The organism is Proteiniclasticum sp., from assembly GCF_032054185.1.
In the GTDB taxonomy this organism is placed as follows: Bacteria; Bacillota; Clostridia; order Clostridiales; family Clostridiaceae; genus Proteiniclasticum.
Genome location: NZ_DAMBTF010000010.1, coordinates 57,672 through 115,342, shown reverse-complemented (window position 1 = coordinate 115,342; position 57,671 = coordinate 57,672). Strand labels below are relative to the sequence as shown.

Below are 57,671 nucleotides of genomic sequence, written 5' to 3'. Positions count from 1 at the left end.
CATAGTGAGAAACTCATCGTAGCTGCCTTCTGCAACAAAGTCGTAGTACCTGATCTCATCAATTCCCAGACTGTCCGATAGTATCTCCGCAGTTTCCTTTGCCCTTAATAAGGGACTTGTCCAGATCTCGGCATTATCAGGATACTGAAGCTTTGACTTCAGATTAGGCAGTCTTCCTGTCAGTTTTTCAATTCCTTCTTTCGTCAGTTTCCGGTTGAAGTCTGTTCCATCCTCAGAATTTTGTTCTGCTATGCCGTGTCTTAGTAAAATCAGCTGTATACTCATTTCATACCTCCTCTGTCTGTTGCAATATATTTTGATGTTATGGAAAAGGCAAGAATATCCCTATTGGTATACTCCTGCCCTATGTTTCTTTAAAGTTACTTCTTTGTGCTTTCCCAGTCTTTAAGGAACTTTTCTATTCCCTGATCAGTGAGCGGGTGAACCAGTGAATCCATGATCACCTTAAAAGGTATCGTTGCAATGTCCGCACCTGCCATTGCCGCCTGAGTCAGGTGGTTTCTGTTTCTGATGGAAGCCGCAATGACTTCAGCACGGATACCATATGTCTTGAAGATATACATGATTTCTTCAATAAGCTCCATACCGTCAAGCCCGATATCATCCAGTCTGCCCACAAATGGAGAGACATAGGATGCACCGGCTTTAGCTGCTGCAAGCGCCTGTGTTGCCGAGAAGACCAGTGTCACATTGACATGCACACCTTTCTTACTGAGCTTTGAAGTCGCCTTCAACCCTTCTGCAGTCATAGGTACCTTGATGACGATATTTTCATGAATCTTGATGAGCTCTTCCGCTTCTCTTAGCATACCTTCAGCATCGACTGATACCACTTCAGCACTGATGGGTCCATCAACGATATCCGTGATTTCTTTGATGACTTCTTCAAATATTCTTCCTTCTTTTGCTATGAGCGATGGATTCGTGGTCACGCCATCGATGATGCCAAGCTCCGCAGCCTTTCTGATTTCTTCCACATTTGCTGTATCGATAAAATACTTCATTGATTCTTATCCTCCTGATTTCTACGTTTCTGTTTATTGATTGCTCTTTTATATATACTTATATTCTAGCACAAAATGCTCGGATTATTTGTTTGATCAGGCACTTCTAAATGACGACTCGATGATTTTTATAGAGCGCGGCGATCTGCCTAACTTCTTCGGGGGAGACTGGCAGTTCGCTTTTACCGGTTCTCACTCCGGTACCCACATGGATATCATAATCCTTCAGACCATCCTCTTCATTTTCAAAAACGAAGTCGACTTCATTCTGTATGGCGCTGATGTTTCCTGCATGGATCCCACTTGCGATGATGAGGGTGAGATCTTCCGATTCTCTTATAAGCTCCTTGATTTTAAAGAGATTATCCTCCGCCTTTCCTGGTCCTCCCGAAGTCAGAACATGGGTGATCCTTTTATTGGAGGTAAGAAGCTGCAGTGAAGCACTGAGATCAGAGCTTTCATCGATCGCTCTGTGAAAAGTCGCGGTAAGATTTGTGTCGTCGAGAATGTAGCTGATGTCATCCATATTGGGCAGTCCCTGATAATCAAGTACTCCAAGGACCACATGTTTCACCCCCAGCTCATTGAACATTCTGGCATCTTCCTTCATGATCTCGATCTCTTCTCTTGAATACTGAAAGGAGGTGCTATGGGGTCTGATCATCACATTGACAGGAATCGTAACGGAACAGATCACCTGCTTTACCAGTCCGTAGCTTGGCGTTAAACCGCCCTCGGACAGCGCTGAAACAAGCTCTATTCTTTCTCCACCATTTTTCTCGATGGTCACTGCATCCATAAGTGTCGTAGCGATTATTTCAAGCAATTCCCTGCACCTCCATTTCTGTATTCCGGATAAAAATATGCTCCTTATAAAGTATAACCCAGATTTGTTAATGCAGGTCTGTCTTATTGGTAAACAATTTATGACTAAACTTAAATATGGTGAATCTGCCACCAGTAGACCTTTAAGGGTTATAGAGGTTCACAGTCTTCTACCGCATCCACTATGCGTGGAATTCCTCTTTGAAGCTTCGCTTTGATCGGAAATGAGATTTTTACCTCCCTCATGGTTCGCGATACAATAAAACCATACAGAACATGGCGTGGTGAAAGAAACCTAAGGAGGTTTAATGATGAGAAACAGATTTTCAAATAAGGGCATGATGCCTTTTGAGGAATTCATGACCGGTCTGAACTGGGACTATCCTGAAATGCCCAAACGTAAGCTCATAAAAGTGGACATCACAGAGAATGATAAAAACTATGTGCTCCTTGCAGATCTCCCCGGTTTTAAAAAAGAAGAAATCAGCGTTCAATACGAGGATAAGAACCTTACAATTTCAGCCAGGCGCGAGACAGAGCATGACGAGCAGAACGAAAAATATCTGATTCAGGAGAGGACTACAGACACAGTTTACAGGCGGTTCTATATCGACGGAATCGACGATGAGCATGCTGATGTTTCCTACATCGATGGAGTACTGAAAATCGTCCTCCCAAAACTCAGCACCTCAAATGAAGGTAAAAAGTTCGATATCAGATAAGCAGACACTATGTACTGAGAGTGAGAAGCAGATGATCAGTCTGCTTCTCACTCTCCTTTCTTTATACAGATTTTTAGCGTAATGAGCATCTTCTTCAGATTTCATAAATATGCTGGAAGGTCCCACAGTGAAGTGCAATCACTATGGGACCTTTGATATTCTCTATAAAAACACGAAATCCCATCGATCACTTCTCTTTCAAGTGACTTCTGATTCCTTTAATAATTCGGATGAACACAGTTATAGTATTCGTCAAGTGTCAGACCGCTTGCAGTGATTTTCATGGCTAGATCAGCTCCGACATATCTGTAATGCCAGGGTTCAAAAATGTAACCTGTTATGGCTTCCTTGCCCTTAGGGTATCTCAGGATAAAGCCATGCTTTGGAGCATTGGCTGCAAGCCACTTCCCTTCCTTTGTCTCGGCAAATACTGCCTGAGTCCATTTGGACGAGTCTGTTCCACCGATATCGAAGGTCATTCCTGTCTGATGTTCGCTATGGCCTGCCCTTGCGGAATAGGTTTCTGCAACATTCACACCGTCCTGCTTCGCATAACTGCTAAAGAGGCTTCCCTGATAGGCATAAGATCTATATCCCGAGAATAGATTAAGCTTTATCCCTGAGCTGGCTGCTTCCTGATTCATTCTGCCAAAAGCCGCTCTTGCTTCAGGGTTTTCTCCTGGATTGAACCCATCCGGAAGCTTTAAACCTTTATTCACCACGATGATGCCATCAGCAGTGTAGACTGTGTTCCCCACAAGGTATTTTCCTGATGCGTATCCCGTCTGTCCGTTATAGGTTACCTTGTGCCACCCGTTTTCCACGCCAAGACTTGTGAGGTGCACCCCCTTTGGCAAGGTAAGAATCAGTCCATATGCTGCTGAAGGACCTGTTCTCATATTGAGTGTCGTGGTGGTGTAGTAGATTGTAGTCTGTGTCAGCACCCCTTTATTATCCAGTGCTGGCGCTACAGGTTCCGGTAGTGGAACCGGCTGAGGTACAGGTGCCGGAGCAGGTGTACTCTCAGCAGGTGCTGGGGGCTCTACAATCACAGGAGGAGTCACCGGTTCGGTGGCTACAGGTGCTTCCGGTGCAGCAGGAACAGATGTTTCCACTACCTTTACGAATTTGTTGCTGGCATATCCTATTTTTCCGTTATAGCTGACTTTGTACCATCCTTCTTCTCCAAGATAGGTCAGCTCGGCTCCTTTAGGAAGAACCTGAACAATACTGAATTCTTTGGTAGGACCTGATCTCATGTTGAGTGTACCCGTTGTGTAGTACTTCTTAGCACTGACAGCACCAAAAGAAGGCGGCGGATTCTGTACAGGCGCCGGGGTTTCTGCAGGTGCTGGCGTCACAGCCGGTACTGTCTGCACGACATTTGAATACTTACCTGAGACATACCCTCTTCTGCCTGCGTAGGTAATCTCAAACCATCCGTTCTTCTGGCTGTGATAAACAGCAGCCGTCTGAGCGGGGATGCTTCCGATTCTCTTATATCCGACTCCTGGACCGGATCTGATGTTCAGTGCACTTGTTGTTTTGACCATATTTTCAGTGGAAGCTGTTCCCCCTGATGTCGCAGCAGTTCCCGCCTCTTTTCGGACAAATTCACTGCTGACATACCCATTCTTTCCCCCATAGGTGACCTGGTACCAGCTGCCCTTTGAAGCGATATAGGTGATCTGTTTCCCCTTAGGTATGGTAAGCAGTATACGGTTTGATGTTCCCGCATCCGTCCTCATATTGAGATTTGATGTTGTCTTGTAGATCAGATCATCCGCATAAGCGGTCTGTATTCGGCCAAGTCCTGCAATGAGGATCAGTGCCGGAATCACAGCTTTCATTTTTTTATTCCTTAAGATCATATTCCCCTCCTAATATACACGATTCATATTCCATTATATTATAATGACTGATATTTATGAATAGAATATCAGAATTATTAATTCTATTTATTATTACGTTATTTAATCGTATATCATTACTCAGTGTTATATATAATATTGAATTTATATATCTCAATCTTAAGTTCTTGTCCATTCTTCAACCTCTCCTGATATCCTGGGAATCACTCTGGATGGAAAATGCGGCAAAAAAATGAGCCCCATCAAAGTGATGGAACTCATTGCTATCTTTAATATTTACTGTCTGCTTGGCTTAGTGCGGTTCATATTCCGGATATTCTCCATACTTTAAAACCTGAACAGATCAAGTATGCTCTTCTTTCTTCTTTTCTTCTTTTTGACCCTTACCATATCTGCCCATGGTTTACTTGGAAGTACCTGTATTTCTTCCCCTTTAATGAGCTTAGGACCGTTTTCCATGATGTTTTCGTAAAGCTCCGGATTCAGTTCTTTCACCGTTTCATAGGCATGCCTGATTCTCATATCACGGCTTTTGTCTTTATGTCCGTCAGATCCGATGGCATGGAACATATTTCTCTCGATAAGTTTTCTTGCAAAAGTTTCAGTCTTCTCTCCAAACTGACCAAGAAGACTTCCTGCATTAAGCTGAAAGAAGACACCAAGATCATGAAGATGATAAAGCACCTCAGGATCCTCTCTCAGGGCCTTATTTCTTTCCGGATGCGCAAGAATCACCTGATAACCGAGCTTCTTCAGTTTGTAGAAGAGGCCTTCCGCATACTGCGGATAATCCAGAAGATTGTATTCGATAAGCAGCGTCTTCGATCCGTTATACCCAAAAAGCTTTCCGCTTTCAAGCTCTTCCATAATCCCTTCACTGATCATGATTTCCACCGAAGGAATGATTTCTATCCTGTCTTCAAATTTTCTTTTGAGAAAGTCGAATTTCTCGTTATATTCTGTCCTGCTGTTCATGGCATGCTCGTACATCCCCGGATTATGATGAGGCGTCATAGCGAGAATCTTTACCCCTTCGCTAATGGACTGCTCTATCATCTTTATCGACATTTCAAGGTTTTCACTGCCATCATCCACACCAAACAAGATGTGAGAATGAAAATCAACCATCTCTCTTAAATCCTCCATAAATCATGCTGTCAAATAGAAGAAGCTGTGAATAATTCATCAGCTTCTCATTAACTTTATTTTCTCGTTCTTTTAGCTGTTCTAGGTGCGGGCTTCTTCTCTTCGTAGGAATAGTAATAGTAGTAGCTGTTGTCATCAATTGGAATCTGACTGAGTACTACACCAAGGATATTTCCTTTGACTTTTTCCAGAAGATCCTTTGCCTGCATGATTTCATCTTTCTTGGTTACTCCATGCTGAGCGACAATGATTGTCCCGTCAGAAATGGTTGTCAGAACCTGCGCATCTGTTACGGCAAGCAGCGGTGGTGTATCCAGAATGATGGTATCATACCTTTCCCGGAAGAGCTCAATCAGCTTCTGATTCTTTCTGCTTCCAAGAAGTTCTGACGGATTTGGGGGAATTGCACCGCTTGTAATAATATCAAGGCCCGGTGTGACGTCTCTATGGACAATCTCATCAAGCTGGCTGTGATCCAGAATGATGTTCACGATCCCTTCTGAATTCGGAAGCTTGAACTTCTTGTGCACCGTCGGTCTTCTAAGATCTGCATCAACAAGAAGTACCCTGTTGCCGTTTTCGGCAAAGGTGATCGCCATGTTGCAGGCTACTGTCGACTTTCCTTCTCCAGGTCTTGAAGAGGTCACCGTAATGACTTTCATTTCCTTGTCGTAGGATGAGAACTGCACATTGGTCCTTAAAGTTCTGTACGCCTCTGCTGCCACTGATTTATTATCGGTCAAAGTCACTAAATTATTCTTCATCAATTCCTCCAAAAGCCTATACTGGGATTTTCATCAAAATATAATTCCATCGAATATTATAACATGATAAACCCCTTTATGTTCCATAAATTTATAATTACTCTTATATCTTCGGGGATTAATTATTGCTATATCCCTTGAGGCGTAGAAGTAGACCCTCTCACGATAAGATCGGTATCTACGGAAACCGTCATTTTAATGTCCCTGCCTGACTCGATTTTCTTGATGAGCTCCTCCACAAGAATCGCCCCCACTTCATTGCAGTGCTGAGTGATGGTCGTGATCTTCGGTGAAGATATGGTACTGAAGATGGTGTCGTCAAATCCTATGATGGAAAGATCATGAGGCACGTCGATGCCGTTTTCCTTCGCCCAGTTCATGACACCGAAGGCCATGAGATCATTCCCGCATACGACTGCCGTTGTGCCTTCCTTCAGTCCATGATCTTTCAGATAGTGATAAGCGCCCTCGACGTTGAATGTGGTGGTTGCGACATAATCCTCTCTGAAGGGCACACCATAGGCTTCCAGTGCATCCCTATAGCCTGAAAGTCTTTCTTCTCCGAAATTCAGAGTCGTCTCTCCCTTAATGTACATGATGCTTCTGTGACCAAGATCCAGAAGATGTTTCACGCCCTCATACATGCCCATATAGTTATTCACTTCGACTTTCACGGAATAGTCCTTGTAGTTTGTGCTTTTATTGAGCACAGCAAACGGAATGGTGATGTTCAGGTGTTCTTCCAGCTTCATATTTCTTTCCAGAGAAGCGATGATGATGATTCCATCCACCTGCTGCTTCATGAGTTTCGTGATCTGGCTGATTTCTTTTTCAATTTTATCGTCTGTGTTGCACAGGAAAAGACTATATCCCTTCTTTTGCGCCATATCTTCGGCGCCTCTTGAAATGTCTGTATAATAGGCATTTTTGATATCAGGAATAATCAGTCCCAGTGTCTTTGTGTTTTTGGTCTTCATGCTCTGAGCAAGAGAATTCATTCGATATCCCTGCTCCTTGATTGCCTTAAGCACACGCCGCTTTGTCTCTTCCCCGATATCATCGTCTTTTCCGTTAACGATTTTGGATACCGTAGCAATGGAAACATGACAAAGTTCAGCTATGTGTTTCATGGTAACTGCCATTATGCTCAACTTCCTTTTAGAGTCTGTTCAATTTTTGTAACACGCAACATATTCAATTATAGTACAGAACCGAAAAATATTGTACAAAATTCTATTTCCTGATGAGTCATCATAGATTCTCCATGCCCGTTCTGGCAACAGCAAGCGCACCTTTAAGCCCGGTATCCTTTCCGAGTCCGGAAGGCATAATCTCACAGGCGTCAAAAAGAAAATCAAGGCAGCTTCTCTTTGCGCTTTCTTTTACGATACTGAAGAAATACTCCCCTATTGTGGATACCCCTCCGCCAAGAACCAGCACCTGAGGGTTATAGAGGGTGATGAGATTCGCGCAGGCTACACCGATGTATGTGAATGCTTCCCTCAGTATCTCTTCAGACACCTTATCTCCTTTAAGATACGCTTCATAGACCTCTTTCGGGCTGATCCTTTCATACACTTTAAGGAAGGTATCATCATGACGAGCAGCACTTTCCGCTCTCTTTGTTATGGCGGTTCCCGAAGCGAGAGCTTCAAGGTCGCCATAGAGGCCACAGTTGCACTGGACACTGCTCTTAGGGTCGATGATCATATGACCCACTTCAAAAGCGTTGCCTGTGCTTCCTTCCAGAAGTCTGCCGCCAATTACTGCGCCGCCCCCCACGCCCGTGGAGACCGTGACATAGATGAGATCCTTCTTTCCTTCACCTCTACCGAAATAATACTCTCCAAGCGCTGCGGCATTGGCATCGTTCTCCAGAACACAGGGCACGCCGAAACGTTCTCTTATGGGTCCCAGAAGATCATAGTCTTTAAAGGGAAGGTTGTAGGCACGAAGGATTCTCCCTTCCTTCTTCATGATGATGCCTGGTGTTCCGATGCCTATGCAGGCAACATCCGTATCCGAAGCTTCTGCCCGTTCCATGAGCTCAAGGATAGAGCCTGTGATTCTACCTAGTACTGCCTCTTCACCCTCTTTCGCCAGAGTAGGCAGAACTGTTTCATAAAGAATATTCCCCGAAAGATCGCTTATGGCTGAACTGATTTTTGTACCGCCCAGATCAACACCTATAAGATATTTCATATTACACCTCATGCTTCCTGATTTTTCTTTGAATGATGTTTTCCTATATATATATTAATATATATTCTCTTTAAGTAAAAGCTGTTCATTCAAAATCACCTTTAAATCCGACATTTTCCCCAAAAAAAATCGAGGCGGTGCAAACATTCGCTTACATCACCTCGATAAATGATTATGAACTACTGACATTTGTAACGCTTAATCATGTGTATTCTGTTCTCTTTGCGTAAGCATCGTGAACTTCTGTATGCTACTCTGCCTGATCCTCGTACAGGAACTCATGGAGACGGTCTGTGTTCTTTTCCAGATCGATGGTAATGACGCTTCTGCCGTTCTTGTCGGCGTATTTCCAAGTGTCGTCAAAAGGAACCCGTGCCTGGGTGACTTCACTTTTCCCTCCGCTGAGCACTTCAAGTCCAAGGGTGAATATGGTATCAGGCTTGATGTTGGTATCCATGTGCTTCAGGGTTTCCGTCAGGAATCCGGTAAGTTTGAGGGGATTCAGTGAGCTCTTCATTCTGCTTAAAATACTCATCATGACATCTCTCTGTCTTCTTGTTCGACCGAAATCTCCATCACCGGTCTTACGGTTTCGTGCATGTGTCAGCGCCTGTTCGCCGTTGAGGAGATAAGTTCCTTCTACCACCTCGATTCGTTTTTCCGGATGTGCGGCATTGATTTTTCTGATTTCAGCTGTTGTAAGAAAAAGCTCGATGCCTCCTAGTTCATCCACAATGTTTTTCAGACCTTCAAACTCGATGATGGCATAATTCTGGATATCCAGATCGAAGTTCATATTTACCGTATTGATGGCAAGACCGATTCCACCGATGGCATATGCCGCGTTGATGCGGTTCCATTCCCGGTTCGGTATGGCCACCCAGGTATCACGCATGAAGGAGGTGATCTTGATGTCCTTATTCTCTCTGTTGTAGCTGATCAGCATCATACTGTCTGATCGTCCCTCTCCACCATCATCAGGTCTTGCGTCGCTGCCCACCATAAGAATATTGAACACATCCTCATCAATCGGCACCTGTTTGTAGATACCTTCATTCTGCGGTGTTTCCACCTCATAATAGAAGTCTTCATCAATGTCTCCAGGAGTGCCTTCTATAATATCCAGAGTCTCCGGATCCGCAAGAATAATCCCCGGATTCTCGATGATGTCCGCTAAACTCTTGTTCATTGAGGAAAGCCTGACATAAAGGAAAGTGAACAGGAAGAGAATGACTGCAAGAACTACAAGTACAATGATCATTATTTTTCTGGTTTTACCGGACTTAACTTCCATAAACAACGTCCTTTCCATTTTTACTTACGTTTTGCTGAGTTTCTTTTACAGTTTCACGGGATAAGGTTCATCCCCATAAGGTTTTTTAGATCTGAGTCGTATGTCTTCTTATATCTATATTATGGCTCGTAGAAAGTATATTAGCAACGAAATGATGACATTGGGGCTCTATCTTATGAGGATCGAGCTGAATCTTTCTCTTCAAAAGAGACTGTGTGCTCAGCACATGGTGATCGAACTTTTTTTCTTGAAAAGTATGCTGAAATGCCCAGTTCTTTTGAAACTGGGCATGGCCATATAATTCACATATTTTTTGAGCAGTCTATTCAAAGTAGAGCTTGAGCTTTAACGGTTCAAAGGTATAGACATCAGACGGATCATGAATCCATATACTCCCGTACAAGGACTCATAATAGCGCTCGTCATAAGCCTGATCCATGAGCCTTGCAGCTCCACCTGCAATTTCAATTCTGTAGTAGTACTGTTGACCGTTATACCAGATGGGCACCTCTGTCGTCTTATTTCTACCGGGTTCGATGGCGACTCTTTGAATCTCAACACCCTTCTGCTCAAGAACAACGTAGTTTTTGCCTTTGGTATGATAGTATGCATCAATGATGCTGAAGGCACCGAGTCCCAGAAGAAGAATCACCAGAATGGGCACCATGATTTTACATAGTGGAGTCTCACATATTCTCTTATACACACTCTTTTTATCGGCTGCATTTTCTTCCATGAAGCACCTCCTCGATTATTCTTTAATGCCTGAGGGGTTCTTCCTTGTTTGTTTCATTATCCGGAAAAAAACGCTCGAGATCATCATCAGGCTTTTTCTTCATTTTTCTCAGTTTGGTTGGGAGCAGTATCAGTAAAGCTGCAATTACAATAAATCCAAGTCCGTACCAAAATTCCATATTCTCACCTTCCATTTCAATTTATCTTCTGTTGACATGAAGAGTATAGCATAGGGTTGTGGCCATGAGATTGCATAAATGTTACAAAATGATTATTCCACCAGTTCCCGTGAGACTTCATGATGTTCTTTCCTGTCTGAGGTTATTTTACGAGGTTATTTTACGATGATGTCCACTTCACTTTCAGCCTGATTCTCAACGGTTACCACCATTTTAATCGGCAGAGCGACGATGATTTCATGGGTATCTCTGATCCAGCCCATCTCCTCATGTATAGACAGCGGAACGATCTCTTCAGGAAGTCTCTTAAGCCTTACTGCTCCATCTTTCACTTCCAGATTGCCTTCATAATCCTTTCCCGCGTGACTGAAGGGAAAGCTGACAAGGTATTCATCCTCTTCCTTCATGGATTCTCTGTAGATTTCTTTTCCATCTTTTTCGATGACAATTTCCTTGGCTCCTACGATTTTCTCGCTGGACCCGTAAAATATAAGTGCCGGGAAAAAGCTGATCATGATGAAGAAGGAAATGACGATGACATCCCATTTCTTCAGCATCGGCCGGGACCCTTTATTTCCTGTATTTCTACCTGTTATTGACATTTTATTCCTCCATAAGCTGCAGATACATTGCATGCAGATATTTTACTTGATTGATATTCTCTTGTCAAACTAAACAATTCATCATTTCGTTAAAATGAATCCATAATTGGATGCTATTATTTTAGCATAGTTATATTACTTCTATTTCTATAAAATTTAATGCGAGGTGAATAAATTGAATACAACAATATGCGATGCCATAAGAGATGGTGAGATTGTAGAATTCGACTATGACGGCATGGTGAGAATCGTTGAACCCTTCATCTACGGCCTGACATCTGGCGGCGTTCAGGTGATGAAAGGCTATCAGATCGGAGGCTACAACAGAGAAAATGACAACAGCTACGACTGGGTCACTTTTGAAGTCAATCAGATCGGTACGATCAAATTTATCGGCAAGAAGTTTACAACAAAACGTGACGGTTATATGAAGCAGAGCGAAGACATCAAAACAGTCTACTGCAAATTCTGATAAAGTATAAAAACACATAATAAAATTCCACTTTGAATAGGCCGTTCAAAGTGGAATTTTATCTTTATAATTTTATTAATCTTATTTAGTCTGAATGGTGACCCCTGAAGAAATCCTTCTACAGCGTCACGCCGGTTTTGAATATGGAGATTTCTCTGAAACCGGATATTTCATTATTTACCTGTTTTCCGCTGGCGACAGAGATGACGTACTCGATGAAATCTCTTGTCATCTCATCGGAAGGCTGTCCATCAAGCATCTTTCCTGCATTGAAATCAATCCAGTGAGGTTTAAGCTCCGCTATTCTTGAGTTTGATGAGATCTTTACCGTTGGAACGAAACTGCCGAATGGAGTGCCCCGTCCGGTGGTGAAGAGAACCATATGACAGCCTGAAGCACCTAGTGCTGTGGACGCGACAAGGTCGTTTCCTGGCGCACTGAGAAGGTTAAGGCCTTTCTTCTGTACCTTTTCACCATATTTAAGCACGTCCCTCACAAGAGAGCTTCCGCCCTTCTGAGTACATCCCAGAGACTTATCTTCAAGGGTTGTAATCCCCCCGGACTTATTCCCTGGTGATGGATTTTCATAGATGGGCTGTCTGTTGTCGATGAAGTACTGCTTGAAGTCGTTGATGAGGTGAACGATTTTTGTAAAGACCTCATCACTTTCTGCACGGTCCATGAGGATGGTCTCCGCACCGAACATTTCAGGAACCTCTGTAAGGATGGTTGTCCCCCCCTTACTCACGATATAGTCAGACAGTCTTCCAAGAAGAGGATTTGCAGTGATTCCTGAGAACCCGTCAGATCCTCCGCATTTCAGCCCGATGGAAAGCTCCGATACCGGAACCTCCACTCTTCTATCTTTCTTCATCGCCTCATAGAGACTCGTCAGAGCTCTTATTCCTTCTTCGATTTCATTGCCGACCTGCTGAGTGATGATGAACTTTGTTCTGTCTTCATCATATTCTCCAAGAGCAAGCTTAAACTCATCCATGGTATTGTTTTCGCATCCGAGACCAAGGACAAGTACTCCTCCGGCATTAGGATGGCTGACAAGGTCAGCAAGAATGGTCTTTGTGTTCTCATGGTCATCGCCAAGCTGTGAGCAGCCGTAGTTATGGTTGAACACCTCGATGGCATCGATTCCTTCAGGATTCACTCTTTCCCTGAACTTCTTTATGATGAGCTCCGCTACACCATTGACGCAGCCGACAGTCGGTACAATCCACATCTCATTTCGGATACCCACTTTGCCGCTTTTTCTTCTGTAGCCCATGAATGTGTCCGGACCATCGAAGATGGTATAGGATTCATTCTTCGGAGAATAGGCATACTCCATGAGATCATGAAGTCCGGTCTTCACATTATGAGTATGTACATGTTCACCAGAATGTATCGCAGTCTTTGCTTTACCGATGGAGAAGCCGTACTTCATGATGTCTTCACCTTCATTGATTAAAGCTACAGCGATTTTATGTCCTGTAGGGATGTCCTTAAGCGCTTTAATATGAAGTCCCCCTACCTGAATTTCTTCACCTTCTGAGACATCCTTCAGCGCCACAGCCACATTGTCTTTGTCTGTGATGAGAAAAAGCTTATTTTCTTTATCCATATTCTCTATTCCTTTCCTAATTTCTTCAGGCTCTCTTTTGTTCCGTTCCTGACGATGTCTGTAAGATGCTTCAGCACTTCATCATATAGACCTTCAACCTTCGTCAGGTCTTCGTGCCAGAGGCTTTCATTCATCAAGGTTTCCTTTACCAGTACTGAAAGATCCTTTTCCTGCCAGATGCCTGCAAAGAACTCCAGGTTCTTCTCATCATCCTTCACCGGATACTTGTCGTTATTCTCTCTTGTACCGAAATAACCTGTCTCATCTTTTCTGATGTCGTAGAATTTCAGGAGTGCAGCTAGTGCATAGGTCATTCTCTCAGGGAGTTTTCCTGTTCTTTCCTTATAGTCAAGAAGTGATGGCAGACATCTTGCCGTAAACTTTGAAACAGAATTCAGGGAGATATCAAGAAGTCTGTGCTTGATGTAAGGATTCCCGAAACGCTCAAACACCGCATCCGCAAATTCCTTCAGCTCACCTTTTGGCAGATCGATGGTCGGAATGACTTCATCAAAGATCAGTGACTTTAGGAAAGCATTGAAGTCTGCGTCATCGATGAACTGTCCCACATAGTCGTAACCTGAAAGGTATGCGGCAAGTACGGTAGAGGTGTGTGCACCATTTAAGATTCTCACCTTTCTCTTCTTGTAGGGACGGACATCGTCAGTCCAGATGACATTGGCACTGGTCTGTGCGATCGGCAGAAGATCAGCATACTTCTTGTCTGCTTCGATTACCCAAAGGTTGAACACTTCTGAAGTGACCATGAGATTATCCTCATAGCCGAATTTTTCATTGTACGCTGCAGCTTCTTCTCTTGGATATCCTGTTACGATACGATCGACAAGGGTATTGGCGAAGGTGCAGCTATTCTCCATCCAGCTGATGAATGCAGGCTCAAGGTTCCACTCCTTGGCATACTGCATGACGATTCTCTTAAGCTCCGGTCCGTTGTTGTCTATGAGTTCTACAGGCAGAAGAAGGATGCCTTTATCCTCGGCACCTTTGAAATGAGTGTACCTATGATGAAGGAAGCTTGTAATCTTTGCCGGAAACGCCTTTGGCAGCTTGTCTTCAAAACGGTCTCCTTCCACATAGGATATACCCGCTTCTGTGGTATTGGATACGATGATCTTCAGATCTTCGCTCTCAGCAAGCTTAATGTAGCTTTCATAGTCCTCAAAGGGATTGATTCCCCTTGAAACAGATGTGATGGCCTTCACCTTTTCCGTCTTCTGACCATCCTCAAGACCTCTCATCACCAGTGTATATAAACCGTCCTGGTCATTGATCATATTGACCATACCCATATTTATGGGCTGAACAAGAACGATACTTCCGTCAAACAGTCCTTTGTCGTTGGCTTCATCGATCATCCAGTCTACGAATGCTCTCAGGAAGTTACCCTCTCCGAACTGAAGCACCTTTTCCTTATAATGACCGTTTTTCTTTTCCAGTGTATCTTTGATATTTTTTAACATAATTTCCTCCCTTTTTAGCATAGCTAAGTCTTTTGTTGTGATGTGATTTACTGGTTCCCTTTTTATGCTCCTGAATATCTGATCCATTATATGAATAAATGGCTAATTTATCCCTTTTCCGAACCATTTTCCCTCGAAAATCGAGTGTCATGGTGTATAATTTAATTGTATGAAAGTCAGATAAAAGCTCATTTCGAGCGAATATTACAGGAGGCAGAATAATGTATAATGAACTGGTAATTGACCTGAACAATAATTCCCTGAGACCTCAATATGAAGGCATCAAGGTATATTCAAGATCCTTCTCGCATGCAGGCAGAACAAACCTTGTCCTGATCAAAGACGGCATGGAGAAATATCTTCTCGCGGCAGGTAAAGATGAGCTTTACGATGCGCTATCGGGTGATGAAAAGGACGGATATAAGATCTGCCCGGCAGATCATGAAAACAGACTCGTTCTCAACAGATTCTTCCCTTACACCGAACCTGTGGCAAACACCGAGCACAGGACATCCGTGGGACTTGGTGACAGACTAGGCCTTGCAACGCCCGGACACATCAGAGCGGTAAGAAATACGGAAGTATTCCCGATCTTTGCTCAGCAGAGTGTACGAGAGCTTGACATGACCGCAAGAAAGTATGAGGATGTCATCGATTCTGCAGCCTATGCAGTATTTCAGGAAGGCTACAAGAAAGGCTACGGCGCGGACGGCGACCATCTGAAGACCAAAGAGGATATCCTCAAGGAACTCGATCTTGGCGCAACCATGATCACCCTTGATTCTTCAGAGAAAATCGACAACACCATACTCAATCTTTCCGATGCTGAGCTTGGTGATAAATACGAAGCTCTGGATGAATCCATCCGCAGATATTATGAGGATAAGTATCTGAATGAAACAGTATCCTTCGGCAGCCTGAATTTCGAAATCGACAGGGTTCAGCTCATGAGAGACGTGCTGACCTATTATGCGGCCATCGATTTCATCAAAGAAGTCTACGAAGAAATCATTTCAGGCTATAAGAAGCCCCTTGATTTCGAGATTTCCATCGATGAAACCTCAACACCAACCTCCCCGATCTCCCATTACATCATTGCCAGGGAGCTAAGTGACAGAGAAATCGTCATCTCCACCATGGCACCAAGATTCATCGGCGAATTCCAGAAAGGCATCGACTATATCGGCGGACTTGATGAGTTCAGAGAAGATATTCGAAGCCATGTGGCCATTGCCGAGCATTACGGTTACAGAATCAGTGTGCATTCAGGAAGCGACAAATTCAGTATCTTCCCAATTGTTGCTGAAGAGACCCATGGAAGATTCCATGTGAAAACGGCAGGCACCAACTGGCTGGAAGCCGTTGAAGTGATTTCCGAGAACGATCCGAAGCTTTACCGCGACATGCATTTCCATGCTTTAAGAAAATTTACGGATGCCACAAAGCTTTACCATGTGACCACAAATCTTGCGAACATAGAAGATCTTGAAAGCGTTGCGGACAAAGACCTGCCTGGCTATCTCAAAAACGATGATGCAAGACAGCTTCTCCACATCACCTACGGATATATCCTGAGGGACAAGGATGAAAAAGGCAGCTTCATCTTAAGAGACAGGTTCTTCAAGGCACTGGATGAGCATGATGAATCCTATATGAAGCATCTGGACGAGCACATCTCAAAACATCTGGAGCTTCTCGGCCTGAAGTAGAATAAAAGATGAAAGATAAAGCAGCTTCTGTATTTTTACAGTGAGCTGCTTCTTTCTGTCTTGAAATAATTAAACATAATGTGACAAAAAGAAAAAGAGCCGTAATTCATTTTCTCGAGGAATTACGACTCCATTTTTTCACCTGACGGTTTATCTTTTCAGTTTTGAAATGACATAGCGATAAAACGCTTCCCTCTCTTTACCCAAAACTTTGTTGGTCAGAATAAACCCATGGGTTGAAGTGGAATATACGATAACAAGCGTAGGCTGTTTCGCGATTCCCTTGATATTTTTCCATTTTATACTCGATTTTTCAACACCTGATCTGACATGAACACCATAATCATCGAATCCGATTTCCATATCCCTTGACATACCGCTCAGCTGTTTCTTTGCTCTATTGTAGATGACAAGCGGCTGTATGACCGTGAAAAGCGATAATCCGGCAATCATGAGTGTCCTATAGATCCAGCTGACATCAGACCAGTACTTTGCGATCAGAACGATCATTGCCCCTGTAAAAATGACATTGACCATACCCACTATGGAACGATAGATTCCGTACATGGAAAGCTGCCAGAGATCACTTGCCTTTGTCTCATATCTGAACTGATACTTCATAACACTCCTTAACTGAACAGTGATGGCAGCCATAAGCTGATTGCCGGAATGAATGTGATGAGCAGCAGTGTGATGATCATCGCGAGATAGAACGGCAGTGTGGCTTTAACAATCTTCTCCATCGGCTGCTTACTTACCGCCGAGCCGATGAACAGCACCGCTCCGACTGGTGGAGTCAGAAGACCGATACCGCAGTTAAGTACTACGATAATACCGAACTGAATCGGATCAAGTCCGATTGATGTAGCAATCGGAAGAAGTATAGGTGTTGCAATCAGAATGATCGGAGCCATGTCCATGATCATACCCAGTACAAGAAGGATTGCATTAAGCAGAAGTGCAATAAGAATAGGATTGTCTGTAAGTCCTACAATCGCTTCTGCAGCAAGTGTCGGTACATGAAGTCTTGTCAGCATGAAGCCGAAAATACTGGAGGTGGAGATCAGAATCAGAACGATGGCTAATGTGTTGACACACTCTCCAAGTGCATTCCAGACACCCTTCCAGTCAAGTCCTCTATATATGAAGACACTGACAATCAGACTATAGATTACCGCTATTGCTGCGGACTCAGTTGCTGTAAAGATACCGCCGACAACGCCGACGACAACGATCAGTACGGCAGCAAGTGCCCAGAAGGAAGTTGCAAGCTGCTTCAGGAGTACCCTAACATTGAATTTATCGCCCTTAGGATAGTTACGCTTAACAGAAATAATGTAAGACATAATCATAAGGGATACCGCAAGAATCGCACCAGGAATATAACCGGCCAGGAACAGGCTACCTACGGAAATACCGCCTGCTGTAGTGGCATAGATGACCATGTTATGACTTGGAGGCACAAGAAGTCCTTCAACGGATGAAGTGATGGTGACTGCAGTTGAGAAGTCGGCATCGTATCCTTCATCAACCATCATAGGGATAAGGATACTTCCAAGGGAGGCTGTATCTGCTGCTGCAGAACCTGAAATTCCTCCGAAGAAGTAAGATGCAACAACGTTAACCATGGCAAGTCCACCACGCATCCAGCCGACAAAGCCGTTTGCCAGGGCAATGAGTTTTTCGGATATTCCACCTGAACCCATAAGCACACCCATGGTGATGAAGAATGGAACAGCCATGAGACTGAAGGAACTGATTCCCTTGACCATCTGCTGTGCAACGGTTGTAAGTGGCAGTCCTTCATACAGCAGTGTAAGCATGGAAGAAATCGCAACTGCATAAGCGATAGGGAATCTCAGGAAGATCATGACAAAGAAACTTCCAAGAAGGATCAGTATGGCAATATTCTGGTGACTCATTTACTTCTCCTCCTTTATGATAAAGAATCTTTTGAAATGATTGTACATGGATTCAATCAGGAATATGATCATCGCTATACCTGCCAGAGGAATCGGGAAGTACATCCAGAATCTGGAAATGCTTGGCATACTTACATAGGTTCCTCTTGAACCGATCTGCATCGCATATTTCCATCCTACTACAAGCATAACTACTGCAAGTGCAAAAACAGCTAAGTCAGAAATGATATCTAATACAATGATTGCTTTTTCAGGCAGATACTTGTCAAAGGCAGTCATACGGATGTGACTGTTCTTTCTTATTGCAAGTGCTGCTGATAATACAGCCATATAGGACATTGCAGTAAGGACAATTTCTTCGGACCACGCAGGATCGGGAATAAATGAAACATAACGACCGGCTACTGCCATTGAAGTGATGAGAATATCTGCAACAAGAAGCAGTTTACAGGCCAAAAGGACAAAATCATAAATCTTGTCATATATCGGTTTGATTTTATCGAGTTTACTAAAAATACTTGGCATACCTTACCTCCTAGTTAATTCGGAATTAGAGAGGGCTTTCTTTAGTTGTCTGTAACAGGTAGAAGACCCATAAATGAGTATCTCAATGCTCTTCTTCTCTCTGTTAAAAAATTAAGACACAAAGGATGGACTCCTCTGTGTCTTAACATCCTGATCAGTATGATTTATTTCATGTCCAGAATCTGCTGATACAGTTCTTCAAAGCCTTTAGTCTGTTCTGTAACTACATCTTTAACAGCTGCCTGCCAAGGTGCTTTATCAGTTACTTCAACGATGTTGATTCCATCATCCTTAAGTGCCTGCAGTACTTCATTTTCAGCTTCTTCAGAAATCTTTCTGTTGAACTCTGATGCATACTTACCAGCTTCCATAAGAATATTCTGCTGTTCTTCTGTCAGGCTGTCCCAAGCTTCATTAGTGATGATAACCTGGATTGCGCCAAGTGTATGTCCGTCAAGGATCATGTTAGGAGCAACTTCCTGGAATGCATTTGACTTGTAGTTTGCGATTGGCTGCTCTGCTCCGTCTACAACACCTGTCTGTAGAGCTGAGTACAGTTCACCGAATGAAACGACTGTAGGTGATGCACCAAGACCGCTTACCATACCGTTCATAACTGGGTCATTTGAAACTCTGAGTTTCATACCAGATAAATCTTCGATAGTGTTTACTGGATCAACTGTGAAGAAATGACGGAAACCTTCTTCTCCATAGAACAGACCTCTTACGCCAGTTCCATTTTCGAATGGCTCAAGAAGGAAATCAGGAGCAAGATCTGATGTTGCAAAGCTCCAGAAGTGTTCACGGTCTGCAAATGTGTAAGGGATGGAAAGAAGCTTTGATTTCTCTCCGCCGTATGGTGTAAGTGCGAATGCTGAGATACGGGACATATCAATTGTTCCGCCGCCGCCAAGCATTGTGTCAAGGACGTCATTTTCGGATCCAAGTACACCTGAAGCCTGAACGTCGATTGTCATCTTACCGCCTGAAAGTTCTTCTACCTTTTCTTTGAAAGCTGTGTCTGTCTGTCCAACGATTGTGTCAAGTGGGTTAACTTCAGCATATACTAAAGTAACTTCTGGCATATCTGATGATGGTTCTTCACCTGCTGGCTCTTCTGCTGGTGTTTCAGCTGGTGTTTCAGCTGGTGTTTCAGCTGGTGATGACAGTCCGCATCCTGCGAAGAAAGCGACCAGTACTAGACTTGAAAGTGTTGCTAGAATTTTTTTCTTATTCATTTTGTCCCCCTGTAATAATATATTTTTGATTGGGTTTAACCATTCATTGGTTACTGATTAATGTTGACTCTTGATGTCTGCACACCACCCCCCTAAAAGGTTTCTTGTGATTGAACAGATTTTTCATTAGAAATCCATACCGTGAATCTCATCTCATTTCTTATGAGGTGGTTCCAGTACAGCCTCTACCGTCATATAGAATATGACATTCTAGATGAAATAATCGGGATGATCTTTTCGGATCAGTTCCTCATCGATCTTATACCTTGACAGGTGTTTGGTCATAAGTGTAACGGCCAGAGCCTTATCCTTTGCTTTCAGTGAAGCGAGAATATCCTTATGATCGTCCAGAAGTTCCTGGACTTCACTGTTGGTGTGAAGCCTGAGCATTCTGACTCTGTCGAAATGGATCATCATGCTGTCCATCAGGTGGTAGATTTTCGTCTTGTTTGCAATGACAAAAAGTTTTTCGTGAAAGTCATTGTCTATCTGGAAGAATTTTCCCAATGAATCAGATTCAAGAAAAAACTCCTGGAGACTGATGTTCTGTTCAAGCTCTCTGAAATCCTCTTCTGTTGCAAGATCACATACAAGTTCCACAACTGAGTTTTCAAGGACCAGCCTCATGAATCTTGCCTCATCAACCAAGCTGTAGTCGATTTTCGAGATATAGCTTCCTTTTTGAGGAAAGATATCAACAATATGACTTTTGCTCAGTTCAATCAAGGCTTCTCTTGTCGGGGTTCTCGAGATCCCCATTTCATCTGCCAGCTCTTTTTCGCTGACCATACTACCGGGAGCAAGTTTCAGCATGACAATATTCTTTCTCAATGTCCGAAAGGCATAATCTCTTGCTGTCTCTTTGCTGCGCCTGGCTGTGATTTCCATGTGGCATCTCCTCTCCTGCTATCTGTATCGTTCTTTCATTTTCCTTACCGCTTCTGCAAGTCCGAGGATATAGTTTGCACCAAGGGCTCTATCGTAAAGTCCGTAGCCTGGTCTTGCTTTTTCATCCCAGATCATTCTTCCATGGTCCGGTCTGACATAACCTGTAAAATCTGAATCATCGTATGCTTTCACAACTTCGAACATATCCACATCTCCGCATTCGCTGAGGTGTGCGGACTCATCGAAGTCCTTCTCATTGAGATGCTTGACGTTTCTTATGTGTGCAAAATGTATTCTGCCCTGTCCTGCAAATTCTCGGATCATATCCGGAAGATCATTAGTCAGATCTGAACCCAGGCTTCCTGTACAGAGTGTCAGTCCGTTATACGGACTCTCATTCAGTGAAAGAAACTTTCTGATGTTCTCTCTGTTTGTGATCACCTTCGGCAATCCGTAAAGCGGCCATGGCGGATCATCCGGATGGATGGCCATCTTGATGTCGTACTGCTCCGCATAGGGAATGACTTTATCCAGGAAGTATTTCATGTTTTCCCAGTATGTTTCCTGGGACATATCCTGATAGAAGTCGATGTCCTTTGCCATGGCATCCAGTCTTTCAGGCTCCCAGCCTGGAAGGGAATATCCACGGGCTTTCTTTGCCATAACGTCCGCCATAACTTTCGGATTCATCTTAAGCACTTCTTCATGACGATAAGCCATCACCTGGCTTCCGTCTGGAAGTTCCATAGACAGATCACTTCTTGCCCAGTCCATGACCGGCATGAAATTATAGCAAAGGCACTTGACGCCTACATTAGAGAGGTTCTCCAAAGTACTGATGTAGTTATCGATATATCTGTCTCGAGTCGGCAGGCCCTTCTTGATGTCTTCATGAATGTTGACACTTTCTATGACTTCCATTTCAAGACCTGCATCATTGATTTCCTTCTTCAGCTCTTCCAGTGTTTCCAGAGGCCATACTTCTCCGACCGGAATCTTGGGGAGGCATGTAGCCACGCCGGTTACTCCGGGAATCTGCTTGATCTGCTGGAGGGTTACACTGTCGTCACCGAAAGGAAACCATCTTAAAATCATTTTCATTTGTTCACCTCTACTTTCCTGATGAATAAAAGCCGATCGTGTTCCGGAACTAAACGTTTACTGATGAGGGGTGCTTATATACAGTCCGGAACATTTGAGAGGACATTTCATCCATCTGTTCGAAATAGGATGTTATCCTTTTCACATCTCTACGTCTAGTTTACCACTGGTATACTAGTGCGTCAATCAGTAAATATTAAAAAACAGCTGAATTTTTTACGAAAAGTACATTTCTGTTTAAGGTTCCTTTAAGGTGAGTTTTGCATGAAATGTTAATATTGATAGTATCTGATTACCAATGCATTTGGAGATTTCTATCTTTGAATTTCAGCAGGTGACATCCAGTCTTTAAGAATCAGGTTGTTCATATTATGAATAAATTATGATGAAACGTTCATCTTTTCAAAATTAGCCTGAATCTCTGTAAAGGGTTACGTGAAACGGTTTTCGCTGTTTATCTTTTCACTCTAGTTATGAATTATTGTAGAGTTCTTGCTCTGTTTTTGTTGCGAAACTCGCAATTTTTCATATTTATCCTATTTCTCGAACAACTCATCTGAATTTTAAAAGGTGCAGGAAGTAAGAAATCCACCCGCACCTTTTAGTGATCATAATTATTCGTCTTTTATTTTTTTCTACAGATCACTACATGTTGAAGTACTGAACTGCGTTTTCAAATGAGATTTCCTTTACCATCTTTCCAAGAAGTTCCATATCATCAGGCGCTTCTCCTTCTTCTGCCCACTGGCCAAGAAGGTTGCAGAGGATTCTTCTGAAGTAGTCGTGTCTTGGATAGGATATGAATGATCTTGAGTCCGTGAGCATGCCCACAAACTTTCTCAGAAGTGAAAGATTTGCAAGGGACTTCATCTGCTTTTCCATACCGTCCTTCTGATCATTGAACCACCAGCCTGATCCGAACTGAATCTTCATGATTCCGTCTGTCTCTCCCTGGAAGTTTCCGATCATTGTGCCGATGACATCATTGTCTCTGGCATTGAGGTTATAAAGGATGGTCTTAGGCAGATTGTCGGTTCGATCTAAGGTATCCATAAGCTTTGAGAGCTTCACTGCCACAAGTTCATCGTTGATGGAGTCAAATCCGACATCTGCGCCAAGTTTGCTCTGCATTCTGCTGTTGTTGTTTCTTATTGCACCGATATGGTACTGCTGAGCCCAGTCTCTCTTCTTGTACATCGCACCCAGTTTCACAAGGATAAAGGTCCTGTACTTTTCACTGTCCACCTTTGAAATCTTTTCCCCGGAAAGAGCAGCCTTTATGATCGCTTCAATCTCTTCAGCTGTGTATTCTTCAAAGAATACAGTGTCGAGGGCATGGTCAGAAAGTCTTGCGCCATGATCATGGAAGAAGTCCACTCTGTTCTCCACTGCCTTAAGGAGGGATTCAGTATCCGTTACAGGATAACCCACAATACCGGAAAGAACTTCCATGTATTCCTTATAGCCTTCTTTTTCGATATTCAGCAGCTTGTCCGGTCTTAAAGCAGGTAGCACTTTGGTATCGAATGTGTCATCAGCATTGATGGCATCATGATATTCTAGAGTATCGATGAGATCATCAGTCGTGCAGATCATCTTGACATTGGACTGTGTGATGAGGTTTCTCACATTGAAGTCTTCACCGCTGATGACCTCATTTGCTCTCTCCCAGATTTCCTTGGCGTTTTCCTTGTTGATGGTCAGATCGATTCCGAAATATTTCTTCATTTCCATATGAGACCAGTGATAAAGCGGATTTCCTATGGTATAAGGGATTGTTTCACAGAAAGCTTCAAACTTTTCAAAATCCGACTTGGATCCTGTGATGTACTCTTCACTGAAACCGCAGCTTCTCATAGCTCTCCACTTGTAGTGGTCGCCTCCAAGCCAGATGTCTGTGATGTTTTTAAACCTTGCATTCTCCGCAATCATCTTAGGATTGAGATGACAGTGATAGTCATAGATCGGCATGTCTTTAGCATACTCTTCATAAAGTTTTCTGCCTGTCTCATTTTTCAACATAAATTTGTCATTTATTATGCTCATTGTTTTTCATCCTTTCTGGTTATCATTTTACTCTTGATGCTTCTATCATAGTCGATATTATCTTCAGTGAAAAGTACCTTTTTAGAACTTTCTCATAACGGTTCCATATTAGTATACTAGTAGACCCTTGATGAAAACCTTCAAATGACAAGGTTTTCGTAAATCGGGAATCGATAAAAAACTTCAAAATATTTATTTTAAATGGTCTGCTGTACCAATCAGCTACGCTATGCTATAAGGCATATTCCAGCTGACAGTCACAAGGCTCCTCCCCTGAAAGTCTCTCGTTATATTCGGATGCTTCCACACATCCCGCTTTTCTGTAGAAAGCCTGTGTCTCCTCCGAAGAGTGGGCTGAGATATAGAGCTTCTCAGCTCCTCTTTCTCTTGCCTGATCTGAAGCAAGGGAGAAGAGAACCTTTCCGATGCCCTGCCCTCGATATCCATCGGAAATATGTATGCTGGAAAGCTGCAGATAGTGATTTCTCTTGCCGAAAAACCGATTTTCAAGAGATGCAAATCCGTATAGCCTGCTTTCGTGAAAAGCTCCCCATACAGTACCGCCTTCGTTAACGGTATTGATGAGGCATCTGACGAGAAACGCATATTCCTCGCTCCCCCATTCTTCTATAAATGCGATCTCCTTCAGCATCCATGTACCATCGATTTTTCTCCAGCACCTCTTCACTTCCTGATGTCTTTTAAACCCCTCAAAGAGAGCTAGGCTGATGTCATCCTCTTTCAGTTCTCTGTATGTTACATCGTTATGCAAAATCCGTCTCCTCCTGTACAAAAAAATGGCAGATGATACACAATCGCTTTACGTTCTTTATGTTCACCTCGTTATATCATTATAATCATTTTTTACGCCAAATTCTAATGGGCAGGGTTCCACTTTAAAAGAAAAACAGCCAGTGCAGATATCATTTCAAATCCTGCTCTGGCTGTTCACTTTATCCTAAATAAGAGCCTATCTGATCATTCTGATCTTAGAACCGTTTGGAATGAGATCAAGGACATCAAGATACGAATCCTTCACTTTACCGATCACATTGACTCTCTCATCTCTTTTAAAGTCGCGACGCATGATCTGAACTTCACCGGTGTATCTCCTGTATTTCTCATTGTCCATGGTGATACTTCCTCTTGATCTTTCATGAGTACTCCTGGCTTTTATGATTTCGCCTTTTGTCGCATATTCTCTGGATTCCTGAATCCTTATGATTTCTTTCGGGGAATCGATCCGGACAGTAAAATCAGAGCCCAGAAGACCTTCATTTTCTTTTTCCAGGCTCGCTTTGATGGGATATACTTTTTCTTCCAGAAGGATTCTCAGCTCCTGTGCCTCCTCATCTGAAAGTACACCATCACCGATAAAAATTTCCCGGATATCATACCTGTTCTGCATCTCGATAAATGCCAGGTATGGCATAACGCCCCTATGTTTTTCAAGAGTAGGAAGTCCCTCATACATCGGACCGCGAAGGAGATTGTTCCCGGGGATAAATGCCATAACATCAATCCCGTATTTCCTCAGCATATCGTTTCTCTTTATGTACTGCTCATCATCAAGACCAGTCTCAGGTCTCGGATAAAAATTATGCATGGCATAGAACCTGTTGCCTGTCTCTTTCAGTTTTTCCGCGAAGTCTTCAGTAATGGTTGAAGCATTAAGGCATACCGGCACTTTCTCTGCTGTCTTAAGCATCTCTTCTTCACTGAATCCGTAGTCGATACGAAGTATATCAATCTTAAGTCTTTCGGCAAGGCTAATGAGATCATTTTCCTTAAATACCTCAAGGCTTCTTTTTGATACATCGGCAATAACCTGATATCCTGTTTCTTTAAGGAAATCCATCATCTTCTCAACTTTATTCACGTAGCTTTCATCCATCTCCTCGCTGATATGCAGAGATGTAAAAACAGCACTCCCCTCCATAAAGAGGGAGGAGAGCTGTTTTTTGTTTTCTATCCAAGTTGAGGGATATACTGAATATCCTAAAGTGCTATACTGCTTCAACATCCTTGTCTTTGATGACAAAGTAGGTGATGATGAATCCTGCTACGTAGGATATTACAAGACCGAAGAAGAAGTTCAGCATGCTTTCAGGCTTCATGATTGGAATCGCTACAAGTCCTGATGGACCCCAAGCATTAGCAAGGACCTTGGTCAGCATGACGAATGCTCCACCGAATCCTGCACCAAGACCTGCTGTGATGAACGGCTTGAACATCGGAAGTGTTACACCGTAGATGAGAGGCTCACCTACTCCGAGGAATCCTGCTGGAAGAGCACCTGTGATGATCTTCATCATTTTTCTGTTGTTTACTCTCTTAGCGATGATGTAGATTGCGATAGCCGCACCAACCTGTCCTGCACCTGCCATAGCAAGTACTGGGAACAGTGATACACCGCCCATGACTTCAAGCTGAATGGCATAGATCGGAATCAGTCCATGATGAAGTCCAAGCAGTACCATTGGAAGGAAGAGTGCTGCAAGTAAGTATCCGCTGATTACACTGACAACTGGGTTTGGTGAATTGATGATCACGCTTAAACCTCTAACCAGAACATCAGATACATAACCTGTTGCAGGCATGATGACAAATACAAATACGATTCCTGTGATAAGAAGACTTAAAAATGGAGTAAGAATCAGATCAAGAACATCTGGGACGCTCTTTCTGATGAACTTCTCGACTTTTGAAAGGATCCATACGCCTAAGATAACTCCGATGATACCACCCTTACCTGTTGTCAGGATTGAGTTCAGCGGTGTTTCAGCATCGTAAAGACCGAATGCTGTGGAGATGGCTACGATGTTTGCTCCGATGGAGACTGCACCGATCATTCCGCCTAGACCTTCTGTAGCACCGAACTGCTTTGCAGCGTTGATACCGGTATAGATGGCGAAGTATCCGAGGAATGCGCTTCCAAGGAGTCCGAACAGGAGCTGTACAATCATCCAGAATCCTTCTACAGGAAGAACTCCCTGTCCCTGAAGGGTGCTGATTAGACTTGCAAATCCGTTAAAGAGACCTGCTGCGATAATTGCTGGAATAAGTGGTATGAAAATGTCTGCGATGGTCTTGATCGCTGCCTTGAACGGGCTCTGCTTCTGCATGGATTTCATGCTTTCCTTGTTGTCTTTCCAGTCGCCTGCTGAGGCATCTCTTGGAAGACCCAGTTCGTCCGCACAGATGTCCATGACCTTCTTTACCTTACCTGGTCCAAGTACGATCTGGTATGTGCTGCCGTCTACTACAAGTCCGAGAACACCTTCTGTTGCCTTGATTTCATCGACCTTTACCTTTGAAGGGTCTTTTACGGTCAGACGTAGTCTTGTCATACAGTTTGTCGCTTTGATGACATTGTTTTTGCCGCCTACGAGTTCGACGAGCTTAACTGCTAATTCTTTGTTGTTCATGATTTACCTCCGATTTATTTATGATTCTGATCTAGTGTTTTACGGATATGCCCATTGGCTTTATCTAAAGCTTCTCTGGCTTCTTCTGTAGAGGTGTTTAAAAGGATGGATGCGATGGCAAGCTTGACGCTTCCCTTTGCTTCATCTATAGTCTGTCTTGCGGTTTCACGGCTGCAGTCTGTTGCGGCCATGACAATGTTCTCCGCACGGGTCTTGAGCTTTTCGTTTGACTGCATCACATCGACCATAAGATTCTCATAAGCTTTACCGATGCCCACCATGGTTCCTGTGGAAATCATGTTGAGGACCAGCTTCTGAGCTGTACCGGCTTTGAGCCTTGTAGACCCTGTCAATACTTCCGGTCCTGATACCGGTTCAATGGCAATCTCTGCTTCCTTCGACATTTCAGAGTCTCTGTTGCAGGCGATGATTGCGGTCTTCACTCCTATGCTTCTTGCATATCTCAGAGCATGGATGACATATGGTGTACGTCCGCTGGCTGCAATACCGATGACCACGTCATTTTCATTCAGTCCGATGTTCTTCAGATCTTCTGTCCCTAATGTTTCAGAGTCCTCAGCACCTTCAACGGCTTTTACAAATGCTTTATCTCCGCCTGCGATGAGTCCGACAACAACATCTGGGGACACCCCGAATGTCGGTGGACACTCCACTGCGTCAAGCACACCCAGTCTACCGCTGGTTCCGGCACCCATGTAGATGATTCTTCCGCCATGGGATAATGCTTCTGTGGTCCATTCGATCACTTTAGCCACTTCCGGCAGAACTTCATGTACAGCTTCGATGACCTTAGCGTCTTCACTGTTCATCACCTTGACGAACTCAAGTGGAGTCATCTGGTCGAGATTCATGGTGTTCGGATTACGTTTTTCTGTGGTCAGTTTTGTTAAGTCGATCAATTTATTCCCTCCCTTTATGGGTCTTCTCTTTTGATACTGCTTCAGCTTCAAGATAAGGCTTTTCGATATGGGTCCTCTGGAACTGTCTGAGGTTCTGCTCATATTCCCTGTTGATGTATGCGGTGTACAGGATATCGATGATATTAAGCTGAGCGATTCTTGACGACATAGCTCCTGAACGGAACATGAATTCTGTGGCTGCAACACTTAGATTATAATTAGCCATGAGTGCAATGGGGTTTTCTTCAAATCGCGTGATTGCGATGATGGGAGCGCCCTTTTCTTTCGCTGCAGCGACGCATCTTATGACCTCTTCAGTCATGCCGGAGTAGCTGATGGCAATTGCTACGTCGTCTTTTGTCATGTTTCTTGCCTGGAGGAGCTGAGCATGCCAGTCCTCGCTGATGATACATGGTTTGTTGATCCTCAGAAACTTGAGATACGCATCTTTGGCCACAAGCAGAGATGATCCCATCCCGAAAAGACAGATGGTTTTAGCCTCCATAATCATTTCAACACATTTACGAAGAACATCCATATCCAGGAGTTTTCTTGTATCTTCCAGTGAAACGATATTCTTATAGGTTACTTTGGCTACGATTTCTTCCAGGGAATCTTCTCTGGAAATTTCACTGCTCCGTTCATCATAACTGGATTTACGCAGTGCCAGCTCATAGACCAGAGATTTGTTCAGATCCCTGTATCCGTCAAAGCCAAGCTTTCTGCACAGCCTGATGATCGTTGATGCTGATGAATAGGTCACTTCAGCCAGTTCATGAATGCTGAGTGAAGAAACCTTATCCGGATGCTCAAGAAGATAGCCTACTATGCCCTTCTCTGCTCCGCTGGCTTTCCCGGTATATTCCTGGAGTCTGACCAAAACACTTTTCATGGTAACCTCCCTAACTAGTCAGGTTTTGCGCGCTTATAGGAAAAAACTGCTGCAGATGATTCAGTAATCCTTTCCAATTTATCCTCAGTATATCCCTATGGAATTTAATTGTAAACTTTAATCGAAAGTATGAAACTTTATTTCAATTGTTGATTCATTTTATATGAAAACGATGTGATTTATGATTGTTTCATGATGAAGCTCATGGATTTTCGCTGAATCGTCAAAAATAAAACAGATTATGCTGGAATTGCATAATCTGCTTCGTAACTTAAGAATCTCAAGGTTTTCCTTGTTTAGATAACGAACTGTTCAAGATAACGCTTCGAGATCTTCAGGCTGTCGAGGACTCTTTCCTCACTTCCCTCAAACGCCCGATCTTCGATTTCGATGCAGGAGTACCCTTCAAAACCGATTTCGTTCAGAGTGGAGACGAACGCCCCAAAATCCACGTCTCCGAACCCTGGAAGCTTCGGACTCATGAAATCAAGAGGAAATGCAAGAACACCTGTGTCATTCAGCTTATCCCGATGAATCTTCGTATCCTTGAAGTGGACATGAAAGATCCTGTCACTGAACTCATATAGCGGGTCAAGGTAGTCCATCATCTGCCAGACCATATGGCTGGGATCATAGTTGATCCCTAAATTCTCAGAGTCTGCAAGTCTGAAAATCTCTCTCCAGATTCTTGGTGTGGTGAATAGATTCTGACCGCCCGGCCACTGGTCAGGTCCAAAAAGCATAGGACAGTTTTCGATGGCGATTCTTACGCCATTTTCTTCCGCTTGGCGTATGATGGGCGGCCAGATTTCTTTGAACAGCTCCAGGTTTTCTTCCACGGTCTTTGTCTGGTCACGTCCGATAAAGGTGGTCACAAGGTTGATGCCAAGTTTTGCACTGGCGTCAATCACCTTTTTAAGGTGCATAACCGTCTTTTCACGGACTTCAGGATTCCCGTCCATGGGGTTCGGATAATAGGCAAGGGAGGATATTTCAACTTTTCTCTTCCTTGCATATTCCAGAATATGCTCCGCTTTCTCATCGTCAAGGGTTTCCACATCAATATGGGTGACACCGGCATAGCGTCTGTCCGCTTTACCCTTCGGCCAGCAGGCGACTTCAACACATCCGTAGCCAAGTTCGCCCGCGATATCCATCATTTCTTCAAAGCTCTTATCTGCGAGTATCGCACTGACAAAACCTAATTTCACGTTCATTCCCCCCTGTTCTTTTCAATCGTTACAGTTTTACCTTCCTCACCCGATTCTTCACAGGCAAAAACCGCTCTCATGGCTGAAAGAATCTGATTGCCTGACAGAATGGTTTCTTCCCCGGTGAGGATACCCTCGATAAAGGTGTCCATCACACCTGAAGTGGTCTGATTCTCATTGGTCTGTATACCTTTCACATCATAGGTCAGCACCTCTCCATTTTTCTTTACGATTTTCAGCGGATGGGACGGATCGTCATAGATATACATGATCCCTTCCGTTCCGTAAAGAATGGTGGAATTGTCTTCTGGACCATAGTATGTCCAGGATACCGTCATGGTACCAAGTGCTCCGCCGCTCAGCCTATATATGCAAACAGCATTGTCATCCACTGAAATAAGACTTCCGCCTGAACCTTTCTTGTCCAGTGTGCCAAGCATTGCACTGACTTCCACCACTTTCTGCCCGGTAAGGTATTCTATAAGATCGGTCTTATGGATACCAAGATCCGCCATTGCGCCCATACCTGCCGCATCTTCAAAAAAGAACCAGACATCCTTTCCAGGACTCGAGCTCCACTCCTCCGGTCCGCCATGTCCGAAAGTTGTCCTGAAGGTAAGAATGTTTCCGATGGCCCCTTCAGAAAGAAGCTTCTTCGCGCTCATGTGAGCCGCGCTCAGTCTCTGATTATGAGCAATGTTCAGTACCTTTCCTGTCTGATTTGCGGTCAAAACCATAAGCTCACTGTCTTCAAGGGTCATGGCCATGGGTTTTTCACAGAGAACATGTTTGCCTTTTTTCAGCGCGAGAATGGTGATCTCCGCATGCAGGATATTTGCGACACTGACAACAACCGCATCAATGGATTCATCCTCCAGCATTTCCATATAGTTTTCGTAGACTTTTCCGCCGTAGATCCGAGCCATTTCCTCTGCCTTCGATCTTGTCCGGTTGAAATATCCTGCGATTTCAACATCTTCTCTTTGGGCGGCCTCAGGAATATGCCTCACCTGTGCGATTTTCCCAGAGCCGATGAATCCTAATCTGATTTTATTCACTGATCTTCACCTCGTTTTTACGTAAAGGAGTAACATCTATTTATATGACTTCTTTCTTCTGCAGAAGCACAGCGCCTACAACAATGAAACCCTTAAAGGCTTCTCTCAGAAATGGAGGAACACCGAATAGATTCAGAAGATTGTTCATGACGGCAATGATGAGCATGCCGAATACTGTTCCGATGATGACTCCTTTTCCTCCGCTCATGCTTGTTCCACCAACTACTGCAGCTGCAATGGCGTCCATCTCGTTACCGCTTCCGGCATTGGCGAAATCCATGGATCCGATTCGGGAAACCTGAATGATCGCGGAAAGAGAGACTAGAAGACCCATGAGCGCGTAGACTTTCAGTTTGACGCGATTCACATTGACACCGGAGAGCTTCGCTGCACGTTCATTGGAACCCACAGCAATAGTCTGCCTTCCGAATGTTGTCCGCTTGGAGATAAAATAGAGGATGCCCGCAATGAGAAGCCAGTAGATGATCGGCATGATCATGTAGTTTCCGATCCTGAAGCTTGAAATCTGCAGAAAAGGCTTTGGCACCGTGGGATTATATCCCTGCATGAAATGCTGGGTGACACTTCTGTAGATCTTCATAGCACCAAGGGTTGCGATAAACGGCGGGATCTTTCCTCGGGTGATGAGCACGCCGATGATTCCACCAAGGAAGGTGCCGAAGAGGACGCTAAGAAGCACGGCAACGAGAAAAGCCAGTGGACCGGTAAGCCCGATAAGGCCGAGAATTCCTTTTGGTCCGCTGTCGATCAGCATCATAAGAACAGCACCAGTTGCCACAAGGGTCGATCCCACAGCAAGATCTATTCCTCCGGATATGATGACGAAGGTCATGCCCAGAGCGATGATACCGACACCGGCATTGTTTCTCAGGATATTGATCCAGTTATTGGTCCAGGAAATGAACCATGCTCCAAAGGAGTCATAATCAAATCCCAGAGTCAGGGTCTGAAGAATAATCATAACAAGAAGTGCAATGGCTGTGCTAAATAGAGGATCTCCTTTCCATCTTTTCAGAAACCATCCGAAAAAACCGCCTTTTCTGCTGTCTCTTTTCTTTTCCATTCTATGTCCACCTTCCTCTTCAGCTTAAGCTTCCGCCTGTGGCAAGCTTCATGATATTATGTTCGTTCATCTCTTCCCCTCTGACCTCTCCCTGAATGTTTCCATGATACATCACAAGAGCCCTGTCACAGACTCTTATGATTTCCTGGGCTTCACTGGAGAGAACGATGACTGCGATATCATCATCGATGAGATCCATGATGATGTCGTAGATGTCTTCTTTTGCCCCTACATCAACACCTTGAGTAGGGTTATCAAGCACGAGAATTCTCGGATTTGCAGTGAGCCATTTGGAGAGAACGACTTTCTGCTGATTCCCCCCTGACAGACTATTTATGGAGTCTGTTCTCCTGCCCATCTTTATTCTTAGTCTTCTGACCTGTTTTTCGAATTCACTGACCTGCGTTCTCCTGTCGATGATGCCTCTTTTTGCGAATTTCGGCCACGTCACTATGGAGGCATTCTCATAGATATTCATATCCTTCAGGATTCCGTTTTCTTTTCTGTTTCTTGGCAGGTATCCTATACCCATTTTCATGGCATCCACTGTACTTCTGATTTTTACCGGTTTACCTTCAAGGTATACCTGTCCGCTTTCGTATCTGTCGGCGCCGAATATGGAGAGAAACAGCTCGCTTCTGCCGTCTCCGAGAAGACCCGTGACCCCGAGAATTTCTCCTTTATATGCGGTGAAGCTCACATCTCTGAAGTCATTGTCCTTTGAGAGGTTCTCTACCCTCAGAACTTCCTCTCTCTTTTCGATATGCCTCTGAAGAGCTTCGGTTCTCACCGCATGCCCTACCATGAGCCTTGCAAGTTCATCAGTGGAGACATCCTCGATCTTTCCTTCTCCAACAAGTACACCGTCACGCAGGACCATATATCTGTCGCAGATTTTCATGACTTCATTGAGCTTATGAGAAATAAAGATGATGCCTACATTATGCTCTTTCAGGGTCTTCATCATATGGAACACCCTTTCGATCTCCGTTTCTGTGAGGGAGGTCGTCGGTTCATCCATGATGATGACGGATGCATTCATCATCATCGCTCTTGCAATTTCCACAATCTGCTTATATGAAGCATCAAGATCCCTGACCATGGCTTTGGGATTCAGCTTGATGTTCATTCTGATGAACACCTCCTGAGTCTCCTTAAGCATTCTCTCAAGATCTAAAGTTCCATGCTTTGTTTTCGGTTCCCGTCCGATGAACATATTCTCGTAGATGGGCAGATCATTTATGAGGTTCAGTTCCTGATGAATAAATGCGATGCCAGCCTCCATGGAATGTTTCGGGTCCTGAAATACCGATTCTTTTCCGTCAATCATGATTTTACCGCTGTCCATGGGTAGGACTCCGCCCAGAATATTCATGAGCGTTGATTTGCCAGCCCCATTTTCTCCGATGAGCGCAAGGACTTCTCCGCCCCTGATGTTCAGAAAAACATCCTTCAGTACCTCATTCTCTCCGAAGGACTTGTATATGTTCGTCATCTCGATTTGCACAAGAAATCACATCCGTTCTTTAAGTGAAGAGGTCATGGTAAACCACAACCTCTTCGATTTTATTTTTCTTTTTCAGCGACCAGTTTAGTAAGGTGAGTTTTCGTCCAGATATTCTTCATGGTTATCACGATCGACGATGGTCGTTGGAATGATCTTCACTTCTTCTACAGTTTCGCCATCAAGGATGGAGACTGCCATGTCGAGAGCGTCCATGACCATTGCCGGGCTGTATAGTGCCGACTGGATCCAGATGTCTTCATTTTCAGGCATCATCTTGAAGTATTCCTGCATTCCGCCTCCGCCTGTTACAACCTTGATATCCGTTCTTCCTGCTTCAGTGATTGCCTGAAGGACGCCGATTGATGTTTCATCATCCATGGAATAGACTGCGTCTATCTTAGGGTTGCTTGTAAGGATATCTGCGAAATCCTTCAGTCCGTCTTCACGGGTGAACTTTGTGGCATAGGTTTTGATTTCCATCTCAGGAGCGATATCAGCCATGGTATCCACAAAGCCTTTCTTTCTGAGTTCGGATACTGAACCTGAAGTAGGCACTTCAAGCATGACGACTGTACCTGTTTCTCCGATCTTGTCAACGATGTAATTTGCACCCTGTACGCCCATATCTTCATTATCACCGGCTACACGGTACACACCATCTGCATCGATTTCGATGTCGAAGTTAACCACTGTAACTCCGCTGTCTATCGCCTGCTGTATAGGCACTTCCATACCTTCCCACTGAGGGAATGCAACGATGGCTTCTGCGCCCCATGTAAGGAGGTCATCCAGCTGTGCAGTCATTTCTTCTGCATTTGTGCTGGTCTGGATCTGATATTCAATCTTGTCGGAAAGCTCTTTAGCTCTGACTTCCGCGTTGTAGGCAACAGCAGCTACCCATCCATGTGTGACAGCAGGTGCAAGGATACCGATTTTATACTTTTCACCCGCAGCAGGCTCCTGCGGCGTCTCTTCTGGAGCTTCTGCAGGTGTTTCTGCAGGTGTCTCAGAAGGCGTTTCTGATGGAGTATCATCATTTGTTCCACAGGCAGCAAGAAGCGGCGTCAGAAGAAGGGATAGTGACAGAACGATACCTAGAACTTTTTTCATGTTAATCCTCCTAAATATTTTTTATTGCCGATCCGGAATCATTCCGGATAAGGATATCATTTTAAAGGACCTGAGGATTCTCTGATCACAAACTGATAACTGAGAATCAGATGATTCTTTTCTTCTTTCTTCTGGATACGGTCATAAAGCAGTTTCATGGCTTTTTCGCCCAGCTTGTAGCATGGCTGCTTCACCGTTGTGATATACGGATGAAACATCGTGGTGTCATCCACATCGTCAAATCCTGTTACGGTGAGCTCCTCCGGAATCTTTATGCCAAGTTCAAGAGCCGCGCTTACAGTGCCCAGGGCAAGGGTGTCCGAAATGCAGAAGACAGCAGTCGGCCGGTCTTTTAAGCTCAGAAGCTTCATGGCGGCTTTCTTTCCGCTTTTAAAGGAATAGTCACCGTCGGCATAAGCGATATAGCTTTTGGGCACTGCGATTCCACTGTCGGCCATGGCCGCTTTATAGGCGTCCATACGCTGAACGGTGGATATGTAGCTGTTTCTGGAGCTTATGGTTGCAATTTTCCGATGCCCTAAAGACACCAGATATTCCAACACTTCCGCAGCAGCTTTGTAGTTGTCAATGGATACTCTGGGAAGATCAGTACTCTCATCATATTCTGCGCACTGGACCACAGGATATCTGTCCGCATATTCCAGAAGATGTGGACTGTCTACAGCGCTTGCCAGTAGTATTGCACCGTCGGCTCTTCTTATTTTCAGCATCTCCATGCCTTCCTTCTCCTTCTCAAGGCTTCCGCCTGTATTGAAGATCAGCGCACTGTAGCCTAAAGAACTAGCCTCGTCGCCGATGCCTGATAGAATATGGGCATAGTAGGGATTGGTGATGTTGGGTGTTATGATGAGAATTACCCGGCTTTCGCTGCGCCTGAAGTTTCTGGCCAGAATATTGGGTTCAAAGTTCAGTTTTTCGATGGCGGCGTAGACCCTCTCCCGGGTTTCCTTTTTCACGGTATCTTTGTCGTTGAGCACCCTTGATACAGTAGCCACTGACACATGAGCTTCACTTGCTACATCGGATATATTGACCATCTTCACCCTCCTTCCCATGTTTTATCCATAACTTCAGATGTTCTCTCAGCATAGTCAGAAATAAGATTTACAGAATAATTTTTACTGAGTATCAAGGGAAACCCTTATTTAAATCCAATATTCTGAAATGTAATGGATTACATTTTTAGTGTAGCCAAAAGGATTTCTTTTGTCAACATCCTTGGATCAACTTTGCAAGTTTTCAAAATTAAACCTTGCGGAATTGCAAAAGTCATATGGACAATCTGTATACAGATGTCATATGACTTTTCTTTCTGACCTGTCTGTTTCAGGTAACTTCCCTTGTCTGCCGAATCTCTTCTTCATCCTCTCCGAAGACAATCTCTTCAAGAAGTTCAATGACTGTCAGCACCTGCTCCTTTGTGACAATACTCGAGTCCTTTCCTTCTCTGATGCATTCCAGAAAGTGGCTCAGTTCGTTATAGAACATCCCAGTAGGCGGGAGATTGATTCCCGTGGAAACAAGGACCTTGTCAGTGATGTCTAATTTTTTCTCCCCTCTGTCTTTTTCATAGAGGATGAGTTCATCTCTTTCTCTTACAAGAAGTCCTTTCTCAAAGTATATTCTGAAGCTCTGAGTGAAGGGAAAATCCGCATCATACCATGCAGCTTCCGCTCCCACATGTAGATTGTCATAACTGTAGATGAATCTGTACTGCTCCCTGTACCCGATTCCCTTGTTTCCCGAAGAAGTATAGGAGTACTTCTTCGGCTTTCCGAACAGACTCACAATCATATCCAGATCGTGGATATGGAGATCAAAAGGGATGACGCCACTCTTCTCCTTTTCAAAAAGCCACCCACCCTCACTCCATCCGGGTTTACCTGCAATGCGAAGAAAGTAGCCGTCAAGAGGTCTGCCCAGATCACCGCTTCTGACATACGCCCTCAGGATTTCCATCTCCTTTGTAAACTGAAGAACATGAGCCACAAACAACTTAAGGTTCTTCTTCTCTGCCAGAGCATACATTTCCTCCGCATCCGTTTTATGCAGTGCCATGGGTTTTTCCACAATGACGTGTTTACCGAGGTTTAATGCTTCCATGACATTTTCCTTATGAAGAAAATTCGGCGTACAGATATCCACTACCTGAATATCTTCATTCTCTGCCATCTCCTTGATGCTTCTGTAATATGGAACCCCGAGCTCCCTTGCCTTCTCTTTCCCTCTTTCGCTTTTACTGACAAAAGCAGCCACTTCGACACCATCTATCTTCTCGTAGTTTTTATAGTGGACTTCTCCCATCCCGCCAAGACCCACAATACCGACTCTAACCATACTATGTTCCTCCTTCTACAGAATCTCCTGACCGTTTTCACTGAGATAATCAAAAGATGTACGAACCGCTTCATGAACCTCTTCAAGATCCTTCGGTCCCTTATCTGTAAATTCGATTTCTATGCTCAGAGGACAGTGATTGCCCTTTTCATCCAGTTTTCTGATCACCATAAGAAGATCCAGATTTCCTTTTCCTATGGCTGGGAAATTCCATTCGTTATATTCTCCCGCCTTGTCTTTCAGATGCATGTAGCCGATATAGTCGATACAGGACATAAGATCCTCTTCAAGGTCTACATTTCCGTAGAAGATGGCATTGGCTGTATCGTAATTGATCCTCACCCGCTCGGATCCCACCTTCTCGACGATTTCTCTGAGCTGCTTTCCTGTACCGTGTTTTCCATGATTTTCAAGGCATAGTATAAGATCATATTCCCTAAGATATGGAATAAGCTCCTTGACCTGCTCGGCTACCTCATCATCACTTACTTCTTTTTTGTCCTGAAGATGTGCCTCACCAATGGATGAGAGAATATAGCTTGCGCCGAAGAAACTGGCCAGTCTCATGTTCATGATGAAGTCTTCAATCCTATCCTTGTCCATGAGATTCGTATGACCGCTCAGGGCAAAGGGTGTAATCCTTCTTCTTCTCATTTCCTCTCGGATGTCCCAGAGCGATCTGAAGCTCATATCCGGAAACACATGCTCTGTCCATCCTTTCGTTGCAGTCAGCTCCACATGGGTAAAGCCAGCTTCTTCCATGCCGTTAAAAGCCTCTTCCAGACTAAAACCATGATACGTATTTGAATTGAGGGCTATGATTCTTTTCATTCCTTTTTCTCTCTCCTCTCTAAATCAGTACAATCTGTAATCAGTATATCAAAACCGAGTCAACTTTTCAAAATACTTTGACAATTCATTCTCTGATTGATTGTCACCAGATACAACAGAAAAAACTGAGATCTTAACTCAATAAAATCCCAGTTTCTGTAGATGAAGTTTTGTTTCATTCTTTTTTATGAGCTGTAATCTGATCAGGATGCGCCTAGTTTCTGATGAGCCCCTGCTCCACAAGAAAATCGTGGGCAACCTTTCTTGGCTGCTCCTGCAGCTCATCGACTCTGTAGTTCAGATCAATCATGATTTCATTAGTCAGAACTGTTCCCAGCTCATCCAGTACAGGAGCGATCTCAGGATACTCCTCGAGGAGACCGCTTCTTAAGATCGGTACGGCAAAGTATGGCGGGAAGAAGTTCTGATCATCCTCAAGCATAACGAGGTTGAACTTTTTCAGAAGTCCGTCTGTCGAGAATGCGTCCGTAACGTCTGTCTCACCATTTGTCAGGGCAAGGTACCTGTTGGCACCATTAATTCCGATTTCTTCACCGAAGCTGAATCCGTAATGCTTCTTCAGACCCACGACACCGTCTTCACGGTTAAGGAATTCAAGAACAGCACCGATTTTCAGATCATCCGCAACGGGTGCCAGATCACTGATCTTCTCAAGACCATATTTTTCTGCTGTTTCTTCCGTTACAGACAGCACATAGGTATTGTTGAAGCTGAACTGCTTCAGTGCATCGATATCATACTTTTCCTTAAGATCCGCCTTGCTGGTGTCATAGACCTCATCCATATCGGAGTTAGGAGAATATCCTAAAGTGTCTCCATAAATGGTTCCGGTATATTCAAGATACAGATCGATATCTGCGTTTTTCAGGGCATTGAAGGCAACCTGTGTTCCCCCGAGGTTTTCCTTACGGATGACACGAAGATCTGTACGGTCCTCGATCATATCAGCCATAAGATGAGTCACGATGAACTGCTCGGTGAAGTCTTTACCACCGATGGTAATGCTGTCTTTTGACTGACCTGCATTGCCGATGGCCGTTATACCGAACAGTAAAACGAGGACTGCTGCAGTGGCTGCAAGAAGCCCCTTCTGAACCGATCTTGATCTCTTCAGCTGTACCTTTGTTGTGTTTCCGGTCTGCTGAAGACTGATTGGCGTAACAAGCTTTTCCACTGTACTGAACAGCATATCCACAACCAGTGCCAGAAGAGCTGAAGGTATTGCTCCAGCAAGGATTTGAGCATTGTTCGTGGTGCTGATTCCTGAGAAGATGAGAAAACCTAGTCCGCCTGCTCCGATAAATGCTGCCATGGTCATCAGACCTACAGCAGTTACCGCAGAAATTCGCACACCAGCCATAATGACCGGAAGGGCCAGGGGAATCTGAACCTTAAGCAGTACCTGACTTTTTGTCAGTCCGATGGCTTTAGCCGCCTCTAAAGTACCCTTGTCAAGACTTGTGATTCCTGTATAGGTATTTTTGATGATGGGCAGCAGAGAATAGAGGATTACGATGACAACTGCCGGTACCGAACCGATTCCGAGAAGCGGAATGGCAAGTCCGAGAAGCGCCATGCTTGGAATCGCCTGTACGATGTTTGCTCCGCCTACGACGGACTTGCTTGCTTTTCTGAAGTAGCTGATGAGTATTCCGAGGGGCACTCCGATGAGGACGGCAAGTCCCACTGCAATGGCCGTCAGTTCGATGTGTTCAAGGGTAAGCCTTAAAACCTGTTCGCTGTTTCTTGTCATATACTGAAATACATTCATTTAAAGCACCTCCCCGTCTTCAAAGTACTGCTGGCTGAGTGTTGTAATCAGGCTGTTCTGGGTCACAAGACCAAGAAGCTTTTCATTTTCATCCAGTACAGGGATCTCCGATATGCTGTTCTCATCGGCTACTTTAAGTAGATCCACAATGGAATCCTCGGGTTTTGCCCACTGAAAATCGCGGATCATGATTTCTTTTACCGCAGTCGTCCTGTCTTTTACCTTGGCGATCTGCTTCGGCTTTACGATGCCCGCCATTTTTCCAGTTCTTTCTTCCAGTACGATGATGCTGTTGACCTTATTGTTTCTCATCCGATCAAGCGCTTTGGCGAGTGTTGTGTCTGGAGTACAGGAAACTGCACCTTCAATCATGATGTCCTCTGCACGGATATACTCCGGTGACTCCCATATTCTGTTCTTTCCCACGAATTCCGATACAAATTCATTCACCGGATTCTTGAGAATCATTTCGGGGGTATCATACTGTATGATTTCCCCTTTATCCATGATACAGATTTTGTCCGCGATCTTGATCGCTTCGGACATATCATGGGTAACAAAAACGATGGTCTTTTTCACTTTATTCTGAAGACTGACCAGTTCATCCTGAAGGGAGTTTCTTGTTATGGGGTCAAGTGCCGAGAAAGGCTCATCCATAAGAATGACATCAGGATCCAGGGCGAACGCTCTGGCTACCCCGACTCTCTGCTGCTGACCACCGCTTAGCTCATTCGGATAACGGTCAAGGAAATCTTCTTCAAGCCCCACCATTTCCATAAGATCCAGGGTCTTCTTCGTGATCTTTTCACCATCAAGCTTCTCTACTCTAGGAATGATCTCCGTGTTTTCTCTAATGGTCATATGAGGGAAAAGTCCTGTCTGCTGAATCACATAGCCGATATTTCTTCTCAGCTTTATGGGATCCTTCTTTGAAATATCCTCACCATCTATATAGATTTTTCCTGTAGTAGGCTTAATGAGTCTGTTGATCATTTTGAGTGTTGTGGTCTTACCACACCCTGAAAGTCCGATCAGAACAACCAGCTGGCCTTTTTCGATCTCGAATGAGATATCCTTCAGCACCTGCACGTCTTTGAACTTCTTTGAGACATTTGTAAATTTAATCAATTGCATTTCTCCTCGTCTAAATTTCAATCATAGTTTCTGATTATAAGCGACAACTCATATAATAACATAAAGTTGCTACTATGTCCAGAAGATTATGAAATGGTTACATTCAATAAAGAGGACTGGTCTATGAATGCATCATCTTCAGCTCAGGTGAATATAGTTATGGTAAAATAGAACCATCAGACATATGGAGGCATGAATAATATGGATAATAAATGTGATCAGATCAGTACGGGAAAGGTCAAGGAAAAGAAACTGGAAGTGATTGACGGATACACCATCAAGTACCATGCCAACGGCATAACCATGTGGTCAAAAGGAAAAATCATTGATGGCCAGCCTGAAGGGTACTGGGAATGGTACCGTCCAGACGGAACGATCAAAAGATCAGGATTTTTCGAAAAGGGTGAGCCTACAGGTGAATGGGTGACTTATGACAGTGAAGGAAAGAAGTACAAAACCACTGACAGAAGCAGAAAATAAACGTAGAAAAGCAGAAAGCATCAAAGCGTAAATTTGATGCTTTCTGCTTTTCAATTATGAAGTTCATTAAGAGTGTAAGGCGGATCGAAGGGTTTATCCAATACCCGGTGGAAGGTAGGTTCAGTGTTCCAGGATCAGCTTTATAAGGTGCCCCTCATCCAGAAGATGTACTGTCCTGAACTTTCCCTTGTAGAACACCGCCCAGTTGTTGAAAACACCGGGAACCGCTTTCGCCTTATCCAGTGAATCAATTTTAATCAGCTTTAATGGAATGCTGCTCTTCTGGGTGAAGTTTCTGATCTTTAGGATGCAGTTCATGATGTATGGACACTGAGGGCTGTAGTATAGGGTGAGTTCTTTCTCTTCGATTTCCTGCTTTCTTGCTCGCTCTGTGAAGGATGGCCTGCTTTCGTCAAAAGGCAAAGCAAGAAGTTCATAGTCATCTATACTGTCTACGACTTCAAAACCGTATTTCTCAAGAAATCTTCTATCCGATAGAAACGGCGATTTCTTTCTCGAACTGATTACACATACTCCTGATGAGCCTCTGGCTTTCGCATCCAGAATGCAGTATTCAAGAAGTTCCTTTCCGTATCCGTTATTCTTATGACTCCCTGATACCCATAAACAGTGGATATAGATATAGTTTTCACCTTCAATCGGAACCCAGGCCGTTTTCAAAGGAGCATACTCGATGAATACCTTACCTCTTACATCAAGCTTACGAAACACATGCCCTTCAGGCAGTCTTTCTGCAAGCCATGCCTTTTTCCCCAGAACCCCGCACTGGTGTTTCTTGTCCGAGATTGCGCAGCAAAGATGTTCTTCATTAAGGTTTTCCAGTGTCAGATTGATATAGCTGCTCATAACGATCCCTCCAGTGATTTTCGGCCTTCCTGTTCTGGTGTTCTGAAATAATCAGACAGGTTATTTCTTTACTTTATAGATGGCATCAAGTACTGTTCCGTCTCTATACTCGGATACCGCAACAATCTCATCAGATCTTTTCCGTTTCGCAGGAACTCCAGTAAGGTAGTCCGCGATCTCCTTCAGTTCTCTGATGTCCATGATCTTGAGATTCGTTTCTTCCTTAAGCTTCTTTATGAGATCCTGATGCCTTTCATGGATGGCGATTCCACGATCGGTGATGAGGATGTCTATGGTCTCTCCAGGAGTCGTCACAGTAGTCACTTCGTCCACGAGGCACGATATTCTTGAGTTCACAAGGGTCGACACGATGATGGCAAGCTTAGCACCTGCTGCAGTATCGGCGTGTCCGCCGGAGCCTCCGAGGATGACCCCGTCGCTTCCTGTAGTGACATTCACATTGAAATCAAGATCGATCTCCGATGCACCGAGGATAACGACATCCAGCTTGTTCACGATATTGTCCGGGTTGTCTATGTTCGCATAGGTGCTGGCATCGATTTTGATGTGGTTGTCGTTGACCTTTACCGATTCCACCGCATCCAGATTGAATGCCTGGACATCATAGAGCTTTTCAAAGTAACCTTCTTCCAGCATGCTGACAAGGTAATCCGTTGTTCCACCGCAGGCGAAGCTTCCTCTGATGTTCCCTACTTTCATGAGCTTCTTCACCTCAAGAGCAACCGCAAGAGATGTCCCTCCTGCTCCGGTCTGGAAACTGAACCCATCTTTTAGAAGTCCGCTGTGCCTGATGAGTGTAGCCGCATCTCTTGCAATTTTAAGGCCAACAGGATCTTTTGTGATTTTTGTTGTTCCGCTGACGATCCCTTTCGGATCTCCGATGGATGGCACTTTGACCACAAAGTCTATGAGATGTCCTGAAATCTCAGGTCTGTTTATGGTATCTGCTATATAGTCCGTGATGGCGACGACCTTGTCTGCAGCCTTGGCGTCAGCTGCTGCATAGCCCAGTACTCCGCAGGAGGATGGTCCTTCTGAACCTGAGAGGTTACCCTCTTTATCCACAGCCGGTGCTGCAATGAATGCCACATCGATATGGAGCTCTCCCTCAAGGATCGCTCTTGGTCTTCCCCCATGGGTCGACATAACACAGATTTCCTTCACTTCACCCTCACTTACAGCTTTAGCCACAGGTCCGGACAGATAAGAGGAATAGATCTTTGTGACTGTTTCATCTCTGAACATGGGTACAAGGGTCTCATGACAGGGAAAAAGAGACGTTGCCGCGATCTTAATGCCTCTCAGTCCTCTTTCATGGATCTTCTCCATGACCATATTAAGGACCTTATCCCCGTTTCTTAAGTGGTGATGAAAACTGAAGGTCATATTGTCCTTAAGGTTGAGTGCGTCAAGCACTTCATCAAGATCCTTGGAAAAATCCGCTCTTCTTTCTGTATCCTTAAGGTCTTCAAACCTGAAATTCCTGACGTTCCTGAATGCACCCTGATATGGGCGTTCAAGACCTTCTCTTCCTATCGCATTTCTCATTTCACTAGACCCCACTTTCTGGCAGATGCCATGGTACTTTCAGCTCGTTTTATGACGGGCATATCCACCATCTTGCCTTTGTAGCTGAATACACCAAGCCCTCTCTTCTCCGCTTCTTCCGCCTCGATGATGATGTTCATGGCTTCATCGATTTCGGATGGTGTCGGGGAGAACACTTCATGTAGGGTTTCAATCTGTCTCGGGTTTATGGCCAGTCTTCCGTTAAATCCTATGGATTTTGCAAAGGCTGTATCTTCCTTAAGACCCTCGAAATCATCGATATCGGTATAAGGCGTATCGATGGCATCGATTCTGTATGCTCTTGCAGCTGTCGCGATGGCAAATCTTGCATACTCGATTTCCTTTGATCCTTTTGTTCTTCTTATCCCCATATCGCTGGAAAAGTCTTCTGCACCGAGAATAATACCTTCTATTCTCTTCGAGCAGTCCAGTATGTTCTTCAGATCAAAAAGACCCATGGCTGTTTCTATGATCAGGATGAAGTGTATTTTCTCCTTAAGATTATGGAGGCGTTCCAGTCTTTCGACTTCTTCTTCAATGGCACGGACCGATTCCACGCCAGCTTTCGGTATGACGATGCCATGAGGCCGTGCAGGAACGATTTCAAAAAGGTCAGCCATGCAGTAGGGTGAATCATACGGGTTGATTCTTACGGTCACCTCAACATCCTGAAACCTTAAAAATCCCAATGCTTCCTTGACCAGTGTTCTTGCAGCATCCTTTTCTCCGAGAGACACAGCATCCTCCAGGTCAAAAACCAGAGTGTCTGCACCCAAAACATCAGAGGAGGTCAGCATACCCGGGTTGTTTCCGGGCATAAAAAGTAAACTTCTTCTATTCATCTGATCTTTTCACCGCCGTTTCTACCCTTGCACGAATGGTATAATCCAGTGCACCTTTATCTTCTATATAGAGGTTGCATGAAGCAACGCCCATATCCTCCAGTTTTCTCATTATCGTTTCTTCAATCTGAGTTCCGAAGGTTTCTTTTACTGTGCTCTCGATATGGAGCCTGATCCCTTCGCTCTCTCCTTCTGTTATGCGCACAAAACAGTCATTTGACTGGAGTGTGCCGCATACCGCCTGTTTTTTTATCACCAAAACTAATTCCTCCCCTAAGGCTTCTTATCCGTTGTCTCTGATTCTTGTTCTACCTTTTATTATTCAGCCTGATTACAGCTGATTGATCCTCTATGATTTTCGACCGTTCTGATGAAATGCTCTCTCACCTCGATAAGGCTATGTTTCATGGAACGCACACAGTGCACTGCAGGCTCGCTGCAGAGATAGCATAGACGTGGCGGAAGATTGAAATCGCCTCTGGAAAAGATTTTATCTGAACTTCTGACATCCATATCCACCAGTCTGCCCAGAGGATGCTTCTCTTCAATCTCCACTGCAGTTTTTTTCAGCTTCAGAGGATCCTCATTCATGAGAAGATAGACGATGTATCCTTCTCTCGTATGGGTAGACTCTTCATGTACTGGATGAAGATATCTTCTGACTTCTTCTTCCATGACCCTCACTGCAGTTTCTGCTGCTGTATGCCTCTTGTCCTCACCCGGAAAATTTGCACGAAGGGTCAGGAGCGATCCTCCATATTCCTTTAAGAGTTCCCGCTCAAATGCATCTCTTTCTTCCCTTAAATCAAGTATCTCCAATCGCTCATTCTCCTTTATCCCTGAAAACAGATTCTGTAAATGAATCTTCATGACGGGAACACCCGCTAAATTCTGCTCAGTCCCTGCTCGACCGCTTTATTCGCTACGGATTCTGCTACAATCTTTGCCACTCTTTCATCAAATGCGCCTGGGATGACATACTCATCGCTGAGCTCTTCGTCTGTGATGAGGGAAGCGATTCCTTCCGCCGCCGCAAGTTTCATCTCTTCCGTGATCTTGCTTGAGCGGACGTCCAGCGCTCCTCTGAAGAGTCCCGGAAATGCCAGCACATTGTTCACCTGATTCGGGAAATCTGATCTGCCTGTACCCACAACCCTTGCTCCAGCCTCCTTGGCTTCTTCATAGGAAATTTCAGGTTCAGGATTGGCCATGGCAAATACAATGGCATCTTTCTTCATCGAGGATACCATTTCCCTGGAAAGAATCTTCGGTGCACTGACCCCGATGAAGATATCCGCTCTCTTCATGGCTTCTGTAAGAGAAAGGTCTTCATCCGTGCTGTTTGTGATCTCGCAGACTTCCTTCTCCACGAAATTGTACTTCTCCATGTCACTTTTCCTGAGGACGCCGTTGATGTTGAAGGCGTAGATTTCACCGATGCCAAGATCTTTCATCATCTTGATCACTGAGCTTCCCGCAGCACCAGTGCCCGATACGACAAGTGTGACCTCTTCAGGTTTCTTCTTCACAAGCTTAAGCGCATTGATGATGCCCGATGTGACGACGATGGCTGTGCCATGCTGGTCATCATGGAATACAGGGATATTAAGCTCCTCAATAAGGGCTCTCTCGATTTCCACGCACCTTGGTGCACTGATGTCTTCCAGATTGATTCCGCCGAAAGTCGGTGCGATTCTCTTCACCGTTTCAATGATTTCTTTAGGATCTTTCGTATCAAGAACGATGGGAATGGCGTTTACTCCTGCAAAACGTTTGAAAAGCGCTGCTTTTCCTTCCATTACAGGAAGTGCGGCGTAAGGTCCGATGTCTCCAAGTCCGAGAACTGCTGTACCGTCTGATACCACAGCCACGATGTTTCCTTTCCAGGTATAGGTGTAAGCCATGTCCTTATTTTTTGCGATTTCCCTGCATGGCTCAGCAACCCCTGGTGTATAGGCTATAGAAAGATCTTCTCTGTCATTTAATGGTGCCTTGAGTTCAACTGAGATCTTTCCTTTCCATTCACTGTGCTTTTCAAGAGCCTTCTCATAATAATTCGTCATGATTCCTCCAATATCCGATTCAGTCTGTTTCATCTCATTTCTGTTTTATCTTAAATAGAACTTTCCATATAAAGAATACTCTTTTTTATCAGCTCATACAACCGGTTACACCCGTTTTAGCGTCTTTCATCAAGTTATGGTGAAATCCCGAATAACCCTGTAAAAAACAGTGCAGTTCTTTGTGATTTAGTTAATACCGGTTCGTGCGAGAATAAAAAACTGCAGATATTCACTTTTGAATACCTGCAGCAGAATCAGAGCTTATTTAAAAATGAAGTTCCGTTTTCAGGCTTTTCTTCTCCGAAATAGTCAAGCACTGTGGCACCGATATCCGATAAGGTCTGCCTGTGGCCGATCTCGGCATTTTTCAGATTCTCCTTATAGATCAGCATGGGCACCATTTCCCGGGTATGTCTTGAATGACCAACAGTAGGATCGTTTCCGTGGTCTGCCATGACGATGAGGATATCTTCACCATGAAGCTCTTCGATGATTTTACCGATGTAGCCATCGGCAATGCTCAGTTTCTCCGCATATCTTTCTGCATTCTCCGCGTGACCGCTGAGATCGGTCTCCTGAACGTTGGTGCAGATAAATCCTTCTTTCATCTCGTTCATCTGATGGAGTGTTTCCTTCAGAACCGTTTCGGTATCTACGCCAGGTATGCTCGTTCCGTAATCGTTAAATACAATATCCTGGACCTTTCCGATCAGAACAACCTTATGACCGGCTTTGCCTAAGATCGTCGGTGCCTGCACGTCTGGATTGATTCCGTACCCTAAATGGATACACTGATATCCGGATTCATAGACACCTGACTTAGGCGCATTGACACCGATGTAGTGATTGTCTTTGCTTTCGATTGAACCGATCAGATTCTCTTTTGTCACATTGTTTCCGCCGAATGTGATGACTCTTGAGACTTCCACTTCTTTACGGACGACCTTTGCAATTTCGGTCACCTCACGGAAGCTGATGTGATCCAGTGCCGAAGTGACATTATATGCCTGTCCGGGGTCGGTTTCGATATTGTCTCCTATGGTCACATAATCATTCACAAGAAGAATCTGATTGCCTTCTCTTGTCACTCTTTCCACTTTGTAATTCTTCTCTTTCAGTCTTTCTTCCACTACATCAAGGTAATCTCTGAAAGGGGCTTTCTTCGGCAGCTTCGGATCCGTGCCCATAATCTCCTGATGACCATAGAAAGTGTCTGCTCCGAAATGCATAAGATCGGACTTTCCGAAATTGGCGTCCTTACTGAATTTCATCCGCCCGATCTCTTCACCCAGTGCATTCATCAGTCCAAGTTTCTCAAGATTCGGAAGATACAGCCCATCGATTTTCTCCAGTATGTGTCTGCAGGTATTGGATCTGATATCCTCGGGTCTTTTCTCTCCTACGTCCTTCATCGCGCCTATACCAAAACCGTCAAGAACAATTACAATAAATCTTCTCATCTCATTCATCTCTCTTTCGTTTTCGTGTCCGCCTAAAGATCAGTTACAGGATTGCCCTGAGCATCGAAATAGCCCAGCACCTCATAGTCGTTGTTCTCAATGCCACTGACTACAGCCACATGGCTCCTTGTGACAAAGATCTGCGTTCTGAAGGCCATGACTGCCGTATCCGAAACCTCGGTATTTCCTTTAATGGTAAAGTAGTAGTCTATATTGTCTGCGGAAGGTTCACAGATTTCATGATATTTCATCTCTTCCAGAGACTTTCCGATATATGCGCCTTCAACGTGGGAACGTGGGTAGTAGCCTCCGCCATAGGAATAGCTCAGTTCACCCAGATTATGGGAGATTTCCGAAACATATACGATGGCAGGTTTTTCCTCAGCGTCATTTTCTTTGTGGAATGGGGTTGTTCCAGTAAGTCCATGACCTGGTTCACCATGGGTGCCTCCCGCATCTCTGATCAGATCCAGAGTCCGCATTGAAGTGGCCGAAGGAAGATTGATGTCTTTTATCACGAGACCTTTTTCTTCCAGAATTTCCTTGGCTTTCTTTACAGTACCTAAATTCGGTGTTTCGCAGATGTCCTTTGTCTCTACGTCAAACAGAAAACACGGAAAGGAAGTCAGGCCGCTGATTATGACACTTTTCAGCTTCCTTGTCTCTTCCACCACATGTTCAAGTTCATCAAGAAGAAACCCGCCGTATTGTCCGGGATAAAGAAAATCCTTTTCTCCGATCACGCGAAGTGTGATGTTCTGTATAAGGTTCAGCTCTCCTGCGACCTCATCGATCTCTCTGATTTTCTCCAGGGAGTAGGTCGTAATGGTATCGGGCTTTGAAGCGATGATTTTTCTGAGCTTTGATTTCGGAATCTGAACGATGTGTCCCACGTTTCCGATGTGAATGCCGTTTCTCATCATGACTTCCGCTTCTCTGTAATCCACAACAACTGCGCCTGCATACCCTAAAGACATGAGCATCTTTGCAATCAGGGGATTTCTTCCGATCTGCTTTGTCATGAAGTAGAGTCTTATGCCAAGCCGGTCTGCTTTTTCCTTCATTTTCTCCGCATTTTTTCTGATCATATCGTAATCCAGAATATAGGTATCCGGAGAAATCAGTCCGTTCTGATGGAGTGTAAATGCGCAACGGATCAGATTGTCATTCTCTTTAAGTGTCTTGTCTAAAAACATTGCCCATTACCTCCCTTCAACAGTTTCCATGCTTTCCTTTAATATTCTGATGATCGTATCTGCTCCGCTTCTCATGGGATTGATTCTGATCATCCTTTTTTCGATATTCTCATCAAATGCCCTGAAGGTTCCAGAAACTCTGTAGAACATCGGAACAAATTCGTATCTGGATTCAGCGCCTACAGGATGAGGAGCCGCGCCGAGTTTTTCAGCTTCAATCAGCACGTCCCCTGCTATCTCCCGTTCAAACTCTACAAGAAGCACCTTGGACTGGGCATTTGCGATATAGGAGGCTCTTACTCCGTGCACTTCACCTTTGTCCAGTCTCGCTTTTGTTTCATTCAGTACCTTATTCTGTATCGCAATCATCACAGGTGCATAGACAAGTCCGCGCAGAACAGCCATGGCTTCATGTCCCTGGACCTGTCCCCCACCTGAGTAGTTCTTTCTGATCACTTCGCTGATGTATTTTTCCCTGCCGACAAGAATACCGATTCCTTCCGGTCCCAGCAGTTTGAAGCTGGAAAACGCACTTAAATCTGCACCAGACTGGATTCCGATTTCTCTTACCTTGAATACCGCATAATTGTCATCGGTGATGATTCTCATCTTGGGATTCATCTCCTTCATGATGCGGATCACATTCTTCATCTCATAACTGTCAGAAGGCTTCTGCCTTGTGTACTGAATGAGTGCTGTATCGATATGATTCACTTTCAGCACTTCCCGTAAGCTCTTTTCATCGTTGAAATCAGCCTTAACGGTTACTATGCCCATATTTTCGAATGTGGTCTGAGTCGTCGGATATACCGGAGCATCGTGAATCAGAACCGTTTCCTGAGCTTTTACCAGGGACTGGATACCTTCTCTTAGGGCTCCAGTACCGCTTCCTCTGACAAGAACGGCCTTTTCGGCACCGAAAATATCCTTGATGACATTTTCCACTTTTATGGTGAAGGACGGTTTGTTCTGCCCTTTTACCACGCCTAAATCACCCAGGGAGAGCACTTCACTGCCGCTGAAATATTTTGTTGTCAGATCTGTTATTCTGAACTGAAGCTGCATCGCTTCTTCAAGGGTCATACTTTCCAATGGATAGAGTTTCAATTATCTCTCCTCCTGTAATAAGATTCTACGAATATTGGATTCTGTCATATTCCTGATGTCCTGCTTAGAGATACCCGCTTCAACCATTTTAGGAATAAAGACATCCAGGAGATAAGCGTATCCGATACCGCCTTTATACCTGAAATTGCTCTTTCGTGTTATATCCATGGAAAGGAGTACCTTATGGGACAGACCTTCCTCGCATATTTTCTTCAGCATCTCCACTCTCAGATCATCCGGCTGATAGTTTTCTTTGCCTATGGTGTCAAAAGCGACATTTACGCCGGTTCTGATGATACTTAAGATATACTCCGCATTACCTGATAGATCCACATGGCTGATGATGACTTTATCCAGATCCATATTCCGGTTTCTGAACATCTCCACCTGCTCAAGTGCCATTGTCCCTAAAGAGGTGTGGGTGATGAGGGGTCTGCCTGTCTTGATCTGGGCTTCGATGGCTGCCCTGAATACTTTGAGTTCACTCTCCTCAAACTTGTCTACACTTGAACCGATTTCGCCTATGATTCCCGCTTTTACACCGGTATCTTCAATCCCGACCTCGATTTCCTTCACCATAAGGCTTGTTAATTCCTCTTCCGTCAGAGAATAGACTTCTTCCGGGAAGAAAGGTTCTTTATAGAAACCAGTGGAACAGATGACACTTATCCCGGTAAGCTGAGATACTTCATTCATATAGGCGACATCTCTGCCCATACCTCTGTTGGTGAGTTCAATGACATTTCTTACACCTTTTTCATAGAGATCTTTAAACTCTCTGACCGTTTCTTCCATGCAGTCAAGACGTGTATCATCGGTATTCTTAATGCCTGAAAGATCGATGGCGATATGCTCGTGTGAATATGTGATTCCTGGTTTTAGCATCTTTTGTTCACTCCCTTTGAATAGAACGTCTCAGCACTTCGCTGAGACGTTCTGAAATACTTTAAGCTGGTATCTGATACAGTCCGACCAGATATAGAATATTGATGATGATTCCTGTTGCGATGGCACCAACTGGTCCGATGGCCATTTCAACGATCGGTTTCTTGCTTGTCTTGTTCAGAACATACAGTCCGATGACGATATATAGTCCAAGTGCCTGAGCCATAGCATAAGCGGACAGCAGTCCACCAAGCAGCAGTGCCACTTCAAGAACCTTAGTCATAGCAGTTCTGATATTGTCTCCTGCTTTCTTGATGCCAGGGAATTTGTCCAGTCCTTTTGAAATCACTTCAAGAAGAAGAATTTCAACAGCCATGATGATGGCACCAAGGATGAATGCAAGGAAAGGATTGGTCACGAAGAATCCTACTACAAATACGAAGGTCATTCCTGCAGGTGCATAGACACCTGTTGTGATTGCAGTTGTGGCAACCAGCGGAACAAATCCGATGGCTCTGGCAAGAGCAGCAAGTCCGCCTTCAGCAAGCTTTCCTTCTGCCATAAGGTTAAGGGATATCGGGTCTCCTGCTACGATGGTCAGGCTTGTTGCAGCTGCAATCAGACCGCCCATGACAGCAAGGATTGGAAGGTTCTTCTTGATTTTCTTCACTCTGTCAGCAAAGATCGATGTCAGATCGATTGATGCTGCAGTCTTATCCTGTTTCTCTCTTGTCGCATAGACAAGAAGAATGATCATACCTGTCAGAAGTGCCATTCCTTCTGGATTAAGTGAAATGCTGGCTGTTCCTAGTGTGAACTTACCGAAATACATGGCGATCTGTCTGACTAGGAAAGAGATGATGAATGTGATCATACCATTCTTGTAGCCGAACTGATAAGCGACAACAAGTGCGGGGAAGATTGCAAATGCAGCGGTAACTGGTGCACTTACCTGGCTGAGGCTTCCAAGGAAATTGACTGGAAGCATTGCGAAAAGATCAACGATGAACTGAAGCCCTGCAACAAGTCCAACACCGTATAAAGCACCTGCGGCACCTGCGATCATTACGCCGTTCTTACTTCTTGGCGCCCATGTTCCGATGATGTCTGTACCCAGAAGGATACTGTGTATAAGAATGATGCTGGCTGCTATCGATACAGGAATTCCGTATCCTACAACAAGACCGAAAGACATGGCAAATGATGTGGCAACGATTGCCTTCTTGTCCATTCTTCCTTCCATATATTCAGGCACGATCGGTCTCAGACCATCGTTGAATACTGCGACACCCATATTTGATAATACTGCGGCGAGTGCACCTAAAAGTGCGATTACTACATAATTCATTATTCCACTCCCTATAGTGATTTATTTTTTGATCTGTTCTACAATGACCGGGATAACCGTTTCTGCTGCCTGTGGTGTAAAACCGAAAGCTTTCTTTCCGTTTTCCACTTCTTTTATGATTTCTTCATTGCTTCGGATATTTCCGGGCATTGCGACAGTTGCACACTGGTTCATGCCAAGAAGTGCGATAGCCATTGCAAGTGCTCCGCCTCCGCCTGTATTACAGGCTCCGAAATAGTAATCTGCTGTTCCTGTCTTTATTGCCATTGACGCTTCGATATCTGACATGATTCTGATTTCATCATCTGGACCAAGATATTTTCTGAGAATTGAAGCTACATTATCTTTATCCATCTGTCCGCCGACTACGATTTTCATTATTTCCCCTCCTCTCTCAATTGTGATTCATTTTCAAGAAGCACACACAGATGCATCTGCATGTATCCTCTTTCTTCTTCAGGCATTCTGAAGCCAAGAACTTCTTCAATACCTTCTAAAATCTCTGCCGACTGGGCAAAGAAAGCGTTGCTTTCCACTTCAGCAAAAATATCGGACTCGATTTTACTGACTGTTTCCCCCTTTTCAATACGGCTTAGGGCTATACACAGATGTGTAATCAGCATGGCCCCGTTTTTCTCATGGATGATGATATTATGGTTTTCATTGAACTGGTCAATGATTTCCAGCACCTTATGATACATTTCTTCACTTAGTTGTCCTGACATCTTCAGTATGTCCAGTCTCTGTGTTATCTCCATTCTCTGCTCCTCAATGTACATTATTTTGTATATTCGGTGTAAAAAAGAGAATCACCTAATCAGTAATTAGGGATGATCTCATTGTCCATAACTTTCTTCTGGAAATTGAGTACTGAGTCTTTATCGATATACTTTTCCAGAATCTTCATGATTTCTTTTTTATCTTTCTTGACGACAATTACAGCTTCTGTATTCTTATGATTCTCAAGGATACTGTCCACAAGGTCTGTGCTGTAGTTCATTCCATTTGATTTCGCTTCATCCAGAGTAATGACTGCAGCATCGATTTCACCGCTCTGAAGCTTCGCTTTCAGAGAATTATATGGGATGTTGATGAGTTCCACATCCATATCCTTAACGATTTTCTTTGTGATCAGTTCCTGATCTCGTGAAGTGATATCGATACCGATTTTCATTTTATCCTGAATCGTTCTTACCGATGGGTCATGAAACACCATAGCATGATTTCCGACATAGGAATCTCGTCCGAAATTCATCAGAACTTCTATCTGATAGCCTTCTCTTATGAAATGCTCTGCTGCAAGCTTTGACATCACCGCAAAATCATATCGGTCCTGCATAAGAGAATCCATACGGTTTATAGCTCCTCTCATATAGGCAAGGTTAATGGAAAACTTCGAAGCCAGCTCACTGTTGTATAGTCCGGTGGCAAGCCCCTCATACCTTTTGGTATAAGGCAGCGGCATTACGCCTACGATGAAGTTGATGTCTGATACCTGAAGCAGCTTGATGTGATCGATTTTGCTCAGGTAGGATCCCAGATGGCCTCTTCTGTCGATTTTCACCGCATTGACGTCAGAGAGGAATTTAAGTGCAGATTGAACAGTACCTCTGGCTAAGGAATATTTCTCCGCTATCTGAGCCACTGTGTCAATTCTATCGCCTTCCTCTTTAGTGAGGAATTCCTTCGAAAGACTGGTGATGATATATGCATTTTTATTGACCAGCTTTTTCTTTAAATCCATTTCAACCGCCAACGTACAATATTTTGTACTTTCATATTAGCATAGGACTAAAAGGTTTACAACCATTATATTGATTTTTTCCTGAAAAGCTTTTTTTGTCTTTCTAAACTCCGGTTTTTTTACCGGGTATGAAGAGAAGAAGACCATGAGAGAGACACTTTTACCCCCATCTCATGGTCCTTACAATCTGAATCACGATCAGATCACTCTGTTTCTCAATATTCCGATTCCTTCGATCTCACACTCGACGATGTCCCCTTTTCTCATGAATCTCGGAGGGTTAAATCCTTTGCCGACACCTGCAGGTGTTCCGGTTGCGATGATGTCTCCGGGCTCAAGGGTGATTCCCCTCGAAAAATCCGAAATGATCGCAGAAATGTCGTTCATGAGAAGCTCGGTATTTGATTCCTGTCTCTTTTCTCCATTCACTCTGCTCATGATATCGAGTTTTATGGGGAACTTCAGTGCAGATTTATGGACAATCACAGGCCCCAGTATACTGTGGGTGTCAAGACTCTTGCTCTTGTACCACTGGAGATGCTCAGTCTGAAGCTTTCTTGCCGATACATCATTGAAGATGCTGTAGCCGAAGATATACTCCTCTGCCTTCTCTTTAGGAATGTCTATGCCCCGCTTACCGATGATAACTGCCAGCTCCACTTCGTAGTCAAGCTCCTCATCGATATCGGAGAAAGCTCTGATATCCTCGTCGTTACCGATGATTCTTGTGGTCCTCTTGGAGAAATAGACCGGTTTTTCACGGTTCTCCAGATCGTCTCTCAGAAACATCGAAGATTCCCTGATGTGGGAAGCGTAGTTCACACCTACACAGATGATGTCGTGTTTCGGACGGATTATTGGTGATCTCATCATGACCTCTTCCACAGGCACCCCCACATTCCTTTCATTGACCAGTACCTGAGACAGGATTTCGATGTCCGTATCCGTCACCTCTTCGATAAATCTGTTCATGTCTAAGTATCGTTCATGACCGATGATCCTCGAGATGCGCAGGACTTTTTTCTCGTCCAGGCTGAGAACGCCGATCTGTTCTTTTCCTTCATGGATAAATGTCAGAAATTTCATAGTGTTTCCCCCTGTTTTATCTTTCTGTCGTCTGCTCTCTGACTTTATAATATATGTCTTTTGTCACAATATAGTTTTCATGGCTGATTTTATCCCACTCTGTTTTCCTGTATTTGAGCCTCTTCAGAAGAGAGTTCATGTGGTCCTCGTTATACGGCCAGAATATATTCATCTTTACAAATTCCAGCGCATCGTCATGATTTTCATGGGAAGGATCGTGATATGCTTCAAGGAACTCATAGAACATGTCCATGCCGCCTACATTTTCCGGAGGCGCATCCCCCTCTCCATCAAGAAGCATGGGATAGCCGAAATAGTAGTCCTCTACGATCTCAAGCAGCGTGATACAGAAGGTCCAGCTGTCACCAAAATCATAGAGATATTCGATCTCGCCGTACTTTTCGAGGTAATCATCAAACTTCACCTTGCTGGGAAAGAGCGCTTTCTTTTTCATCTCTTCCTGAAAACTCTTCTCGAATTGGAGAAACTTCTCTTCTGTCTGCTTGAGTCTTTCCTCATAGTAGTTCAGGTTGTTCTGAAAGTCGCGATGCTCATCGATCTTAGTGAGATCGTTGGTCACAAAGCTGTTTTCTTCCTTGAGGTCGAATCTGTAGAGATGACCGCCAAGTTCAGATTCCCTCCCACTGAAGTTCGTCACACGCATGATGGTTTCATGAAGCCTGTGAAAGGTTCCGCCGGCAGGCATCACAACTTTTCGAAAGATCAGAGGATCTGAATCATTAAGCTCAATTTTTAAGATGTATGCTTTCAAAGTAAACTCCTTTTAAGCGCTATTGACGCTTCTGTCTGTTGAACTTCACATCCGGTCTTTCCTTATGTCCGTAGATTCTCGGCATGAATTTCTGGTCGATGTATGGTGCTAGTGCATTCATGATGAGGATGGCAAAGCCCACTCCGCCGGGGTAGTCAAATGCGATACGGAAGAAGGCGGTGAGAAGTCCCGCACCTATGGCAAACACGGTCTTTCCTTCCGGGGTCAGCGCACCGGAGCTATAGTCCGTTGCCATGAATACTGCCGCAAAGAAAAGTGTTCCGGAAAGTGCATGGCTTGCCATGAATTCAAGATTGAATCCAGAGTAGAATCCGGTCACAACCATTGCCGTAAGGATGTAGAGCAGCGGAATCTTCGGGTGGATGATCCTTCTTGCGATGAGATAGATCATGCCGACAAGGATAAGAGCCTTACTGGTTTCTCCGGCATTTCCGCCGAGATTGAATCCGAAGAAAAGATCGCTTATGCCAGGCACCGCTTCAGCCACTGTCTTAGTCCCATTACCGAGGTATTCCAGGGGCGT

Annotated in this window: 57 protein-coding genes (2 of these 57 cut by a window edge); 4 read left to right on the top strand and 53 right to left on the bottom strand. The window is 44.2% G+C overall.

Annotated features, from left to right (window positions below; translation table 11 throughout):
* The 3 genes from RTX25_RS07710 to RTX25_RS07700 form a co-directional block, all read right to left on the bottom strand.
* On the bottom strand, positions 1-285 hold the 5' portion of the coding sequence (locus RTX25_RS07710) for a histidine phosphatase family protein (protein WP_312652404.1). Its footprint begins 237 nt before the window's first position; only the first 285 of its 522 coding nucleotides appear in the window; it begins with the start codon at positions 283-285; its stop codon lies beyond the left edge, outside the window.
* A 95-nt stretch (positions 286-380) separates the two neighbouring features.
* Positions 381-1,025 carry a fructose-6-phosphate aldolase gene (gene fsa, locus RTX25_RS07705; RefSeq protein ID WP_312652402.1) on the bottom strand — a complete coding sequence of 215 codons (645 nt, stop codon included), beginning with the start codon at positions 1,023-1,025 and terminating at the stop codon, positions 381-383.
* Positions 1,026-1,131: 106 nt separating this feature from the next.
* Positions 1,132-1,851, bottom strand: coding sequence for a copper homeostasis protein CutC (locus RTX25_RS07700; RefSeq protein WP_312652400.1), 720 nt, complete (start codon positions 1,849-1,851; stop codon positions 1,132-1,134).
* A gap of 310 nt (positions 1,852-2,161) precedes the next feature.
* Between RTX25_RS07700 and RTX25_RS07695 the strand changes: the two genes are divergently transcribed.
* Positions 2,162-2,572 (top strand): Hsp20/alpha crystallin family protein, encoded by a 411-nt coding sequence (locus RTX25_RS07695; RefSeq protein WP_312652398.1) that lies wholly within the window; start codon positions 2,162-2,164, stop codon positions 2,570-2,572.
* 218 nt (positions 2,573-2,790) lie between these two features.
* Here RTX25_RS07695 and RTX25_RS07690 read toward each other — a convergent pair whose 3' ends face one another.
* The 9 genes from RTX25_RS07690 to RTX25_RS07650 form a co-directional block, all read right to left on the bottom strand.
* Positions 2,791-4,443 (bottom strand): SH3 domain-containing protein, encoded by a 1,653-nt coding sequence (locus RTX25_RS07690; protein ID WP_312652396.1) that lies wholly within the window; start codon positions 4,441-4,443, stop codon positions 2,791-2,793.
* Positions 4,444-4,770: 327 nt separating this feature from the next.
* The gene (locus RTX25_RS07685; RefSeq protein WP_312652394.1) at positions 4,771-5,571 is read right to left on the bottom strand and encodes a CpsB/CapC family capsule biosynthesis tyrosine phosphatase; all 801 of its coding nucleotides are present in this window, start codon (positions 5,569-5,571) and stop codon (positions 4,771-4,773) included.
* Between the two features lie 74 nt (positions 5,572-5,645).
* Positions 5,646-6,353 carry a CpsD/CapB family tyrosine-protein kinase gene (locus tag RTX25_RS07680; protein ID WP_312652392.1) on the bottom strand — a complete coding sequence of 236 codons (708 nt, stop codon included), beginning with the start codon at positions 6,351-6,353 and terminating at the stop codon, positions 5,646-5,648.
* 128 nt (positions 6,354-6,481) lie between these two features.
* The gene (locus RTX25_RS07675) at positions 6,482-7,495 is read right to left on the bottom strand and encodes a LacI family DNA-binding transcriptional regulator (RefSeq protein ID WP_312652390.1); all 1,014 of its coding nucleotides are present in this window, start codon (positions 7,493-7,495) and stop codon (positions 6,482-6,484) included.
* Between the two features lie 109 nt (positions 7,496-7,604).
* Positions 7,605-8,555 carry an ROK family protein gene (locus RTX25_RS07670; RefSeq protein WP_312652388.1) on the bottom strand — a complete coding sequence of 317 codons (951 nt, stop codon included), beginning with the start codon at positions 8,553-8,555 and terminating at the stop codon, positions 7,605-7,607.
* Positions 8,556-8,805: 250 nt separating this feature from the next.
* A complete protein-coding gene (locus RTX25_RS07665) occupies positions 8,806-9,849 on the bottom strand; it encodes an LCP family protein (protein ID WP_312652386.1) in 1,044 nt (347 codons plus the stop codon).
* A 322-nt stretch (positions 9,850-10,171) separates the two neighbouring features.
* Complete coding sequence (locus RTX25_RS07660) at positions 10,172-10,585, bottom strand: hypothetical protein (protein WP_312652384.1); 414 nt, start codon at positions 10,583-10,585, stop codon at positions 10,172-10,174.
* Positions 10,586-10,607: 22 nt separating this feature from the next.
* Positions 10,608-10,763 (bottom strand): hypothetical protein, encoded by a 156-nt coding sequence (locus RTX25_RS07655; RefSeq protein ID WP_312652382.1) that lies wholly within the window; start codon positions 10,761-10,763, stop codon positions 10,608-10,610.
* A gap of 155 nt (positions 10,764-10,918) precedes the next feature.
* Entirely contained in the window at positions 10,919-11,365 is a 447-nt protein-coding gene (locus RTX25_RS07650; RefSeq protein ID WP_312652380.1) for a NusG domain II-containing protein, read from the bottom strand.
* A gap of 175 nt (positions 11,366-11,540) precedes the next feature.
* Here RTX25_RS07650 and RTX25_RS07645 point away from each other — a divergent pair, with 175 nt between their 5' ends.
* Positions 11,541-11,837 (top strand): hypothetical protein, encoded by a 297-nt coding sequence (locus RTX25_RS07645; protein WP_312652378.1) that lies wholly within the window; start codon positions 11,541-11,543, stop codon positions 11,835-11,837.
* Positions 11,838-11,955: 118 nt separating this feature from the next.
* Here the strand turns inward: RTX25_RS07645 and RTX25_RS07640 are convergent, their stop codons facing one another.
* Both RTX25_RS07640 and RTX25_RS07635 read right to left on the bottom strand, forming a co-directional pair.
* Complete coding sequence (locus RTX25_RS07640; RefSeq protein WP_312652377.1) at positions 11,956-13,452, bottom strand: altronate dehydratase family protein; 1,497 nt, start codon at positions 13,450-13,452, stop codon at positions 11,956-11,958.
* Positions 13,453-13,457: 5 nt separating this feature from the next.
* Positions 13,458-14,933: a tagaturonate reductase gene (locus RTX25_RS07635; protein ID WP_312652375.1), complete on the bottom strand. Its 1,476-nt coding sequence runs from the start codon at positions 14,931-14,933 to the stop codon at positions 13,458-13,460.
* A 221-nt stretch (positions 14,934-15,154) separates the two neighbouring features.
* Between RTX25_RS07635 and RTX25_RS07630 the strand changes: the two genes are divergently transcribed.
* A complete protein-coding gene (locus tag RTX25_RS07630) occupies positions 15,155-16,642 on the top strand; it encodes a tagaturonate epimerase family protein (RefSeq protein ID WP_312652373.1) in 1,488 nt (495 codons plus the stop codon).
* A gap of 150 nt (positions 16,643-16,792) precedes the next feature.
* Here the strand turns inward: RTX25_RS07630 and RTX25_RS07625 are convergent, their stop codons facing one another.
* From RTX25_RS07625 to RTX25_RS07520, 22 genes are all read right to left on the bottom strand, one after another.
* On the bottom strand, positions 16,793-17,263 hold the full coding sequence (locus RTX25_RS07625) for a YcxB family protein (RefSeq protein WP_312652371.1): 471 nt from the start codon (positions 17,261-17,263) through the stop codon (positions 16,793-16,795).
* Between the two features lie 8 nt (positions 17,264-17,271).
* Complete coding sequence (locus RTX25_RS07620; protein WP_312652369.1) at positions 17,272-18,564, bottom strand: TRAP transporter large permease; 1,293 nt, start codon at positions 18,562-18,564, stop codon at positions 17,272-17,274.
* Complete coding sequence (locus RTX25_RS07615; protein ID WP_312652367.1) at positions 18,565-19,089, bottom strand: TRAP transporter small permease; 525 nt, start codon at positions 19,087-19,089, stop codon at positions 18,565-18,567.
* A gap of 164 nt (positions 19,090-19,253) precedes the next feature.
* Entirely contained in the window at positions 19,254-20,327 is a 1,074-nt protein-coding gene (locus RTX25_RS07610; RefSeq protein WP_312652366.1) for a TRAP transporter substrate-binding protein, read from the bottom strand.
* Between the two features lie 210 nt (positions 20,328-20,537).
* Complete coding sequence (locus RTX25_RS07605; protein WP_312652364.1) at positions 20,538-21,215, bottom strand: GntR family transcriptional regulator; 678 nt, start codon at positions 21,213-21,215, stop codon at positions 20,538-20,540.
* 18 nt (positions 21,216-21,233) lie between these two features.
* On the bottom strand, positions 21,234-22,316 hold the full coding sequence (gene uxuA / locus RTX25_RS07600) for a mannonate dehydratase (RefSeq protein ID WP_312652362.1): 1,083 nt from the start codon (positions 22,314-22,316) through the stop codon (positions 21,234-21,236).
* 645 nt (positions 22,317-22,961) lie between these two features.
* Positions 22,962-24,362, bottom strand: a complete 1,401-nt coding sequence (gene uxaC, locus RTX25_RS07595; RefSeq protein ID WP_312652360.1) for a glucuronate isomerase — start codon at positions 24,360-24,362, stop codon at positions 22,962-22,964.
* A 232-nt stretch (positions 24,363-24,594) separates the two neighbouring features.
* Positions 24,595-25,134, bottom strand: a complete 540-nt coding sequence (locus RTX25_RS07590) for a GNAT family N-acetyltransferase (RefSeq protein ID WP_312652358.1) — start codon at positions 25,132-25,134, stop codon at positions 24,595-24,597.
* 198 nt (positions 25,135-25,332) lie between these two features.
* A complete protein-coding gene (locus tag RTX25_RS07585; RefSeq protein ID WP_312652357.1) occupies positions 25,333-26,385 on the bottom strand; it encodes a MupG family TIM beta-alpha barrel fold protein in 1,053 nt (350 codons plus the stop codon).
* The gene (locus RTX25_RS07580) at positions 26,369-27,790 is read right to left on the bottom strand and encodes a PTS transporter subunit EIIC (RefSeq protein ID WP_312652356.1); all 1,422 of its coding nucleotides are present in this window, start codon (positions 27,788-27,790) and stop codon (positions 26,369-26,371) included. The genes RTX25_RS07585 and RTX25_RS07580 overlap by 17 nt, the downstream gene beginning before the upstream one ends.
* A gap of 14 nt (positions 27,791-27,804) precedes the next feature.
* On the bottom strand, positions 27,805-28,710 hold the full coding sequence (murQ, locus tag RTX25_RS07575) for an N-acetylmuramic acid 6-phosphate etherase (RefSeq protein ID WP_312652355.1): 906 nt from the start codon (positions 28,708-28,710) through the stop codon (positions 27,805-27,807).
* Between the two features lies 1 nt (position 28,711).
* A complete protein-coding gene (locus RTX25_RS07570; protein WP_312652353.1) occupies positions 28,712-29,602 on the bottom strand; it encodes a MurR/RpiR family transcriptional regulator in 891 nt (296 codons plus the stop codon).
* Positions 29,603-29,898: 296 nt separating this feature from the next.
* Positions 29,899-30,813: a sugar phosphate isomerase/epimerase gene (locus RTX25_RS07565; protein WP_312652351.1), complete on the bottom strand. Its 915-nt coding sequence runs from the start codon at positions 30,811-30,813 to the stop codon at positions 29,899-29,901.
* 2 nt (positions 30,814-30,815) lie between these two features.
* The gene (locus RTX25_RS07560) at positions 30,816-31,871 is read right to left on the bottom strand and encodes a Gfo/Idh/MocA family protein (protein ID WP_397428530.1); all 1,056 of its coding nucleotides are present in this window, start codon (positions 31,869-31,871) and stop codon (positions 30,816-30,818) included.
* 40 nt (positions 31,872-31,911) lie between these two features.
* Positions 31,912-32,955, bottom strand: coding sequence for an ABC transporter permease (locus tag RTX25_RS07555; protein ID WP_312652349.1), 1,044 nt, complete (start codon positions 32,953-32,955; stop codon positions 31,912-31,914).
* 19 nt (positions 32,956-32,974) lie between these two features.
* Positions 32,975-34,450, bottom strand: coding sequence for a sugar ABC transporter ATP-binding protein (locus RTX25_RS07550; protein ID WP_312652347.1), 1,476 nt, complete (start codon positions 34,448-34,450; stop codon positions 32,975-32,977).
* 96 nt (positions 34,451-34,546) lie between these two features.
* Positions 34,547-35,572, bottom strand: coding sequence for an ABC transporter substrate-binding protein (locus tag RTX25_RS07545; protein ID WP_312652345.1), 1,026 nt, complete (start codon positions 35,570-35,572; stop codon positions 34,547-34,549).
* A gap of 56 nt (positions 35,573-35,628) precedes the next feature.
* The gene (locus tag RTX25_RS07540) at positions 35,629-36,630 is read right to left on the bottom strand and encodes a LacI family DNA-binding transcriptional regulator (RefSeq protein ID WP_312652343.1); all 1,002 of its coding nucleotides are present in this window, start codon (positions 36,628-36,630) and stop codon (positions 35,629-35,631) included.
* A 289-nt stretch (positions 36,631-36,919) separates the two neighbouring features.
* The gene (locus tag RTX25_RS07535; protein ID WP_312652341.1) at positions 36,920-37,930 is read right to left on the bottom strand and encodes a Gfo/Idh/MocA family oxidoreductase; all 1,011 of its coding nucleotides are present in this window, start codon (positions 37,928-37,930) and stop codon (positions 36,920-36,922) included.
* A 15-nt stretch (positions 37,931-37,945) separates the two neighbouring features.
* Entirely contained in the window at positions 37,946-38,761 is an 816-nt protein-coding gene (locus tag RTX25_RS07530) for a sugar phosphate isomerase/epimerase family protein (protein ID WP_312652339.1), read from the bottom strand.
* A 214-nt stretch (positions 38,762-38,975) separates the two neighbouring features.
* Complete coding sequence (locus RTX25_RS07525; RefSeq protein WP_312652337.1) at positions 38,976-40,553, bottom strand: glycine betaine ABC transporter substrate-binding protein; 1,578 nt, start codon at positions 40,551-40,553, stop codon at positions 38,976-38,978.
* Positions 40,554-41,681, bottom strand: a complete 1,128-nt coding sequence (locus tag RTX25_RS07520) for an ABC transporter ATP-binding protein (protein WP_312652335.1) — start codon at positions 41,679-41,681, stop codon at positions 40,554-40,556.
* Between the two features lie 207 nt (positions 41,682-41,888).
* Between RTX25_RS07520 and RTX25_RS07515 the strand changes: the two genes are divergently transcribed.
* Positions 41,889-42,167, top strand: coding sequence for a hypothetical protein (locus tag RTX25_RS07515; RefSeq protein WP_312652333.1), 279 nt, complete (start codon positions 41,889-41,891; stop codon positions 42,165-42,167).
* A gap of 120 nt (positions 42,168-42,287) precedes the next feature.
* Here RTX25_RS07515 and RTX25_RS07510 read toward each other — a convergent pair whose 3' ends face one another.
* The 17 genes from RTX25_RS07510 to RTX25_RS07430 all read right to left on the bottom strand — a co-directional run.
* A complete protein-coding gene (locus RTX25_RS07510) occupies positions 42,288-43,034 on the bottom strand; it encodes a GNAT family N-acetyltransferase (RefSeq protein ID WP_312652331.1) in 747 nt (248 codons plus the stop codon).
* 60 nt (positions 43,035-43,094) lie between these two features.
* The gene (citF, locus tag RTX25_RS07505; RefSeq protein WP_312652329.1) at positions 43,095-44,603 is read right to left on the bottom strand and encodes a citrate lyase subunit alpha; all 1,509 of its coding nucleotides are present in this window, start codon (positions 44,601-44,603) and stop codon (positions 43,095-43,097) included.
* Positions 44,600-45,466: a CoA ester lyase gene (locus tag RTX25_RS07500; protein WP_312652327.1), complete on the bottom strand. Its 867-nt coding sequence runs from the start codon at positions 45,464-45,466 to the stop codon at positions 44,600-44,602. The genes citF and RTX25_RS07500 overlap by 4 nt, the downstream gene beginning before the upstream one ends.
* The gene (citD, locus tag RTX25_RS07495; RefSeq protein ID WP_312652425.1) at positions 45,459-45,722 is read right to left on the bottom strand and encodes a citrate lyase acyl carrier protein; all 264 of its coding nucleotides are present in this window, start codon (positions 45,720-45,722) and stop codon (positions 45,459-45,461) included. The genes RTX25_RS07500 and citD overlap by 8 nt, the downstream gene beginning before the upstream one ends.
* Before the next feature lie 62 nt (positions 45,723-45,784).
* Positions 45,785-46,336, bottom strand: a complete 552-nt coding sequence (citX, locus tag RTX25_RS07490; protein WP_312652325.1) for a citrate lyase holo-[acyl-carrier protein] synthase — start codon at positions 46,334-46,336, stop codon at positions 45,785-45,787.
* 14 nt (positions 46,337-46,350) lie between these two features.
* The gene (locus RTX25_RS07485; RefSeq protein ID WP_312652324.1) at positions 46,351-47,529 is read right to left on the bottom strand and encodes a malic enzyme-like NAD(P)-binding protein; all 1,179 of its coding nucleotides are present in this window, start codon (positions 47,527-47,529) and stop codon (positions 46,351-46,353) included.
* Positions 47,530-47,783: 254 nt separating this feature from the next.
* Positions 47,784-48,989 carry a phosphopentomutase gene (locus RTX25_RS07480; protein WP_312652322.1) on the bottom strand — a complete coding sequence of 402 codons (1,206 nt, stop codon included), beginning with the start codon at positions 48,987-48,989 and terminating at the stop codon, positions 47,784-47,786.
* Between the two features lie 32 nt (positions 48,990-49,021).
* Positions 49,022-50,185, bottom strand: a complete 1,164-nt coding sequence (locus RTX25_RS07475) for a YhfX family PLP-dependent enzyme (RefSeq protein WP_312652320.1) — start codon at positions 50,183-50,185, stop codon at positions 49,022-49,024.
* A gap of 6 nt (positions 50,186-50,191) precedes the next feature.
* Positions 50,192-51,292 (bottom strand): aminotransferase class V-fold PLP-dependent enzyme, encoded by a 1,101-nt coding sequence (locus RTX25_RS07470; RefSeq protein WP_312652319.1) that lies wholly within the window; start codon positions 51,290-51,292, stop codon positions 50,192-50,194.
* A complete protein-coding gene (locus RTX25_RS07465) occupies positions 51,293-52,177 on the bottom strand; it encodes a phosphotriesterase-related protein (RefSeq protein WP_312652317.1) in 885 nt (294 codons plus the stop codon).
* A gap of 61 nt (positions 52,178-52,238) precedes the next feature.
* Positions 52,239-53,525: a YhfT family protein gene (locus RTX25_RS07460; RefSeq protein WP_312652315.1), complete on the bottom strand. Its 1,287-nt coding sequence runs from the start codon at positions 53,523-53,525 to the stop codon at positions 52,239-52,241.
* A 21-nt stretch (positions 53,526-53,546) separates the two neighbouring features.
* Entirely contained in the window at positions 53,547-53,903 is a 357-nt protein-coding gene (locus RTX25_RS07455) for a DUF2620 domain-containing protein (RefSeq protein WP_312652313.1), read from the bottom strand.
* Positions 53,903-54,283, bottom strand: a complete 381-nt coding sequence (locus RTX25_RS07450; protein ID WP_312652311.1) for a PRD domain-containing protein — start codon at positions 54,281-54,283, stop codon at positions 53,903-53,905. The genes RTX25_RS07455 and RTX25_RS07450 overlap by 1 nt, the downstream gene beginning before the upstream one ends.
* Positions 54,284-54,342: 59 nt before the next feature.
* Entirely contained in the window at positions 54,343-55,269 is a 927-nt protein-coding gene (gene yhfZ, locus RTX25_RS07445; protein WP_312652309.1) for a GntR family transcriptional regulator YhfZ, read from the bottom strand.
* 198 nt (positions 55,270-55,467) lie between these two features.
* Positions 55,468-56,355 (bottom strand): fumarylacetoacetate hydrolase family protein, encoded by an 888-nt coding sequence (locus RTX25_RS07440; RefSeq protein ID WP_312652307.1) that lies wholly within the window; start codon positions 56,353-56,355, stop codon positions 55,468-55,470.
* 16 nt (positions 56,356-56,371) lie between these two features.
* The gene (locus RTX25_RS07435; protein ID WP_312652305.1) at positions 56,372-57,127 is read right to left on the bottom strand and encodes a plasmid pRiA4b ORF-3 family protein; all 756 of its coding nucleotides are present in this window, start codon (positions 57,125-57,127) and stop codon (positions 56,372-56,374) included.
* 19 nt (positions 57,128-57,146) lie between these two features.
* Positions 57,147-57,671, bottom strand: partial view of an RnfABCDGE type electron transport complex subunit D gene (locus tag RTX25_RS07430; RefSeq protein ID WP_312652303.1) — the 3' portion only. 471 nt of this gene lie beyond the right edge of the window; the window shows 525 of its 996 coding nt (coding positions 472-996); its start codon lies off the right edge, out of view — the gene reads right to left on this strand; it ends in the stop codon at positions 57,147-57,149.

Coding starts and splice junctions, on each gene's coding strand:
- fsa (WP_312652402.1), bottom strand. CDS start 1,025: ATGAAGTATTTTATCGATACAGCAAATGTGGAAGAAATCAGAAAGGCT.
- RTX25_RS07695 (WP_312652398.1), top strand. CDS start 2,162: ATGAGAAACAGATTTTCAAATAAGGGCATGATGCCTTTTGAGGAATTC.
- RTX25_RS07690 (WP_312652396.1), bottom strand. CDS start 4,443: ATGATCTTAAGGAATAAAAAAATGAAAGCTGTGATTCCGGCACTGATC.
- RTX25_RS07685 (WP_312652394.1), bottom strand. CDS start 5,571: ATGGTTGATTTTCATTCTCACATCTTGTTTGGTGTGGATGATGGCAGT.
- RTX25_RS07680 (WP_312652392.1), bottom strand. CDS start 6,353: ATGAAGAATAATTTAGTGACTTTGACCGATAATAAATCAGTGGCAGCA.
- RTX25_RS07675 (WP_312652390.1), bottom strand. CDS start 7,495: ATGGCAGTTACCATGAAACACATAGCTGAACTTTGTCATGTTTCCATT.
- RTX25_RS07670 (WP_312652388.1), bottom strand. CDS start 8,555: ATGAAATATCTTATAGGTGTTGATCTGGGCGGTACAAAAATCAGTTCA.
- RTX25_RS07665 (WP_312652386.1), bottom strand. CDS start 9,849: ATGGAAGTTAAGTCCGGTAAAACCAGAAAAATAATGATCATTGTACTT.
- RTX25_RS07660 (WP_312652384.1), bottom strand. CDS start 10,585: ATGGAAGAAAATGCAGCCGATAAAAAGAGTGTGTATAAGAGAATATGT.
- RTX25_RS07655 (WP_312652382.1), bottom strand. CDS start 10,763: ATGGAATTTTGGTACGGACTTGGATTTATTGTAATTGCAGCTTTACTG.
- RTX25_RS07650 (WP_312652380.1), bottom strand. CDS start 11,365: ATGTCAATAACAGGTAGAAATACAGGAAATAAAGGGTCCCGGCCGATG.
- RTX25_RS07640 (WP_312652377.1), bottom strand. CDS start 13,452: ATGGATAAAGAAAATAAGCTTTTTCTCATCACAGACAAAGACAATGTG.
- RTX25_RS07635 (WP_312652375.1), bottom strand. CDS start 14,933: ATGTTAAAAAATATCAAAGATACACTGGAAAAGAAAAACGGTCATTAT.
- RTX25_RS07630 (WP_312652373.1), top strand. CDS start 15,155: ATGTATAATGAACTGGTAATTGACCTGAACAATAATTCCCTGAGACCT.
- RTX25_RS07625 (WP_312652371.1), bottom strand. CDS start 17,263: ATGAAGTATCAGTTCAGATATGAGACAAAGGCAAGTGATCTCTGGCAG.
- RTX25_RS07620 (WP_312652369.1), bottom strand. CDS start 18,564: ATGAGTCACCAGAATATTGCCATACTGATCCTTCTTGGAAGTTTCTTT.
- RTX25_RS07615 (WP_312652367.1), bottom strand. CDS start 19,089: ATGCCAAGTATTTTTAGTAAACTCGATAAAATCAAACCGATATATGAC.
- RTX25_RS07610 (WP_312652366.1), bottom strand. CDS start 20,327: ATGAATAAGAAAAAAATTCTAGCAACACTTTCAAGTCTAGTACTGGTC.
- RTX25_RS07605 (WP_312652364.1), bottom strand. CDS start 21,215: ATGGAAATCACAGCCAGGCGCAGCAAAGAGACAGCAAGAGATTATGCC.
- uxuA (WP_312652362.1), bottom strand. CDS start 22,316: ATGAAAATGATTTTAAGATGGTTTCCTTTCGGTGACGACAGTGTAACC.
- uxaC (WP_312652360.1), bottom strand. CDS start 24,362: ATGAGCATAATAAATGACAAATTTATGTTGAAAAATGAGACAGGCAGA.
- RTX25_RS07585 (WP_312652357.1), bottom strand. CDS start 26,385: ATGTTGAAGCAGTATAGCACTTTAGGATATTCAGTATATCCCTCAACT.
- RTX25_RS07580 (WP_312652356.1), bottom strand. CDS start 27,790: ATGAACAACAAAGAATTAGCAGTTAAGCTCGTCGAACTCGTAGGCGGC.
- RTX25_RS07570 (WP_312652353.1), bottom strand. CDS start 29,602: ATGAAAAGTGTTTTGGTCAGACTCCAGGAATATACCGGGAAAGCCAGC.
- RTX25_RS07555 (WP_312652349.1), bottom strand. CDS start 32,955: ATGGAAAAGAAAAGAGACAGCAGAAAAGGCGGTTTTTTCGGATGGTTT.
- RTX25_RS07550 (WP_312652347.1), bottom strand. CDS start 34,450: ATGACGAACATATACAAGTCCTTCGGAGAGAATGAGGTACTGAAGGAT.
- RTX25_RS07545 (WP_312652345.1), bottom strand. CDS start 35,572: ATGAAAAAAGTTCTAGGTATCGTTCTGTCACTATCCCTTCTTCTGACG.
- RTX25_RS07540 (WP_312652343.1), bottom strand. CDS start 36,630: ATGGTCAATATATCCGATGTAGCAAGTGAAGCTCATGTGTCAGTGGCT.
- RTX25_RS07535 (WP_312652341.1), bottom strand. CDS start 37,930: ATGGTTAGAGTCGGTATTGTGGGTCTTGGCGGGATGGGAGAAGTCCAC.
- RTX25_RS07530 (WP_312652339.1), bottom strand. CDS start 38,761: ATGAAAAGAATCATAGCCCTCAATTCAAATACGTATCATGGTTTTAGT.
- RTX25_RS07525 (WP_312652337.1), bottom strand. CDS start 40,553: ATGAATGTATTTCAGTATATGACAAGAAACAGCGAACAGGTTTTAAGG.
- RTX25_RS07515 (WP_312652333.1), top strand. CDS start 41,889: ATGGATAATAAATGTGATCAGATCAGTACGGGAAAGGTCAAGGAAAAG.
- RTX25_RS07510 (WP_312652331.1), bottom strand. CDS start 43,034: ATGAGCAGCTATATCAATCTGACACTGGAAAACCTTAATGAAGAACAT.
- citF (WP_312652329.1), bottom strand. CDS start 44,603: ATGAGAAATGCGATAGGAAGAGAAGGTCTTGAACGCCCATATCAGGGT.
- RTX25_RS07500 (WP_312652327.1), bottom strand. CDS start 45,466: ATGAATAGAAGAAGTTTACTTTTTATGCCCGGAAACAACCCGGGTATG.
- citX (WP_312652325.1), bottom strand. CDS start 46,336: ATGAAGATTCATTTACAGAATCTGTTTTCAGGGATAAAGGAGAATGAG.
- RTX25_RS07485 (WP_312652324.1), bottom strand. CDS start 47,529: ATGACGAATTATTATGAGAAGGCTCTTGAAAAGCACAGTGAATGGAAA.
- RTX25_RS07480 (WP_312652322.1), bottom strand. CDS start 48,989: ATGAGAAGATTTATTGTAATTGTTCTTGACGGTTTTGGTATAGGCGCG.
- RTX25_RS07475 (WP_312652320.1), bottom strand. CDS start 50,185: ATGTTTTTAGACAAGACACTTAAAGAGAATGACAATCTGATCCGTTGC.
- RTX25_RS07465 (WP_312652317.1), bottom strand. CDS start 52,177: ATGCTAAAACCAGGAATCACATATTCACACGAGCATATCGCCATCGAT.
- RTX25_RS07460 (WP_312652315.1), bottom strand. CDS start 53,525: ATGAATTATGTAGTAATCGCACTTTTAGGTGCACTCGCCGCAGTATTA.
- RTX25_RS07455 (WP_312652313.1), bottom strand. CDS start 53,903: ATGAAAATCGTAGTCGGCGGACAGATGGATAAAGATAATGTAGCTTCA.
- RTX25_RS07450 (WP_312652311.1), bottom strand. CDS start 54,283: ATGGAGATAACACAGAGACTGGACATACTGAAGATGTCAGGACAACTA.
- yhfZ (WP_312652309.1), bottom strand. CDS start 55,269: ATGGATTTAAAGAAAAAGCTGGTCAATAAAAATGCATATATCATCACC.
- RTX25_RS07440 (WP_312652307.1), bottom strand. CDS start 56,355: ATGAAATTTCTGACATTTATCCATGAAGGAAAAGAACAGATCGGCGTT.